The 57,671-nt window shown below is 69.2% G+C and carries 51 protein-coding genes and 1 rRNA gene (1 of these 52 running past the window's edge); 32 read left to right on the top strand and 20 right to left on the bottom strand.

Annotated features, from left to right (window positions below):
- The 8 genes from rrf to MHY30_RS10115 all read left to right on the top strand — a co-directional run.
- Positions 1-96, top strand: a 5S ribosomal RNA gene (gene rrf, locus MHY30_RS10080); the annotation flags it as partial.
- A 152-nt stretch (positions 97-248) separates the two neighbouring features.
- Complete coding sequence (locus MHY30_RS10085) at positions 249-1,457, top strand: MFS transporter (RefSeq protein WP_239276789.1); 1,209 nt, start codon at positions 249-251, stop codon at positions 1,455-1,457.
- A gap of 73 nt (positions 1,458-1,530) precedes the next feature.
- Entirely contained in the window at positions 1,531-3,834 is a 2,304-nt protein-coding gene (gene treS, locus MHY30_RS10090; RefSeq protein ID WP_239276790.1) for a maltose alpha-D-glucosyltransferase, read from the top strand.
- A 39-nt stretch (positions 3,835-3,873) separates the two neighbouring features.
- The gene (locus MHY30_RS10095; RefSeq protein ID WP_239276791.1) at positions 3,874-4,425 is read left to right on the top strand and encodes a GIY-YIG nuclease family protein; all 552 of its coding nucleotides are present in this window, start codon (positions 3,874-3,876) and stop codon (positions 4,423-4,425) included.
- A gap of 54 nt (positions 4,426-4,479) precedes the next feature.
- Complete coding sequence (locus MHY30_RS10100; protein ID WP_239276792.1) at positions 4,480-5,169, top strand: hypothetical protein; 690 nt, start codon at positions 4,480-4,482, stop codon at positions 5,167-5,169.
- Positions 5,170-5,282: 113 nt separating this feature from the next.
- Positions 5,283-6,113 (top strand): hypothetical protein, encoded by an 831-nt coding sequence (locus MHY30_RS10105; RefSeq protein ID WP_239276793.1) that lies wholly within the window; start codon positions 5,283-5,285, stop codon positions 6,111-6,113.
- A gap of 53 nt (positions 6,114-6,166) precedes the next feature.
- The gene (locus MHY30_RS10110; RefSeq protein ID WP_239276794.1) at positions 6,167-6,916 is read left to right on the top strand and encodes a cell wall metabolism sensor histidine kinase WalK; all 750 of its coding nucleotides are present in this window, start codon (positions 6,167-6,169) and stop codon (positions 6,914-6,916) included.
- On the top strand, positions 6,898-8,061 hold the full coding sequence (locus MHY30_RS10115) for a hypothetical protein (RefSeq protein ID WP_239276795.1): 1,164 nt from the start codon (positions 6,898-6,900) through the stop codon (positions 8,059-8,061). Before MHY30_RS10110 ends, MHY30_RS10115 begins: the two co-directional genes overlap by 19 nt.
- A 9-nt stretch (positions 8,062-8,070) precedes the next feature.
- On the opposite strand, the gene MHY30_RS10120 is transcribed toward MHY30_RS10115, so the two are convergent.
- Positions 8,071-8,457 (bottom strand): response regulator transcription factor, encoded by a 387-nt coding sequence (locus tag MHY30_RS10120; protein WP_239276796.1) that lies wholly within the window; start codon positions 8,455-8,457, stop codon positions 8,071-8,073.
- Between the two features lie 105 nt (positions 8,458-8,562).
- Between MHY30_RS10120 and coaE the strand changes: the two genes are divergently transcribed.
- The 3 genes from coaE (at position 8,563) to MHY30_RS10135 (ending at position 11,770) form a co-directional block, all read left to right on the top strand.
- Complete coding sequence (coaE, locus tag MHY30_RS10125; protein ID WP_239276797.1) at positions 8,563-9,159, top strand: dephospho-CoA kinase; 597 nt, start codon at positions 8,563-8,565, stop codon at positions 9,157-9,159.
- An 84-nt stretch (positions 9,160-9,243) separates the two neighbouring features.
- Positions 9,244-11,313 carry an excinuclease ABC subunit UvrB gene (uvrB, locus tag MHY30_RS10130; RefSeq protein ID WP_239276798.1) on the top strand — a complete coding sequence of 690 codons (2,070 nt, stop codon included), beginning with the start codon at positions 9,244-9,246 and terminating at the stop codon, positions 11,311-11,313.
- 34 nt (positions 11,314-11,347) lie between these two features.
- Complete coding sequence (locus MHY30_RS10135; RefSeq protein WP_239276799.1) at positions 11,348-11,770, top strand: VOC family protein; 423 nt, start codon at positions 11,348-11,350, stop codon at positions 11,768-11,770.
- Positions 11,771-11,839: 69 nt separating this feature from the next.
- Here the strand turns inward: MHY30_RS10135 and MHY30_RS10140 are convergent, their stop codons facing one another.
- Positions 11,840-12,076, bottom strand: a complete 237-nt coding sequence (locus MHY30_RS10140) for a hypothetical protein (RefSeq protein ID WP_239276800.1) — start codon at positions 12,074-12,076, stop codon at positions 11,840-11,842.
- 35 nt (positions 12,077-12,111) lie between these two features.
- On the opposite strand from MHY30_RS10140, the gene MHY30_RS10145 reads away from it, so the two are divergent.
- The 11 genes from MHY30_RS10145 to MHY30_RS10195 all read left to right on the top strand — a co-directional run bounded on the left by MHY30_RS10145 (position 12,112) and on the right by MHY30_RS10195 (position 24,126).
- On the top strand, positions 12,112-12,546 hold the full coding sequence (locus tag MHY30_RS10145; RefSeq protein ID WP_239276801.1) for a MarR family transcriptional regulator: 435 nt from the start codon (positions 12,112-12,114) through the stop codon (positions 12,544-12,546).
- 97 nt (positions 12,547-12,643) lie between these two features.
- Positions 12,644-15,583: an excinuclease ABC subunit UvrA gene (gene uvrA, locus MHY30_RS10150; protein ID WP_239276802.1), complete on the top strand. Its 2,940-nt coding sequence runs from the start codon at positions 12,644-12,646 to the stop codon at positions 15,581-15,583.
- A 3-nt stretch (positions 15,584-15,586) separates the two neighbouring features.
- Positions 15,587-17,530: an excinuclease ABC subunit UvrC gene (uvrC, locus tag MHY30_RS10155; protein ID WP_239276803.1), complete on the top strand. Its 1,944-nt coding sequence runs from the start codon at positions 15,587-15,589 to the stop codon at positions 17,528-17,530.
- Between the two features lie 29 nt (positions 17,531-17,559).
- Entirely contained in the window at positions 17,560-18,438 is an 879-nt protein-coding gene (gene rapZ / locus MHY30_RS10160; protein ID WP_239276838.1) for an RNase adapter RapZ, read from the top strand.
- 83 nt (positions 18,439-18,521) lie between these two features.
- Positions 18,522-19,499 (top strand): DNA-binding protein WhiA, encoded by a 978-nt coding sequence (gene whiA / locus MHY30_RS10165; RefSeq protein WP_239276804.1) that lies wholly within the window; start codon positions 18,522-18,524, stop codon positions 19,497-19,499.
- 167 nt (positions 19,500-19,666) lie between these two features.
- Positions 19,667-20,293, top strand: coding sequence for a superoxide dismutase (locus MHY30_RS10170; RefSeq protein ID WP_239276805.1), 627 nt, complete (start codon positions 19,667-19,669; stop codon positions 20,291-20,293).
- A 104-nt stretch (positions 20,294-20,397) separates the two neighbouring features.
- A complete protein-coding gene (gap, locus tag MHY30_RS10175) occupies positions 20,398-21,408 on the top strand; it encodes a type I glyceraldehyde-3-phosphate dehydrogenase (protein WP_239276806.1) in 1,011 nt (336 codons plus the stop codon).
- Positions 21,409-21,414: 6 nt separating this feature from the next.
- Entirely contained in the window at positions 21,415-22,629 is a 1,215-nt protein-coding gene (gene pgk, locus MHY30_RS10180; protein WP_239276807.1) for a phosphoglycerate kinase, read from the top strand.
- Positions 22,620-23,408 carry a triose-phosphate isomerase gene (gene tpiA, locus MHY30_RS10185; RefSeq protein ID WP_239276808.1) on the top strand — a complete coding sequence of 263 codons (789 nt, stop codon included), beginning with the start codon at positions 22,620-22,622 and terminating at the stop codon, positions 23,406-23,408. Before pgk ends, tpiA begins: the two co-directional genes overlap by 10 nt.
- Before the next feature lie 114 nt (positions 23,409-23,522).
- Positions 23,523-23,771, top strand: a complete 249-nt coding sequence (gene secG, locus MHY30_RS10190; protein WP_239276809.1) for a preprotein translocase subunit SecG — start codon at positions 23,523-23,525, stop codon at positions 23,769-23,771.
- A 1-nt stretch (position 23,772) separates the two neighbouring features.
- Positions 23,773-24,126: an RNA polymerase-binding protein RbpA gene (locus MHY30_RS10195; protein WP_063257886.1), complete on the top strand. Its 354-nt coding sequence runs from the start codon at positions 23,773-23,775 to the stop codon at positions 24,124-24,126.
- A gap of 55 nt (positions 24,127-24,181) precedes the next feature.
- On the opposite strand, the gene MHY30_RS10200 is transcribed toward MHY30_RS10195, so the two are convergent.
- From MHY30_RS10200 to MHY30_RS10220, 5 genes are read right to left on the bottom strand one after another with little or no spacing between them, the layout of a single operon-like run.
- Positions 24,182-24,922, bottom strand: a complete 741-nt coding sequence (locus MHY30_RS10200) for a hypothetical protein (RefSeq protein ID WP_239276810.1) — start codon at positions 24,920-24,922, stop codon at positions 24,182-24,184.
- On the bottom strand, positions 24,919-26,367 hold the full coding sequence (locus MHY30_RS10205; RefSeq protein ID WP_239276811.1) for a polysaccharide deacetylase family protein: 1,449 nt from the start codon (positions 26,365-26,367) through the stop codon (positions 24,919-24,921). The genes MHY30_RS10200 and MHY30_RS10205 overlap by 4 nt, the downstream gene beginning before the upstream one ends.
- A 41-nt stretch (positions 26,368-26,408) precedes the next feature.
- Positions 26,409-28,214 carry a glutamine--fructose-6-phosphate transaminase (isomerizing) gene (gene glmS / locus MHY30_RS10210; protein ID WP_239276812.1) on the bottom strand — a complete coding sequence of 602 codons (1,806 nt, stop codon included), beginning with the start codon at positions 28,212-28,214 and terminating at the stop codon, positions 26,409-26,411.
- Complete coding sequence (locus MHY30_RS10215) at positions 28,214-29,278, bottom strand: NAD(P)-dependent oxidoreductase (RefSeq protein ID WP_239276813.1); 1,065 nt, start codon at positions 29,276-29,278, stop codon at positions 28,214-28,216. The genes glmS and MHY30_RS10215 overlap by 1 nt, the downstream gene beginning before the upstream one ends.
- Positions 29,275-30,603 carry a nucleotide sugar dehydrogenase gene (locus MHY30_RS10220; RefSeq protein WP_239276814.1) on the bottom strand — a complete coding sequence of 443 codons (1,329 nt, stop codon included), beginning with the start codon at positions 30,601-30,603 and terminating at the stop codon, positions 29,275-29,277. The genes MHY30_RS10215 and MHY30_RS10220 overlap by 4 nt, the downstream gene beginning before the upstream one ends.
- A 292-nt stretch (positions 30,604-30,895) precedes the next feature.
- Here MHY30_RS10220 and MHY30_RS10225 point away from each other — a divergent pair, with 292 nt between their 5' ends.
- The gene (locus MHY30_RS10225; RefSeq protein WP_239276815.1) at positions 30,896-32,281 is read left to right on the top strand and encodes a glycosyltransferase family 2 protein; all 1,386 of its coding nucleotides are present in this window, start codon (positions 30,896-30,898) and stop codon (positions 32,279-32,281) included.
- Here MHY30_RS10225 and MHY30_RS10230 read toward each other — a convergent pair.
- From MHY30_RS10230 to tkt, 7 genes are all read right to left on the bottom strand, one after another.
- On the bottom strand, positions 32,229-34,757 hold the full coding sequence (locus MHY30_RS10230; RefSeq protein WP_239276816.1) for a helix-turn-helix transcriptional regulator: 2,529 nt from the start codon (positions 34,755-34,757) through the stop codon (positions 32,229-32,231). The two genes, MHY30_RS10225 and MHY30_RS10230, sit on opposite strands and share 53 nt — an antisense overlap.
- 178 nt (positions 34,758-34,935) lie before the next feature.
- A complete protein-coding gene (gene pgl / locus MHY30_RS10235) occupies positions 34,936-35,727 on the bottom strand; it encodes a 6-phosphogluconolactonase (RefSeq protein WP_239276817.1) in 792 nt (263 codons plus the stop codon).
- Positions 35,724-36,671 carry a glucose-6-phosphate dehydrogenase assembly protein OpcA gene (locus tag MHY30_RS10240; protein ID WP_239276818.1) on the bottom strand — a complete coding sequence of 316 codons (948 nt, stop codon included), beginning with the start codon at positions 36,669-36,671 and terminating at the stop codon, positions 35,724-35,726. The genes pgl and MHY30_RS10240 overlap by 4 nt, the downstream gene beginning before the upstream one ends.
- Positions 36,668-38,218 (bottom strand): glucose-6-phosphate dehydrogenase, encoded by a 1,551-nt coding sequence (zwf, locus tag MHY30_RS10245; protein WP_239276819.1) that lies wholly within the window; start codon positions 38,216-38,218, stop codon positions 36,668-36,670. The genes MHY30_RS10240 and zwf overlap by 4 nt, the downstream gene beginning before the upstream one ends.
- A 3-nt stretch (positions 38,219-38,221) precedes the next feature.
- On the bottom strand, positions 38,222-39,847 hold the full coding sequence (locus tag MHY30_RS10250; RefSeq protein WP_239276820.1) for a glucose-6-phosphate isomerase: 1,626 nt from the start codon (positions 39,845-39,847) through the stop codon (positions 38,222-38,224).
- On the bottom strand, positions 39,844-40,965 hold the full coding sequence (gene tal / locus MHY30_RS10255; RefSeq protein WP_239276821.1) for a transaldolase: 1,122 nt from the start codon (positions 40,963-40,965) through the stop codon (positions 39,844-39,846). The genes MHY30_RS10250 and tal overlap by 4 nt, the downstream gene beginning before the upstream one ends.
- Before the next feature lie 21 nt (positions 40,966-40,986).
- A complete protein-coding gene (gene tkt / locus MHY30_RS10260; RefSeq protein WP_239276839.1) occupies positions 40,987-43,083 on the bottom strand; it encodes a transketolase in 2,097 nt (698 codons plus the stop codon).
- A 226-nt stretch (positions 43,084-43,309) separates the two neighbouring features.
- Between tkt and MHY30_RS10265 the strand changes: the two genes are divergently transcribed.
- On the top strand, positions 43,310-44,236 hold the full coding sequence (locus MHY30_RS10265) for a heme o synthase (RefSeq protein WP_239276822.1): 927 nt from the start codon (positions 43,310-43,312) through the stop codon (positions 44,234-44,236).
- Positions 44,237-44,302: 66 nt separating this feature from the next.
- Here MHY30_RS10265 and MHY30_RS10270 read toward each other — a convergent pair whose 3' ends face one another.
- Both MHY30_RS10270 and MHY30_RS10275 read right to left on the bottom strand, forming a co-directional pair.
- Positions 44,303-44,785: a dinucleotide-utilizing enzyme gene (locus tag MHY30_RS10270; protein WP_239276823.1), complete on the bottom strand. Its 483-nt coding sequence runs from the start codon at positions 44,783-44,785 to the stop codon at positions 44,303-44,305.
- A gap of 112 nt (positions 44,786-44,897) precedes the next feature.
- Positions 44,898-45,866, bottom strand: a complete 969-nt coding sequence (locus tag MHY30_RS10275) for a heme A synthase (RefSeq protein ID WP_239276824.1) — start codon at positions 45,864-45,866, stop codon at positions 44,898-44,900.
- A 253-nt stretch (positions 45,867-46,119) separates the two neighbouring features.
- Between MHY30_RS10275 and sufB the strand changes: the two genes are divergently transcribed.
- From sufB to MHY30_RS10310, 7 genes are all read left to right on the top strand, one after another.
- Positions 46,120-47,538, top strand: coding sequence for a Fe-S cluster assembly protein SufB (sufB, locus tag MHY30_RS10280; protein ID WP_228164089.1), 1,419 nt, complete (start codon positions 46,120-46,122; stop codon positions 47,536-47,538).
- Positions 47,538-48,731 (top strand): Fe-S cluster assembly protein SufD, encoded by a 1,194-nt coding sequence (gene sufD / locus MHY30_RS10285; protein WP_239276825.1) that lies wholly within the window; start codon positions 47,538-47,540, stop codon positions 48,729-48,731. The genes sufB and sufD overlap by 1 nt, the downstream gene beginning before the upstream one ends.
- Complete coding sequence (locus MHY30_RS10290) at positions 48,728-49,057, top strand: non-heme iron oxygenase ferredoxin subunit (RefSeq protein ID WP_239276826.1); 330 nt, start codon at positions 48,728-48,730, stop codon at positions 49,055-49,057. Before sufD ends, MHY30_RS10290 begins: the two co-directional genes overlap by 4 nt.
- A gap of 48 nt (positions 49,058-49,105) precedes the next feature.
- Positions 49,106-49,876 carry a Fe-S cluster assembly ATPase SufC gene (gene sufC / locus MHY30_RS10295; protein ID WP_239276827.1) on the top strand — a complete coding sequence of 257 codons (771 nt, stop codon included), beginning with the start codon at positions 49,106-49,108 and terminating at the stop codon, positions 49,874-49,876.
- Positions 49,877-49,885: 9 nt separating this feature from the next.
- A complete protein-coding gene (locus tag MHY30_RS10300; RefSeq protein ID WP_013586729.1) occupies positions 49,886-50,215 on the top strand; it encodes a metal-sulfur cluster assembly factor in 330 nt (109 codons plus the stop codon).
- A gap of 160 nt (positions 50,216-50,375) precedes the next feature.
- Positions 50,376-51,533 carry a MalY/PatB family protein gene (locus MHY30_RS10305; protein WP_239276828.1) on the top strand — a complete coding sequence of 386 codons (1,158 nt, stop codon included), beginning with the start codon at positions 50,376-50,378 and terminating at the stop codon, positions 51,531-51,533.
- Positions 51,534-51,599: 66 nt separating this feature from the next.
- Entirely contained in the window at positions 51,600-52,529 is a 930-nt protein-coding gene (locus tag MHY30_RS10310) for a siderophore-interacting protein (protein WP_239276829.1), read from the top strand.
- A gap of 62 nt (positions 52,530-52,591) precedes the next feature.
- On the opposite strand, the gene MHY30_RS10315 is transcribed toward MHY30_RS10310, so the two are convergent.
- The 4 genes from MHY30_RS10315 to MHY30_RS10330 are packed head-to-tail and all read right to left on the bottom strand — an operon-like array spanning position 52,592 to position 56,574.
- Positions 52,592-53,416, bottom strand: coding sequence for an ABC transporter ATP-binding protein (locus MHY30_RS10315; RefSeq protein WP_239276830.1), 825 nt, complete (start codon positions 53,414-53,416; stop codon positions 52,592-52,594).
- The gene (locus MHY30_RS10320; protein ID WP_239276831.1) at positions 53,413-54,471 is read right to left on the bottom strand and encodes an iron chelate uptake ABC transporter family permease subunit; all 1,059 of its coding nucleotides are present in this window, start codon (positions 54,469-54,471) and stop codon (positions 53,413-53,415) included. Before MHY30_RS10320 ends, MHY30_RS10315 begins: the two co-directional genes overlap by 4 nt.
- Positions 54,468-55,514, bottom strand: coding sequence for an iron ABC transporter permease (locus MHY30_RS10325; protein WP_239276832.1), 1,047 nt, complete (start codon positions 55,512-55,514; stop codon positions 54,468-54,470). The genes MHY30_RS10320 and MHY30_RS10325 overlap by 4 nt, the downstream gene beginning before the upstream one ends.
- Before the next feature lie 25 nt (positions 55,515-55,539).
- On the bottom strand, positions 55,540-56,574 hold the full coding sequence (locus tag MHY30_RS10330) for an iron-siderophore ABC transporter substrate-binding protein (protein ID WP_239276833.1): 1,035 nt from the start codon (positions 56,572-56,574) through the stop codon (positions 55,540-55,542).
- 247 nt (positions 56,575-56,821) lie between these two features.
- On the opposite strand from MHY30_RS10330, the gene MHY30_RS10335 reads away from it, so the two are divergent.
- Positions 56,822-57,671 carry the 5' portion of an ABC-F family ATP-binding cassette domain-containing protein gene (locus MHY30_RS10335; protein ID WP_239276834.1) on the top strand. It continues 749 nt past the right edge of the window, so only the first 850 of its 1,599 coding nucleotides appear in the window; the start codon lies at positions 56,822-56,824; its stop codon lies off the right edge, out of view.

Below are 57,671 nucleotides of genomic sequence, written 5' to 3' on the forward strand. Positions count from 1 at the left end.
GAAACGCCCGGTTACATTCCGAACCCGGAAGCTAAGCCTCTCAGCGCCGATGGTACTGCAGGGGGGACCCTGTGGGAGAGTAGGACACCGCCGGACTTCTTCACACGAAATGGCCACCCAATGCTGGGTGGCCATTTCGCATATACGGACACATCGTCGTTTCGGCGTCGGCCGTCCCCGCACCAGTGGGGGCGCCCGGCGCCGTCGTCGTTTCTTCAGAAGAGTGTTTCCCTGGGTAGGGTCGCATCGTGAGCGACTTCGCGGGGCATCTTCCGGGGAGCCGCGACTACCGCCGGCTCCTGGTCGGTCTGTTCTTCGGGGGAGTCGCCACGTTCGCGCAGCTGTACGCGACGCAGGCGTTGCTCCCGCAGATCGCCTCCGACACCGGCGCGGATGCCGCGACGGTGGCGCTGACCGTGTCGGCATCCACCTTCGGCCTTGCGGCGGCGGTCATCCCGTGGTCCGTCGTGGCGGATCGCGTCGGCCGCGTGCCCGCAATGGCGGTCGGGATCGTGGCCGCCACGGTTCTCGGCGGACTTGCTCCGTTGGCGCCTGACGTCGGTGTTCTCCTGGCACTACGCCTGGGGGAGGGGGTGGCGCTCGGGGCCGTTCCGGCGGTCGCCCTCGCGTATCTGAGCGAGGAAGTCGACGTGCGCCATGTCGCCGCGGCGGCCGGTTCCTACATCGCGGGCACGACGGTGGGCGGACTGAGCGGGCGTCTGTTGTCCGGTCCGGTGGGCGAGCTCTTCGGTTGGCGATGGGGGGTCGGTTCCGTCATCGTGCTGTGCGCGTTGGCATCCGCCGTGTTCCTGGCGCTGGTGCCTCGCGCTCGTGGCTTCGTGCCGGGCCGGTCGGCGCTGGTGGCCGGACCGTCCCTCGCCGCACGCCTGCGCACGAACCTGCGCTCTCCGGTGCAGCTCGCCCTGTATGCGCAAGGTTTCCTTCTCATGGGTGCATTCGTGGCCGTGTACAACTATCTCGGTTTCCACCTGCGAGAAGCGCCGTTTCTGCTCGCTCCGGGCGCGGTCACGCTCCTGTTCCTCGCCTACCTGGCGGGCACCGTCTCCTCGCCCCGTGCCGGCGTCCTGGCGGTGCGCCGGGGGAGATTCACGGTGTTGATCGGCTCGATCGGTGTCATGGCGCTCGGCGCGGTGATTCTGGTGGTGCCCTTCACCCCCGCGGTCGTCGCCGGTCTCATCGTGTTCACCGCGGGCTTCTTCGCGGCTCACGCGGTGGCGTCGGGCTGGACGCCGATCGCCGCGGAGCCCCAGGCGCGCGCGCAGGCGTCGTCGCTGTACTACCTCGGGTACTACGGCGGCTCGAGTGTGTTCGGGTGGGCTCTCGGAATCGTGTATGCCGGCGTCGGATGGGAGGCGTTCGTCGCTGTAGTCGTCGTCCTCTGCGGGCTCGGGGCTGTCCTCGCCTCGCTGGCCTTGCGTCCGAAGCATGCCGGCTGAGGCGGGGGTTTGCGCGCCCGGGTCAATCCCTCACCACGATGTCACCGATGGCGACTAGCGTCGTTACGACGACATGAGGAGGTCGCGAGTGGATGACGCCGACGAGCTGACGACAGCACGGACGCCGCACGACGGTATCGACGACGGAACGGCCGAGGACTCTGCCGAACCCGTGGTCGAGATCAGCTACGACGAACAACGCTATCCGGCCCGCCCCCGACGTCTGCGACCGCGAGACCAGTTCCGCGGCGGCACACTGCGCCGTTTCCTGACGGATCCGCGCAACGCCAACGGAGCGAACCCGTCGTATGTCGAGTGGCTGGTTCGCCAGTCGATGCTGAAGGATGCCGATGTGCTCAGCCGGCAGCTCTCCGGGCAGCCGTCGATGTGGCGCAATCCCTACGCCCGCCCCGATGCGCGGCGAGCCATCGAATCCACGGATGTCTGGTTCACCGCGTACCCGATCTCCCTCATGGCGCGTCCCGGCGAGTCCTTCCTCGATGCGCTCGGCGACGAAGCCCTGTGGGAGGCCTTCGAATGGGTCGGCATCAATGGCATCCACACGGGCCCCGTCAAGCGCGCCGGTGGCATCAGCGGGTGGCAGGAAACGCCCAGCGTGGACGGTCACTTCGACCGCATCAGCACGCAGATCGACCCTGAGTTCGGCGATGAGAACGCTTTCCGGCGCATGGCGGACGTGGCCGACGCGCACGGCGGCAGTGTGATCGACGACATCGTTCCCGGTCACACCGGCAAGGGAGCGGACTTCCGGCTCGCCGAGATGGCGTACAAGGACTACCCCGGCATTTACCACATGGTCGAGATTCCGCGCGAGGACTGGAGCCTCCTCCCCGAGGTTCCCGCCGGTCGCGATTCGGTCAATCTGGATGCCGACACCGAACGCGAACTGAGCGCCCGGGGCTACATCATCGGCGAGTTGCAGCGCGTCATCTTCTACACCCCGGGGGTGAAGGAGACCAACTGGAGCGCAACGGCGCCCGTCGTCGGTACGGACGGACTCGAGCGCCGATGGGTCTATCTGCACTACTTCAAGGAGGGGCAGCCTTCGATCAACTGGCTGGACCCCACCTTCGCGGGTATGCGCCTCGTCATCGGAGACGCGCTGCACTCCCTCGGCGACCTCGGGACGAGTGCGCTCCGACTGGACGCCAATGGATTCCTGGGCGTCGAGAAGAGCGCGGAGGGGCTGCCGGCGTGGTCGGAGGGTCATCCGCTCTCGCACGCCGCGAACCACATCATCGCCGGGATGGTGCGCAAGGTCGGGGGATTCACTTTCCAGGAGCTCAACCTCACCATCGAAGACATCCGCGACACGGGCGCCGTGGGCGCCGACCTGTCGTATGACTTCGTGACCCGGCCCGGATACCACCACGCTCTCGCGACGGCGAACACCGAGTTCCTCCGGCTCGCCCTGACGACCGCGCTGGAGACGGGGGTCGAGCCGGTGCAGCTCGTCCACGGCATGCAGAACCACGACGAGCTGACCTACGAGCTCGTGCACTGGGCCACCACGCATCGCGACACGGTCTACCCGTTCCGACACGGGGAATCCACCGGCGCGGAGATTGCGGAGACCGTCCGCGCCGAGTTGACGCAGGCACTGACCGTCGACGCGGACTACAACCTGGTTTTCACGCAGAACGGCATCGCGTGCACGACCGCCTCGCTCATCGCGGCGACCCAGGGGAAGGCCACCCTCGACGCCATCACGGACGCCGATGTTCCGGCTATCCGCGACGCTCACCTTCTGCTCGCCAAGTACAACTCGTGGCAGCCGGGTGTGTTCGCGCTGTCGGGCTGGGACCTCACGGGGTCGCTCACGCTCCCCGCCGACGAGGTGCGGCACCTGATCGCCTCGGGCGACACCCGCTGGATCGAGCGCGGTGCGCACGACCTGCTCGATGTCGCTCCGGATGCGTCCACGTCGGCATCGGGGATGCCACGGGCGCGGGCGCTCTACGGCTCGCTCGCGCGGCAGCAGGCCGATCCCGAGTCGTTCCTCACGGGTCTGCGGGACATCCTGAAGATCCGCAGCGAGAACGGGATTGCCGTGGCATCCCAGGTCGACATCCCGCAGGTGGGGCACCCGAGCATGCTCGTCATGGTGCACCGGCTCGACGGCGGAGACCGGCGCCTCGAGGACGCACCACTGCAGATCACGGTGCTCAACTTTTCGGGAGAGAGCATCGAGGGGACGGTCCGGTCGGAGTGGCTGGTTCCGCAGAGCACCGCCGTCGATGCGGCCACCGGCGATGTCGTGGGTCGCGTCGATGAACTGCAGAGCTTCGCCCTCGAGCTGGGGCCGTACGCGGGCCTGTTCCTGCGTATGCACGCGCCGGAGGTGGCCGACGACTGACCCCGGCGGCATGTCGGTGGTCGGACATACGCTTCGCGCATGAGCAAGGTGTCGTGCGTCGTACCCGGGTGCCGTGTCGCCGTCGCGTTCGATGCCCCGCTCGACCTGTGCGACGAGCATCTCTCCGTCGCAGCCGAGTGGGCGGGGCGGCGTGACGGCGTAACGGATGTCTTGCCCACGCCCTGCCGGCTGTGCGGGTCGCGGCTCGGCGTGCGCTGGCCGACCGGATGGCTGTGCGCGGTGTGCGAGTGGCGCCACGGGGAGCCGCTCGACACCGACCTTCCGCCGCCGCGCGTCGACGTCGTCTACTACCTGCGGTTCCGCGACCGCATCAAGATCGGGACGAGCGCTCAGCCACGCCAGCGGCTCCGTGCGATACGGCACGACGAGCTCCTCGCGTTCGAACGCGGCGATCGCTCGCTCGAAAGGCGCCGTCATCTCCAGTTTGCGTCCGAGCGACTCGGGGGGTCCGAGTGGTTCGATCGGAGCGAGGCCCTCGACACCCACATCGCAGCGTTGGCGGGAGGCGTCACCGATCCCTGGGACCTCTTCGCGCGGTGGACGAGCGAAGCCTTCGCCCGCCAAGGATGAGAGAGTCTCGCCCCCGCCGCGTGGCTCAGGGGACTCCAAGGCGACCGTTCTACGGTGAGATCCCCTCACCCCGGGAAGGTACTCATGGGCTTCCTCGACCGACTCTTCGGCGGCGACGACCGTCGTCGCACGACCGCCCCGACCGCGGCGCACGCGCCCGGGAGCCACTCGAGTGACGGCGGACGCTACTCGCCCCCACCGCCGCCGGGTGGTCCGACATCCGCTTCCGCGTCGACACGTGAGGACGCGCAGGCCGTCGAGCGCTATCGATATCTTCTGCGCACCGCGCCGCCAGAGACGGTCGAGCAGGTGCACGCGGAGGCCTTCGGCCGCTTGACCCCCGCACAGCGTCAGCAAGTGTTGCAGGAGCTGTCGGCCGGTCTGCCCGCCTCGGAACGACCGACCTCCGACGACCCCGGGTCGCTCGCGCGTGCCGCGACGCGTGCCGAGTACACCCGTCCCGGATTCATGGAACGCACGTTCGGTGGGCGCTCCTTCGGCGGAGGAAGCGCGGGCCCGGGCTTCGGATCGATGCTCGGAGCGTCGATGCTGGGGACGATCGGAGGCTACGTCATCGGTTCCGCTCTTGTCGGATCGCTCTTCGACCCGGGGTACGCCGCGGGCTTCGAGGACGGAATGGCCGCCGACGGCGGCGACGCGGCCGCTCTGGACGATCCCGGCATGACCGACGCGGGAGGATTCGGCGATTTCGGCGGCGACCTCGGCGGCGATTTCGGGTTCTGACGACCCTCCGGGCGTACAGCTCCCGACGTCCTGACCAGGGGGCGCACGCCGACACCGGCCCGCACCGCGTGGGCACCACCCCGTCGGCCTGCGCGCGCGATATGGTCGAGGCCATGTCCGGCTCGTCGCCGAGCGAGCGGCTCGGTCTGCATCGCAGCCTGCTGACCAATCAATTGCTGCAGGCGGCTGCCGCAATCCTCGCCGCGGCCGTGACCTCATTCCTCGGACAGATCCAGGACGTCACTTTGTTCGTCTCGGGCGCGGGCATCGTCTTCACCTGCGCCGCAGTCATCGTCCTGTCACCGCGAGATCGCTTGCCGTCATGGATCGCGCTCGCCGTGCCCGTCATCGACGTGATCGCGATCGGGCTGATGCGCGGTAGTGCGCCCGTCGCCGGGATCGGCCTGCTCTGGGCGTTTCCCGCGATATGGATCGGTGCGGCCTTCGGCATCCGCGGTGTGATCGGCGTGACCGTTGCCGTGTCGGCCATCATCACCTACCAGGCCTTCGACGAGTCGCACCGCGTTGCCGCGTCGACGTTCGTGCTGCCCTTCACGCTCGCGGCCCTGGCGACCATGTCGCACTTCGCCACGCAGCGCACGCGGGCGCAACGATCGCTCCTGGAGAAGCAGTCGGCGGAACTGCGGCGCTCCCTCGAGCGCGCACGCCGACAGGAGGACCTCGTCACCGAGGTGCTCGACGCCGTCGACTTCGGCGTCATCCACATCACGCCGGGTGGCGAGTTCGCGGTGAGCAACGAAGCCCATGCTCGTCTTCAAGCCGGCACCGACGCCGTCGGGCCGTCCTCCGCCGTGTTCGCCGCGGACGGCATCACCCCCCTGGAGTCGCGGCAGACTCCGTTCGCGCGCGCGCGCGCGCCGGCGAGGTCTTCGACGGCGAGCTCGTCTGGTACGGGATGCCGGGTGAGGATCGACGCGCGCTGAACGTGACCGTTCGACGCCTGCGTCCGCGCGACGGAGCAGATGGCGGTCGGGTCGTGGTCTCGAGAGACGTGACCGCGGAGGAGACGGCGCTGCGCGCTCGCGAAGACCTCGTGGCGAGCGTGTCCCACGAACTCCGCACCCCGCTCACCTCGATCATCGGCTATCTCGAACTCGCTCTCGACGACGACCGCCTCGAGCCCTCGACCCGTGAGCAACTGGAGATCGCCGAGCGCAACGCCATCCGGCTCAGGGAGCTCGTAGCCGACATCCTGGCGGTATCGGCAGCGTCCCGGCACGGGGTCGGCTTCGCCCTGCAGCCTGCTCCGGCGGATCTCGAAGCCATCGTTCGGGCCGCCGTCACGTCGGTCGCTCCCCGCGCGGCGGCACAGGGCATTGAGATCGATGCGAGCGCGGTGCGGTCGTGCCCCACCGTCGTCGATGCGCACCGCCTGCGGCAGGTGGTCGACAACCTGCTGTCGAACGCGGTGAAGTACAACCGCCGGGGCGGACGTGTGACCGTGACCGTCGATCGGGAGGAGGACACCGTGGTCCTCCGCGTCGCGGACGACGGTCCCGGTATCTCCCCGAGTGAACAGGGGCGGATCTTCGAGCGGTTCTTCCGGGCGGATGCCGTTCGCAACTCCACGGTGCACGGCAGCGGCCTCGGTCTCGCGATCAGCCGCGACATCGCGCGCGCCCACGGCGGCGACATCACGGTAGCGACGCAACCGGGCAGAGGTTCGGTGTTCACGGTGCGTCTGCCCCACAAGGAAGGAGCGGCGTCATGGTCCTCGATGTCCTGAGCCTGCAGATGGCGGCGTCGCTGGTCATCGTGGTGTCGGCAGTGATGTACCTGCTGGACACGCTGATGCTCAAGGATGCGCTGCCGGGCCGGCTGTGGGCCACCGCCTTCCTCTCCGGCGTATTCTCGGCGGTCGCGTACCTGGTCTGGATCGCCGTGCCCGGAGCGTTCATCGCCATCGCGCTGGGCAACGGCGCCTTCGTCGCGGCAACCGCATTCATCTGGTTGGGAAGCGTCGCATTCAACGGCCGGCCGCTCCGCGTCCCCGTCGTGGTCACCGCGGTCGCGCTGGTCGGTGTCGTCATCGCCGCGCTCGTCGAGGGATCCCGCGCCGGGGACTGGGCCGGGGCGGTCCCGCTGTTCCTCGCCAACGCGCTGTTCGCCGTCCTCGGCGCGATCGAGACGCGCCGCGGTGCCATCGCTCGACGATGGAGTGCAGCCGGATTGACCGTCATCATGGGCATCGAGGCCGTGTGGTTCAGCCTGCGAACGGTCGTGTTCCTGGCGCAGGGTCCCGACAGCGAGGTCTTCCAGACGTACTTCGGTACGAGTGTCTCGGCATTCCTCACGATGGCGCTGGTCGTCGCCGCCGTCGTCGTCACCTCGGTGCTCCGCACGAACGAGTCCGCGTTGCGGGGCAACCCCGAGACCCGTCAGCTAATCGTCGATCGGTCCGGGGTGCTGCTGCGGGAGTCGTTCGGGGCGGTCCTGACGATCCTCGTGGCTCGCGCCGACGCCGCCGGCGAAGACCTGTGCGTCATCGGCATCCGGGTGGACGATCTGCGTCGCGTGGCCACCGCGTTCGGTCCGGAAGAAGCGGAGGACATGGCGCGTGCCTTCCGTGCCTCCGTGCGCCGACATGCCCCCACCATGGCGCTGGTGGGGGTGACGGACGCGACGGGTCTGTCCGTCGCCTTCTCCACCCCTCCCGCCACGGACCATCGTCGGCTCGTCCGAGTGCTCCACGAACGCCTCGTGGACGATCTGTCCGACCTGGGCACTTCGGTCGTGCCGGTGGTCGGGATCGGGGTCGCGCTGGCGTCGGAGGACGGGCGGGACGGTCCGACGCTCGTCGACCGCGCCGATGCGAAGGCGCGTCACGCGGCCATGAGCGGCGAGCAACCGTTCGGCTTCGCGGCGGAGTGACCGGTCCGGTCAGCCTTCGTCGCCGGGCGGCAGTTCATCGGCGAGCGCCTGGACGCGCGCACGCAGCTCACGCGGACGGAACGGCTTGGTGAGGTAGTCGTCGGCGCCGGCCTCGCGGGCGAGACGTTCTTCCGTGGCATCCACTCGAGCGCTCACCATGAGGATGCGCGTCTCGCTGAACTCGCGGATGCGTCGCGCCGTCGCGAAGCCGTCGAGTCCCGGCATGCTCACGTCGAGCGTCGTGACAGCCGGGTCGCCGCGGCGGACGGCCTCGATGCCGGACAACCCGTCGGCTGCGGGGTGCACCGAGAAGCCGTGGGGCTCGAGTATCGCGATGATGAGTGATCGGATGTCGACATCGTCTTCGATGACGACCACGACGTTCGGATTCGGCATGATGACACCCTCGCGCCGGTCGGAAGGCGCAGACGCGGCCCTGAGGCGATGTTAGACCACGCAGGCGGCCCGGGGACCCCGGGGCTGCTGTGGCATCCTCGAGGGGTGACCCTCCTCGCACTGACCGGCGGAATCGCCTCGGGCAAGTCGACGATCGCGACGATGCTCGCCGAACGAGGAGCGGTGGTGGTCGACGCGGATGCCATCGTGCGCGACGTCCAGTCCCCGGGGTCGCCGGTGCTGGCGGCCATCGTCGCGGAGTTCGGTGGTGACGTGCTGCGGCCGGACGGCAGCCTCGATCGTCCCGTCCTCGGGGCGCGGGTCTTCGGGCACCCCGAGCGGCTGGCGACCCTGAACGCCCTGGTGCACCCCGCAGTCCGGGAGGAGTCGCAGCGCCGTTTCCGCGCGGCGTTCGACGCCGACGCCGACGCGGTCGTGGTGTATGACGTGCCGTTGCTCGCGGAGTCTCGGGGCACGGGGGAGTGGGATCTCGTGGTGGTGGCTCACGCGCCCGCCGAGCAGCGGGTGCAGCGGCTCGTCTCGCAGCGCGGATTCACCGAAGCCGACGCCCGCGCGCGCATCGCGGCGCAGGTCGGTGACGACGAGCGCCTCGCCCTGGCCGACGTCGTGATCGACACGGCCGGCGACGTGGATGCCACTCGCCGACAGGTGGACGATCTCTGGGAGCGCCTTCGCGCCTGATCGTCCTGCCTGCGGTCGGGGCTGCTCGCGCACGGCGAACGCAGACCCGCCCTCGATGTCGGAGGCCCCACCTACGCTGGAGGCATGCAGGCCACGCGTTCCGTCCGCCCGTTCGAGGTCGTCAGCGAATACTCGCCCTCGGGTGATCAGCCCCAGGCGATCGCCGACCTCGCCGCGCGCATCAACGCCGGCGAGACCGATGTCGTGCTGCTCGGTGCCACGGGAACGGGAAAATCGGCGACGACCGCGTGGCTGGTCGAAGCCGTGCAGCGTCCGACGCTCGTTCTCGCCCACAACAAGACCCTCGCGGCGCAGCTCGCGAACGAGTTCCGTGAACTCATGCCTCACAACGCCGTCGAGTACTTCGTCTCGTATTACGACTACTACCAGCCCGAGGCGTATGTCCCCCAGACCGATACGTTCATCGAGAAGGACTCGTCGATCAACGCCGAGGTCGAGCGTCTCCGCCACTCGACGACGAACTCGCTGCTGTCGCGCCGTGACGTCGTGGTCGTGTCGACCGTCTCGTGCATCTACGGCCTCGGGGCGCCAGAGGAGTACCTGCGAGCGATGGTCGCCCTGCAGGTGGGGGAGCGGTACGACCGTGATGCGCTCATCCGGAAGTTCATCGCGATGCAGTACAACCGCAACGACGTCGACTTCTCGCGCGGGAACTTCCGCGTCCGCGGCGACACGATCGAGATCATCCCCGTGTACGAGGAGTACGCGATCCGCATCGAGATGTTCGGTGACGAGATCGAGGCGCTCTACACGCTGCATCCGCTCACGGGCGACGTCATCCAGAAGATGGATTCGGTGCCGATCTTCCCCGCGTCGCACTACGTCGCGGGAACCGACACGGTGCAACGTGCGATCGGCACGATCGAGCACGAGCTCGGTGAGCGTCTGAAGGAACTCGAGTCGCAGAACAAGCTGCTCGAGGCGCAACGACTGCGGATGCGTACGACGTTCGACCTCGAGATGCTGCAACAGCTCGGATTCTGCTCGGGCATCGAGAACTATTCGCGGCACCTCGACGGGCGCAATGCCGGTGACCCGCCGCACACGCTCCTGGACTTCTTCCCGGACGACTTCCTCCTCGTCATTGACGAGTCGCACGTGACGGTTCCGCAGATCGGCGCGATGTACGAGGGCGACGCGTCCCGCAAACGGACGCTCGTGGAACACGGGTTCCGTCTCCCGAGTGCGATGGACAATCGCCCCCTGCGCTGGGACGAGTTCAAGAACCGTATCGGACAGACCGTGTACCTCTCGGCGACCCCCGGCCGGTACGAGATGGGTATCGCCGACGGGGTGGTCGAGCAGATCATCCGGCCGACGGGGCTCGTCGATCCCGAGATCGTGGTGAAGCCGTCGAAGGGGCAGATCGACGACCTTCTGGAGCAGATCCGCATCCGTGTGGACCGCGACGAGCGCGTGCTGGTGACCACCCTCACCAAGAAGATGGCCGAGGAACTGACCGACTTCCTCGGCGAGCACGGTGTGCGGGTCCGATACCTGCACTCCGACGTCGACACGCTGCGTCGCGTGGAGCTCCTGACCGAGTTGCGCGCCGGCGTCTACGATGTCCTCGTCGGCATCAATCTCCTGCGTGAGGGTCTCGACCTGCCCGAGGTCTCGCTCGTGGCGATCCTGGATGCCGACAAGGAGGGGTTCCTTCGCAGCGGGACGTCCCTCATCCAGACGATCGGTCGTGCCGCGAGAAACGTCTCCGGTGAAGTGCACATGTACGCGGACAAGATCACCGATTCCATGCAGAGCGCGATCGACGAGACCGAGCGGCGCCGCGAGAAGCAGATCGCCTACAACAAGGAGAAGGGCATCGATCCGCAGCCGTTGCGAAAGAAGATCGCCGACATTACCGAGGTACTCGCTCGTGAGGCGTCCGACACGCGGAGCCTCTTGTCGCGCAACGACAAGGCGGGCAAAGGCAAGTCGCCGACACCGCAGCTGCGCCGCACCGGGATCGCCGCCGAGGGCGCCGATCAACTGGAGTCGACGATCGCCGACCTCACGCAGCAGATGCTCGCGGCCGCCAGCGAACTGAAGTTCGAGCTGGCCGGACGTCTCCGCGACGAAGTGCAGGACCTCAAGAAGGAGCTGCGCGCGATGGAACGCGCCGGCCACGCCTGACCGGCGATTCGCGACGAGCGACGGAGAGACGGCGATGGAGCAGCGGATCTCCCTGGTCACGCTCGGGGTGAGCGATCTCGATCGCGCCCTGAGCTTCTACCGTCAGCTGGGGTGGCGCGAGCACCCGTCGTCGGTCGAGGGCGACGTCGCCTTCTTCGACGCCGGCGGAATGGTCGTCGCGTTATGGGCGCGCGACGAGCTCGCGGCGGACTCGATGGTGGTGGATCCGGGCGGCTGGGGTGGTGTGGCACTCGCACACAACGTGCGCACCGCCGATGAGGTGGACGCGATCCTCGAGGCGGCGGTCGCGGCCGGCGCCCACCTCGGCCGCGCGGGTGCGCCCACATCGTGGGGCGGATACTCGGGGGTCTTCCTCGATCCCGAAGGTCACCCCTGGGAGATCGCGGTCAACCCCGACTGGCCGTTGGACGACGCCGGCCGTCCGCACCTTCGTTAGCCGGGGAGGTCACGTGCCCGGTGCGGCATCCCGCGACCCCGCGGCGGCTGCCGCCATCGCCGCTCGACTTCAGGGACAGTGCAGCAGGGGCTTCGGACCAGTGCGGTCGACGCTGTGCGCGGACATCGGGTGGCCGCACAACGGACACGGACGCTCCGTCCGCACCGGCTCGGGTGTCGTTTCGTACGGGCCGACAGAGGCCGGGCCGGCGACCCGGATCAGTCGCGTGTTGAGGTACTGGTACCACCCGCCGGCGGCCCGAACGCGTTCGCGGAGCGGGGGTCGGTCGGCATCTCTGTGTGCCATGATTATTAGTGTACTAACGATTGAGGGGTCCACGCGTGGATGATCCGCTGCGATTGGAAAACCAAGTCTGCTTCGCGCTGGTCACGGCGGCCCGCAACATCGTGTCGGTCTACCGGCCGGTGCTCGAACCGCTCGGGCTGACGCACCCGCAGTACCTGGTCATGCTCGCCCTGTGGGAGCGCGCTCCCCGGTCGTTGGGGGCTCTCGCCGTCGAACTGGCGATGGAGCCGGCGACGCTCTCCCCCCTCGTGAAGAGGCTCGAGGCGCAAGGACGTGTGCGCCGCGCGCGCCGGGTCGACGATGAGCGGGTCCTCGACATCGACCTCACCGACGAGGGTCGTGCTCTGCGCGATCGCGCGCTCGCGGTGCCCGCCCAGATCATGGCCCGCGTCGGGGTCGACGAGCGCGCGCTCGAGGCGTTGCGCGACGGGCTCGCCCCCTTCGCGAAGGGGATCGACCCCGCGCCGTGAGACGCTTCCGGTCGCGGCGGCAGCGTCGCCGCGGGCGTCCGTGTGCGCCCGGGGCGAACCCGGGACCGATGTCGGAGGGGGAACCTAGACTTGTCGGGTGCCCATCGTTCCTGTCTCGTCCCCCGGAAACACCAGCGGAAAGCTCAGTGTTCGCGGTGCCCGCGTTCACAATCTGAAGAACGTCGACCTCGACATTCCGCGTGACTCGCTCGTGGTGTTCACCGGCCTCTCGGGGTCGGGGAAGTCGAGCCTGGCGTTCGACACGATCTTCGCCGAAGGTCAGCGCCGGTACGTCGAGTCGCTGAGCGCCTACGCGCGCCAGTTCCTCGGGCAGGTCGACCGGCCCGACGTCGACTTCATCGAGGGACTGAGTCCCGCGGTATCGATCGACCAGAAGTCGACCAACCGCAACCCGCGCTCGACCGTCGGCACGATCACCGAGATCCACGACTACATGCGTCTGCTGTGGGCGCGTATCGGTGTGCCGCACTGCCCCGACTGTGGGGCGCGCATCCAGCGGCAAACGGTCCAGCAGATCGCCGACCAGCTGATGGAGCTGCCCGACCGCACGCGGTATCAGATCGTCGCCCCCGTCGTCACGCAGAAGAAGGGGGAGTTCGTCGACCTCTTCAAGGAGCTGAGCGCCAAGGGATACGCGCGCGCGGTCGTGGACGGCGAGCTGATCCAGCTCGCGGAGCCGCCCACGCTGAAGAAGAGCTACAAGCACGACATCGCCGTCGTGGTCGACCGACTGGTGGCATCCAGCGACATTCTGAGCCGTGTGACCGACTCGGTCGAGACCGCCCTCGGACTTGCGGGCGGCATCATGCAGGTCAACTTCGTCGACGAGGAGGGGGATGCCGCGTGGCAGTCGTTCTCTGAGAAGCTGGCCTGCCCGAACGGTCACCCACTGCAGCTCACCGAGATCGAGCCGCGGACGTTCTCGTTCAATGCGCCGTTCGGGGCCTGCCCCGTGTGCTCGGGTCTCGGCACCCGCATGTCGGTCGACGTCGACCTGATGCTCGGAGACGAAGACCTGTCGATCCGAGACGGGGCGATCCTGCCGTGGACGACGCAGGGCAAGGGACTCTTCCAGTACTACGAGCGTCTGCTCGAAGGGCTCGCTCGCGATCTCGACTTCTCCCTTGACACTCCGTGGAAGAAGCTGTCGAAGGACGTGCAGAACGCCGTGCTGCGCGGAGAGAACTACAAAGTCACCGTCAAGTGGAAGAACCGCTACGGGCGCGAGATGCGGTACTCGTCCGGCTTCGAGGGCGTCGTGCCGTACATCGAGCGTCAGTACCTGCAGGCCGAGTCCGACACGCAACGCCAGCGCTGGTCGGAGTACCTGCGCGAGGTGCCGTGCGCGGTGTGCGACGGCGACCGCCTCAAGCCCGAGGTCCTCGCGGTGCTCGTCGACGGAACGTCCATCGCGGCGGCGTCGCGAATGAGTCTCGCCGACGCGCGCGAGTTCTTCTCGAAGCTGACCTTGACCGACCGCGAGGCCACCATCGCGGCCGCGGTCCTGCGCGAGATCCGCGCGCGTTTGGACTTCCTGCTGCAAGTCGGACTGAACTACCTCAGCCTCGGGCGCGCCGCCGGCACGCTCTCCGGCGGTGAAGCGCAGCGTATCCGTCTCGCCACCCAGATCGGATCGGGTCTGACGGGCGTGCTGTACGTGCTGGACGAACCGTCGATCGGCCTGCACCAGCGCGACAACCGTCGCCTGATCCAGACGCTCGAGACCCTGCGCGACCTCGGGAACACGCTCATCGTCGTCGAACACGACGAAGAGACCATCCACGCGGCCGATTGGATCGTCGACATCGGTCCTCGCGCCGGTGTCGACGGCGGCAACGTCGTGCATTCCGGCCCCCTCGCGCAACTGCTCGACGACTCTCGCTCCCTGACGGGCGCCTATCTCTCGGGGCGCCGATCAATCGAGGCGCCGGCGACGCGCCGCAAGGTCGACAAGAAGCGCCAGATCACGGTCGTCGGCGCCCGCGAGAACAACCTCCAGAACGTGACGGTCGATTTCCCGCTCGGAGTGCTGACGTCGGTGACCGGGGTCAGCGGATCGGGGAAGTCGACGCTGGTCAACGGCATCCTGTATGAAGTGCTCGCCTCCAAGCTCAACGGTGCCCGGCGCGTGCCGGGCAAGCACACCCGGGTCACGGGTCTCGACAATCTCGACAAGGTCGTGCACGTCGATCAGGCGCCCATCGGGCGCACGCCGCGCTCCAACCCGGCGACCTACACCGGGGTGTTCGACCGAATCCGGACGCTGTTCAGCGAGACCCCCGAGGCCAAGGTGCGCGGCTACCAGGCCGGTCGCTTCAGCTTCAACGTCAAGGGCGGGCGCTGCGAGGCGTGCTCGGGCGACGGCACGCTCAAGATCGAGATGAACTTCCTGCCCGACGTGTACGTCGACTGCGAGGTGTGTCACGGCAAGCGCTACAACCGCGACACCCTGGCCGTGCACTACAAGGGCAAGAACATCGCCGAGGTGCTCGAGATGCCGATCTCGGAGGCCGCGGAGTTCTTCGAGCCGATCCAGGCGATCCACCGCTACCTCAAGACCCTCGTCGACGTGGGCCTCGGCTATGTCCGGCTCGGGCAGTCCGCCACCACCCTCTCCGGGGGCGAGGCGCAGCGCGTCAAGCTCGCGACCGAGCTCCAGCGGCGCAGCAACGGGCGGTCGATCTACGTGCTCGACGAGCCCACGACGGGTCTGCACTTCGAAGACGTGTCGCTGCTGCTGAAGGTGCTCAACGGCCTCGTCGACAAGGGCAACACCGTGATCGTCATCGAGCACAACCTCGATGTCATCAAGAGCTCCGACTGGGTCATCGACCTCGGTCCCGAGGGCGGTGCCGGTGGGGGAACGATCGTGGCGACGGGGACACCCGAGCAGGTCGCGATGGTGAGCGAGAGTCACACGGGGGCGTTCCTCGCCGAGCTCCTCGAGACCGGTCGCACCGGTGCGCAGCGCAACACCGCCGAGCGCGAGCCGGAACTGGCCCCCGCGGGAGTCTGAGTCGTGGCATCCCGAGAACGGGTGTCGCACCTGCCCTATCGTCCGAAGCCGGGCGAAATCCCCACCAACCCGGGGGTGTACCGGTTCCGCGACGCCGAGGGGCGCGTGCTGTACGTCGGCAAGGCGAAGAACCTCCGGGCGCGTCTGTCGAACTACTTCGCTCCGCTGTACTCGCTGCACGAACGCACACGGCGGATGGTGACCACGGCTGCGTCGGTCGAGTGGACGGTCGTCCCCAGCGACGTCGACTCGCTCCAGCTGGAGTACATGTGGATCAAGGAGTTCGATCCGCCGTTCAACGTGCGCTATCGCGACGACAAGTCGTACCCCTTCATGGCGATCACCCTCGCCGACGAGGCCCCGCGCGTGATCGTCACGAGGAACCCGAAGATCCGGGGCGCGAAGTACTTCGGTCCGTACCCGAAGGTGTGGGCCGTTCACGACACGATCGACCTGATGATCAAGGTCTTCCCGATCCGCACCTGTAGCGACGCCTCCTACAAAAAGGCGATGCAATCGGGGCGCCCGTGCTTCCCCGGCCAGATCGGGCGATGCGGCGGGCCGTGCTCGATGAAGGTTACGATCGCGGAGCATCGCGCGATGGTCGACGACTTCGTCGCTTTCATGTCCGGCGGTGACCAGCGCTTCACCAAGGCGCTGACGGCGCGCATGATGGAGGCCTCCGCCGCGATGGACTACGAGGCCGCGGCGCGCTACCGCGACAAGCTGCAGGCCATCGACGCCGTCCTCGGCAAGAGCGCGCTGGTGCTGCCCGCCGACACGGATGCCGACCTCTTCGGTATCGCCGAGGACGAACTGGCCGCGACGGTGCAGCACTTCGTCGTCCGCGGCGGGCGTGTCCGGGGCGTGCGCGCGACGACGATCGAGAAAGAGATCGACATCTCCGGTGCCGAGCTCGTCGATCAGGTGCTGCAGCGCACCTACGGCGACGCGGCGGCCGCTGACATCCCGCGTCAGGTGCTGGTGCCCGAGCTTCCCGACGACGCCGAGCAGCTCGAGGCCTGGTTGCGTGAGCGGCGTGGGCGACCCGTCTCTCTGCAGGTGGCCCAGCGGGGTCCGAAGTCCGATCTGCTCAAGACCGCGACGCTCAACGCCCAACAGGCGCTCATGCTGCACAAGACCCGGCGCACGAGCGACTACGTCGCACGCTCGCAAGCGCTCACCGATCTGCAGGAAGCACTGGGACTCGCCGAAGCGCCGCTGCGCATCGAGTGCTACGACGTCTCCCATCTCGCCGGCACCAACGTCGTGGCATCCATGGTCGTGTTCGAGGACGGGTTGCCGCGCAAAGACCAGTACCGCTCCTTCGGAGTCGCCGAGACCACCGACGACACCGACTCTCTGTATCAGGTGCTGACCCGGCGGCTGGCCTACCTCGACCGGCCCGACGACGATGAGCGCGAGACGGTGGGCGGAGCGATCGTCGCGGATGCCGAAAGCCCCGAGGCCACGGCCGAGGGGGAGGTCGTGACCACCCGCAAACGGCCGCGGTTCGCCTACCGACCGCAGCTCCTCGTCGTCGACGGCGGTCAGCCGCAGGTGGCGGCGGCCGCCCGCGCTCTCGCCGACGCCGGCCACGAGGAGATCGGGCTGTGCGGCATCGCCAAGCGCCTCGAGGAGGTCTGGCTGCCGGGCGAGGATTACCCGGTGATCCTTCCGCGGACGTCGGAGGCGCTGTATCTGCTGCAGCGACTGCGCGACGAGGCGCATCGCTTCGCGATCACGCACCAGCGCAAGCGCCGCAAGCGCGACATCTCCAGCGTGCTGACCGAGGTGCCGGGTCTCGGAGAAGCGCGCATCAAGGCACTGCTGCGCCACTTCGGTTCGGTGACGGCGTTGAAGAACGCCACGCCCGAGGAGATCACCGCGCTTCCCGGCATCGGTCCGACCCTGGCGGAGGCGATCCACGCCCGGTTGTCTCGCTAGGCTGGGAACCCGACGGAAGGGCGATGGTCATGCAGGCGGAACGGGACATGCCCGGCGAGGTGCTGATCGTCACGGGGATGTCGGGCGCCGGTCGATCGACGGTCGCCAACGCCCTGGAAGACCTGGACTGGTACGTCGTCGACAATCTCCCGCCGCGCATGCTGCGGCCCCTGCTCGAGCTCACCGAGCGTGCGGGCGGGGCCGTTCCGCGCGTGGCCGTCGTCGTCGACGTGCGCGGACGCTCACTCTTCGGCGACCTGCCCGAGGCAATGCGGGCCCTGCAGGCCGCGCGCCAGGTGCGGGTGGTGTTCCTGGATGCCTCCGATGCGGTGCTCGTGCGTCGATTCGAAGCCGTGCGGCGTCCGCATCCGCTGCAGGGTGACGGCACGATCCTCGATGGCATCCGGCGCGAGCGTGAGCGTCTCACCCCCGTGCGCGAGGCAGCCGACGTCGTGATCGACACCTCGACCTACAACGTGCACCAGCTGTCGCTGCGGACCGTCCAGCTCTTCGGCGAGGAGGGCGCCGCGCGGCACACGCTGACCCTGATGAGCTTCGGCTTCAAGTACGGACTGCCCACCGACGTGGATCTCGTCGCCGACATGCGGTTCCTGCCGAATCCGTTCTGGAACGAAGACCTGCGCCCTCTCACGGGGGAAGACCCCGCCGTGCGCGAGTTCGTATTGGGGCAAGAGGGTGCGCAGGACTTCCTCGACTCCTATGCGGCGGCCCTGAGGCCCGTTCTGGCCGGTTACGAGCGCGAGAACAAGCGCCATTCCGTGGTCGCGATCGGGTGCACCGGGGGCAAGCACCGCTCCGTGGTCATGGCGCGCGAACTGGCCGCTCGCCTCTCGAACGAGCCGGGGGTCGCCGTCCGGGTGACTCACCGTGACCTCGGCCGCGAGTAGGCTGTACCCTCGTCCCCGCCGCCGCGACAGCCCCACCCGCGCTGACGCCGGCGTTGCCCCACCGTCCTGAACCGAGGAGAACCGTGCCGCTGACCGCCGACGTGAAGGCCGAGCTGATCACCGTACGCGACCCGCGTCCGACGGCGCGCGTCGCCGAGCTCACGGCGATCCTGCGCTTCTCCGGCGGTCTGCACTCGATCGCGAACCGCGTCGCGGTCGAGGCGGAGCTGGACTCCGACATCCTCGCGCGGCGGGTCGCTCGCGACCTGATGGAGCTCTACGGCGTGCGCCCCGAACTGCATCACGTGCAGGGCTCCGGCGGACGCACCGGCGGCCACTTCGCCGTGCGCGTCATCGAGGCCGGCGAAACGCTCGCGCGGCAGACCGGGCTCCTCGATCAGCGCCGGCGTCCCGTGCGCGGCCTGCCGAACAAGCTCACCACGGGTTCGCGTCCCGATCTCAGCGCGATCTGGCGCGGCGCGTTCCTCGCCAGCGGTTCGCTGAGCGACCCGGGCCGCTCGGCCGCTCTGGAGATCTCCTGCCCGTCGTCCGAGGCCGCCATGGCGCTCGTGGGCGCGGGGCACCGCATCGGCATCCCGGCCAAGGCTCGCGAGGTGCGCGGTGTTCCGCGCGTCGTGGTGCGCGACGGTGAGGCGATCCGCGGGGCCCTGTTCGAGATGGGGGCCCGACGCACGGCGGGGGAGTGGGACCAGATGCGCCAGCGGCGCGAGGTCCGCGCGGGCGTGAACAGGCTCGTCAATTTCGACGACGCGAACCTGCGCCGGTCCGCGCAGGCGGCCGTGGCCGCGTGCGCCCGCGTCGAGCGAGCGCTGGAGATCCTGGGCGACGAGGTTCCCGCCCATCTGCAGCAGGCCGGCGAGCTTCGTCTGGCCCACCGCGATGCGAGCCTCGACGAGCTCGGCCACCACGCCGACCCGCCGCTGACGAAGGACGCTGTCGCCGGGCGCATCCGTCGTCTCCTGGCGATGGCGGACAAGAAGGCCGAGGCCGAAGGCATCCCCGGAACCGAGTCCGCCGTCCCGGTGGGCGCCGAGGACTGATCGCCCACGATGACGAACGGATGCCGACACCCGGCATCCGTTCTTCCGTTACTGCGCGTCATCCGGGGAAGCAACCCCGTGGTCGGTGCGTTGCCTCTCACTAGGATGAAGACGTCACCCTCGCTGCGCCGAGGTCTCGGTGCGGCGCCGATTCGGAAGTAGAGAACATGGCGAAGTACACGCTGCCCGAACTGCCCTACGACTACTCCGCGCTGGAGCCCCACATCAGCGCGACCATCATGGAGCTGCACCACAGCAAGCACCACCAGACGTACGTCAACGGCGCGAACACCACGCTCGACCTCCTCGCCGAAGCGCGCGAGAAGGGCGATTTCGCGAACATCAACCGTCTGCAGAAGGACCTCGCGTTCAACCTCGGCGGCCACACGAACCACTCCATCTTCTGGACGAACCTGTCGCCCAACGGTGGCGACAAGCCCACCGGCGACCTCGAGGCGGCGATCGACGACCAGTTCGGTTCGTTCGATGCGTTCCGCGGCCAGTTCACCGCCGCCGCCCTCGGCGTGCAGGGCTCGGGCTGGGCCGGCCTGTTCTGGGACTCGATCGGCCAGAACCTCGTCATCCAGCAGTTCTTCGACCAGCAGGGGCAGATCGTCGCGGGCACCGTGCCGCTGCTTCTCCTCGACGTCTGGGAGCACGCCTACTACCTCGACTACAAGAACGTGCGCGCCGACTACGTCAAGGCGTTCTGGAACATCGCCAACTGGGCCGATGCGCAGGAGCGCTTCGCGGCCGCCCGTGAGAAGACTGCGGGTCTGCTGGTACTGTCGTAAACGGTGTGGGCGTCCCGGCGGGACACCCCGCCGGGACGCCGTTGTCCGCCAGCGAACACCGCAATCACGCGCTTCTCGCGCACAACTGATTCAGGAGATATTCCGTGACCGTCAAGATCGGAATCAACGGCTTCGGCCGAATCGGACGCAACTACCTCCGCGCGGCTCTCGCGCAGGGTGCAGACCTCGAAATCGTGGCGGTGAACGACCTCACCGACAACAAGACCCTGGCCCACCTCCTCAAGTACGACTCCGTCGGGGGTGTGCTCGCCGAGGAGGTCTCGTACACCGAAGACTCCATCACCGTCGGCGACAAGACCATCAAGGTCTTCGAAGAGCGCGACCCCGCGAACCTCCCGTGGGGCGAGCTCGGCGTCGACATCGTCATCGAGTCGACCGGTCGCTTCACCAAGGCCGAGGACGCCAAGAAGCACGTCGCCGGCGGCGCCAAGAAGGTCCTCATCTCGGCTCCCGCCACGGGCGACGACGCCACGATCGTCATGGGCGTGAACGAAGAGACGTACAACCCCGAGACCGACGTCATCATCTCGAACGCGTCGTGCACCACGAACTGCCTGGCCCCGCTGGCGAAGGTGTTCAACGACGCCTTCGGCATCGAGCGCGGCTTCATGATGACCGCTCACGCGTACACCGCCGACCAGAACCTCCAGGACGGCCCCCACGGCGACCTCCGCCGCGCACGCGGTGCGGCGATCAACATCGTCCCCGCCTCCACCGGTGCCGCGAAGGCCATCGGCCTGGTCCTGCCCGAGCTCAACGGCAAGCTCAGTGGTTCGTCGTACCGCGTTCCGGTTCCCACCGGCTCGATCGTCGACCTCACGATCGTCACGCCCACCGAGGGCCTGACCGCCGACCAGATCAACGAGGCGTACAAGAAGGCCGCCGCCGAGGGGCGCCTCAACGGCATCCTGCAGTACACCGAGGACCCGATCGTCTCGAGCGACATCCAGGGCAACCCGCACTCCTCGATCTTCGACGCCGAGCTGACCAACGTCTCCGGCAACCTGGTGAAGGTCTCGGCGTGGTACGACAACGAGTGGGGCTACTCCAACCGCCTCGTCGACCTGACCGAGTACGTCGCCGAGCGTCTCTGATCGCTCATGGCTCTGCGCACCCTCGAATCGCTGGGGTCGCTCGCCGGCACGCGCGTCATCGTCCGTTGTGACCTGAACGTCCCCCTGAAGGACGGCGTCATCACGGACGATGGCCGCGTGCGCGCGTCGTTGCCGACTCTCAACGCCCTGATCAACGCCGGCGCGCGCGTCGTCGTCTGCTCGCACCTCGGGCGCCCCGACGGGTCGCCCGACCCGAAGTACTCTCTCGAGCCGGTCGCGCAGCGCCTGTCCGAGCTGCTCGGGCAGCCGGTCGCGTTCGCTCGCGACACCGTGGGCGAGTCCGCGCGCGAGGCCGTCGCGTCGCTCGAGAACGGCGAGGTCGCTGTCATCGAGAACCTGCGGTTCAACGCCGGGGAGACCTCGAAGGACGAGACCGAGCGGCAGGCGTTCGCCCGTCAGCTCGCCGAGCTGGGCGACGCGCTCGTGTCGGACGGTTTCGGCGTCGTCCACCGCAAGCAGGCGAGCGTCTACGATCTCGCGCAGATCGTGCCGTCGGCCGCCGGGCTCCTCATCCAGAAGGAGCTCGAGGTCCTCGACCGCCTGACCGAGAACCCGGAGCGCCCCTACACGGTCGTGCTCGGGGGATCCAAGGTCAGCGACAAGCTGGGCGTCATCGAGCACCTCTTGCCGCGCGTGGACAAGCTCCTCGTCGGTGGCGGCATGATGTTCACCTTCCTCGCCGCCGAGGGCAACAAGGTCGGATCGAGCCTGCTCGAACAGGATCAGATCGACACCGTGAAGGGCTACCTCGCCTCGGCGAAGGAGCGCGGCGTCGAGATCGTCCTGCCCGTGGATGCCGTCGTCGCGGCGTCGTTCTCGGCCGATGCCGAGCACGTCGTGGCGGATGCCGTCGGGCTGGAGGACACACCCTTCGGTGCGTCCGGGCTGGGTCTGGACATCGGTCCGCGCACGGCGGACCTGTTCGCCGAGGCGATTCGCGACTCCCGCACCGTGTTCTGGAACGGCCCGATGGGCGTGTTCGAGATGGCCGCCTTCGCCGCGGGCACGAAGACCGTCGCCCAGGCTCTGACCGAGGTCGACGGCCTGAGCGTCGTCGGCGGCGGGGACTCCGCGGCCGCCGTGCGCCAGCTCGGCTTCGCGGACGAGGCGTTCGGTCACATCTCCACCGGCGGCGGTGCCAGCCTGGAGTTCCTGGAAGGCAAGAAGCTCCCCGGACTGGAGGTCCTCGGATGGCAGTGAACAGAACCCCCCTCATCGCCGGCAACTGGAAGATGAACCTCGACCACCTGCAGGCGGTCGCGTTCGTCCAGAAGCTGCACTGGACGCTGAAGGAGGCGAAGCACGAGAGCGAGTCCGTCGAGGTCGCGGTCTTCCCGCCTTTCACCGACCTGCGCACCGTGCAGACGCTGCTCGACGCGGACAAGATCGACTTCGCCCTCGGTGGTCAGGACCTCTCGGCTCACGACTCCGGTCCGTACACGGGCGAGATCTCCGGCCAGTTCCTCGCCAAGCTCGACGCGCGCTACGTCATCATCGGACACTCCGAGCGCCGTCAGTTCCACCACGAGAGCGACGAGGTCGTGGCGGCGAAGACGCAGGCGGCTCTCCGTCACGGTCTCGTCCCCGTGATCTGCGTCGGCGAGACCTCGGAGGACCTCGAGAAGTTCGGAGCCAGCGCGGTCCCCGTGGGGCAGCTCGAGGTCGCCCTGGAGGGCGTGGCATCCGATGCCGACATCGTCGTGGCGTACGAGCCGGTCTGGGCCATCGGCTCCGGACAGGCCGCGACTCCCGATCAGGCGCAAGAGGTGTGCGCGAAGCTCCGTGCCGTCGTCGCCGACAAGCTCGGCGCCGACGCGGCGGCGCGCACGCGCATCCTCTACGGCGGATCGGTGAAGTCGGGCAACATCGCCGGGTTCATGCGTGAGCCCGACGTGGATGGTGCGCTCGTGGGTGGCGCGAGCCTCGTCGTGGACGAGTTCGCGGCGATCATCCGCTACCAGAAGCACGTCGGCGTCTGACCGAACCGAATGCCCGCGGCCGCGCGCCGCGGGCATTCGTGTGTCCGGCACGGCTCCCCGTATACACTTGACGCTTGTGCGGTCGTCCCGTCCGCTCGCGAAAGGCTTTCGACAGTGCAGATTCTCGAGTTCGTCCTGCAGGTTTTCCTGGGCGTGACCAGCCTCCTGCTGACCCTGCTCATCCTGCTCCACAAAGGACGCGGTGGCGGCCTCTCCGACATGTTCGGCGGTGGCATGAGCTCGGCACTCGGCTCGTCGGGCCTGGCCGAACGCAACCTCAACCGATTCACGATCGTGCTGGCGCTGGTGTGGTTCGTCACCATCGTCGGGCTCGGTCTCCTCACCAAGTTCGCGGAGCTCTGACATGGCCACTGGCGGCAACGCCATCCGCGGCACGCGCGTCGGCGCGGGCCCGATGGGAGAACAGGACCACGGCTTCCACGCCGATCGCGTCGCGGTGTCGTACTGGGACGCTCTCGGGAACGAAACCGTCCGCTACTTCGCGGCCGGCATCCCCGACGACGAGATCCCCGAGACGATCGACTCGCCGCACTCGGGTCTTCCCGCGGGCCGCGACAAGAACAACCCGCCGGCGCTGGCCAAGACCGAGCCGTACAAGACGCACCTCGCCTATGTGAAAGAGCGGCGAACCGACGAGGAAGCCGCCTCGCTCCTCGATGACGCGCTGCAGCAGCTGCGCGAGCGTCGGGGTCAGTAGCAGAACCGAACGGAAGGGCCGGATGCCATGGCATCCGGCCCTTCCGCGCTCTCGGTCACTGCACGGGACTGTCGGTGACGATCCTCTTCCACGGACCGTCGGGGACGTCCTCGTCATCGATGAAGGCCCAGTCGACGCGATCGTCCTGACCGTCGAGGTCGGTGAACCCGAGGCAGCCGTTCAGGGCGGGGGAAACGTCTAGGCCCGCCCCGTTGTACCGCGTGTTGTCGGGGCGGCGGTCGTCGTCGCCGAAGACGTAGGCGGCGTCGCGGTACTCGCCCGGGCCGGCATCCTGGATCTGACCGAAACACACGCGACCCTCGCGGTGCAGGATCACCCAGCGGTTCTTCATCAGGCTGACGGAGCGGTCGTCGACGTCGTCGATGTAGCCGGGCTCGTCGGCCCAGGGGATGACGTCGCCCCGATGGGCGAAACCCTTGTCGTCGTTGACGTCGTCGTAGGGCAGGTCGAGGTAGAACGGATTCTGCCGGGGTGTCATGCGGGTCGGGAAGAAGCCATTGACCGCGGTGCGCGGCTCCGTCCGGCACTCTTCGTCGACGACGACGCCGTCGCATCCGCCATAGGACTCCAGCCACATCGAATCGTAGGCGGACACGCGTTGACTGCCGTCGGGCGCTGCCGGGTCGAAGACTTCACCGACCCAGAACGTCGTCGCGACGATGCGCCTGTGCCAGGGGTATCCGGTGTCGGGGAGGTCGATCGGCGTGGGGGCGCACGCGACCGCACCGACGGCGACGAGCACCCCGAGGGCGCCCGCCGCCGTCCGGCGTGTCATTCGGTGACGTCGCTCTCGGTCGGGCGGAAGACCTCGACCGGTCCCTGCGGCGGCGCCGCCGCGTCCGGGGCGACCCGGGTGACGCTCAGGTCGGGGGAGAGCGGTGGCGCCCCGGAGCTGTCGTACAGCGCGAGGTCGTCGGTGCGCAATATCCCGTTACCGAAGATCGTCAGGGCGAAGCTGATCCCGTTGTAGCCCTCGGGGATGACCGGTGTCGTCCAGTCGGCCTCCGTCCATTCCGTGGCCGCGGCGTACCACGGGCTCGACGTCCAGTACGACCAGGCTCCCGAGGTCGACCGGAGGTACACCGCGAACTGCGTCACGCCGCTGGCGAGATACCACTCCCTGAGGGTGTAGGTCTTCCCCGGCGTCACGGTCGGCGAGCACTGACCGAGGTCGAACTGCGGCAGCAGCTTCGCGTCCCCGTCGACGTAGCCGGTCATCGCGATGCCGCTCGAGATGACGCCCGTGTGTGCCGGCGACCCCGTCTCGAACGCCGGAGTGTTGGTTCCCCACCCTCCGCGCATCCAGCAGTCGGGGGCTCCGACCTCCATGCTGGGGTTCACGATGCCGTTCGTGGCCCCGGTGGGAGCGGGAACCGCCGGTCCATCGACGAGGGGTTTCGCCGTGCCGCCGATGACATCGCCGATCGTGCGGACCACGGTCCCCGTGGCTTGACGGGCCTTGAGCCAGGTCACGAACTGGGAGAACACCGTCGGGGTGACGGCGAGGTCGCTGCAGGCATCGGCGCACACGTCGTGGAACGTGTACTGCACCCACCCGCCGCCGTTGCTCTCGGCGTTCAGGACGCCCTGCTTGAGGTCGTCGAGGGTCCAGCTCGCGTCCACCTGGTCCAGTGCGCGGAGCGCGAACCGGGCGGCCGGACGCGTGGATTCCGCGTAGGAGCATTCGGGGCATCCGAACCGGCTGCGGATGTCGCCGAGCAGCCGTCCGCTGCTGTAGCCGCAGTCGGCCACCGCCTTCTCGACCTCGGGGGTGCTGGAGGCGAATGGGTAGGCGAAGCTGCGGACGGTGAACCCCCAGGACGCGAGGTTCTTCCGATCCGTGCAGATCTGCCTCTTGGCCTCATCAACGCTCACCTGCGCCAGATCGGGGTGATTCACGGTGTGGCCGCCGATCTCGTGGCCCGCGCGCGCGAGCGTCGTGAGATTGGCGCGCGTCATGTGGCCGGTCGCGCCGACGAAACCGGAGGGGATGTAAAAGGTGGCCTTCATGCCGTTCGACTTCAGCGCGGGGAGGACGCTCATCTGGTTGGCGTTGCCGTCGTCGAAGGTGAGGCTGACCACCGTGCGGGTGGCGGCCTGCGCCGGAGGGGGAACGGCGGCGACGACACCGCCGAGACTGACCGCGGCGGCGGCGACGACGGCGAGGGCGCCGAGCACGGCCGGTCGTCGCCACGGCGGCGAGGGAGATCGACGAAGCATGCGGAGTGCCTTTCTCGAAAGGGGGTATCGCGTTTCCGGGGTCAGGAGACGGTCACCGATTTGGCGAGGTTGCGGGGCTTGTCCACATCGCGATGGAGCCGGAGGGCCAGCTCGCGAGCGAACATCTGCAGCGGGACCACGGTTTCCAACGGGCCCCAGGAAGGACCGCGGCGTGGCAGATGCAACGGCATCCCTCCCACGCGGAGGGTCCGCTCGCCGATCCGGAGCACGCGACCCCCGCGTGCCCGCACCTCGGCGATGTCGACGTCGAGTCGAGGGTCGCCGTCGTCGACGACGAACACCGGCGTCCCGGCATCCACGAGCGCGAGCGGTCCGTGCTTCAGTTCGCCCGCGGGCTGGTGCTCGGCCCACCGATACGACAGTTCCTTGAGCTTGAGAGCGCCCTCGGCGGCGTACACGAGTCCCGACCCGCGCCCCAGAAACAGGAAACCGGATGCCGTGGCGAGGTCGGCGGCGAGTCGCTTGGCGCGGTTGTGCCATGCATCGAGGGCGGCCGAGAGCGTCTCGGGGATCGCTCCGAGCGCCAGCAGATCGGCGTCGAAAGCGGCGACGTCGCGGCGCGCCGAGACCGCGAGCCCCGACAGGGCCACGCAGGCCCCCGTGACGATCTGCGCGACGAAGGTCTTCGTCGCGGCGACGCCGATCTCGGGACCGGCGAGGCAATCGATGACGGCATGCGCGCGGCGTGCGAGCGACGACGACGGATTGTTGGTGAGCGCGAGAACCGTACCGCGGTCCGCGGGGACGGTGTCGAGCGCGCGCAAGACGTCGGCGGTCTCTCCCGACTGGCTCAGCGCGACGACGAGCGTGCGTGGCTCCCACACTTCGTGGGCTGCCTCGCTCGCGGTGACGGCGCGGGTCGGCATGTGCCCCAGGCGCTCGAACACGCCCGCCACGGCACGTCCCGCGTGCAAGGAGGTGCCGCAGCCGAGCACCGCGATCCGATCGATCCGGTCCAGCGGCGGCAGCCCCAGACCACGCCACAGCGTTCCCCCGTCGATGCCGGGGGAGAGAATGTCGAGCACGCGCTGAGCCACCGCGGGCTGCTCGTCGATCTCGTTGCCCATGTGGTCGTGGTGCCGGCCGACGCTCGCCAGGAGAGCGGTCTCGGGAACCGGCCACAGTCCGCGCGGTCGACAGCTTCCTCCCGGACGGTGCCAGCGGGTCCCCTCGTCGCCGATCTCGACGATGTCGTCGTCTTCGAGGACGCGGAAGGTGCCGACGAACGGCGCGACAGCGCCCACGTCGCTGGCGAAGTAGACCCCGTCCGCGGCCTCCGCGAGGACGAGCGGCGACGCGTGCGCCGTGCCGGCGAGATCGCCCGTCCGGGTATCGAGCGCGACGATCGCCCAGGACCCCTCGAGTTGTGCGGTCGCGTCCGCGAGCGCGTCGCCGAGTCCTCGTCCGTGCGCCGCCTCTTCCTCGAGAAGATGCACGATGACCTCGGTGTCGACGTCGGTCGCCATGCGGTGGCCCGCCGCGATCAGGCGGGCACGGAGGACGTCGGCGTTTTCGATGATGCCGTTGTGCACGACGAACAGCCGCCCCCCGCAGTCCTCGAGCGGGTGCGCGTTGCGTTCGCTCACGTCGCCGTGCGTGGCCCACCGGGTGTGCCCGATCGCCGCGGTCGTGGCATCCGTCGCGCCCTCGTCGAGAGCGGTCGCGAGCGCCGCCACCCCCGCGAGGGTCCGGGCGTGCAACGCGGTGCCGTCGGGGCGCCGGGCGGCGATCCCGGCCGAGTCGTACCCGCGGTACTCGAGGCGCTCGAGGGCAGTCCGCGCGTGCCCGGCCGCGGCGGGTCCTCGGAAGGCGGTGATGCCGCACATCACAGCACCCCCTGGAAGGCTCGTGCGCCCGCGAGCGGCATCGCGTCCGAACCGAGACGCTCCCGCGCCAGCAGATCGGCGGCGACACGCAGGATCGTCGTGGTCAGCGGCGTCTGGGGTTCGTAGCCGACGAGCTCGTACGCCTTGGTGTTGTCGGGGACGCGTCGGCGCATGTCCTCGAAACCCGGGGCGTAGGCCTGCGCGTAGGGGACGAGCTCGATCTCGCTGCGGCTGTCGAGCGTGCGGATGATCTCGTTCGCGAGGTCGAGGATCGAGATCTCTCTCGCGCCACCGAGGTTGAAGGCTTCCCCCCGCGCGCGGGCGTCTTCCTGAATGCGCACCATCGCGGGCACGACGTCCTCGACGGCCGAGAAGCAGCGGGTCTGCAGTCCATCTCCGAATACGGTCAGCGGCCGGCCGCGCAGCGCTTGCCCTACCAGGTTCGGGAAGACCATGCCGTAGCGGCCCGTCTGACGCGGACCGACGGTGTTGAACAGGCGGACGATCGCGACGTCGAGCCCCTCCTGGTCGCAGTAGGCTTTCGCGAACGCCTCGTCGATGCCTTTCGCTCCGGCGTAGGTCCACCGCGACAGCAGGGGGTCGCCGAGGACTCGGTCGGAATCCTCACGCAACCGGTCGGCGGTGTTCTTGCCGTACACCTCGCTCGTGCTGACCAGCAGCACCGCCGCCTGGTTTTCGATCGCCGCGGTGAGCACGTTCTCCGTGCCGTGGATGTTGATGCGCAGACCGCGCAACGGCTGTTCGACGATGAGCTTGACCCCCACCGCGGCGGCGAGATGGAACACGCGCTCGCACCCCTCCATCGCGGTGCCCACCGTCTTGGCGTTCAGGATCGATCCGTGGATCATCTCCAGGCGTGGGTTGTCCGCGACACCCGCCAGGTTCCGAGCCGACCCCGTCGACAGGTCGTCGAGGACGACGACCTCGTCGCCGAGGTCGAGCAGGTGTTCGACGAGGTGGCTGCCCACGAATCCGGCGCCGCCGGTGACGAGGGTCCGCATGCTCTTGCCGTCGGATGCAGGGTAGACCGGAACGCCGCTCACAGCAGTACCCGTCCGGCGATGTCGGAGCTGCGGTAGGTGCCGTCCAGGACGACGGCGTCGCCGTCGAGCCAGCTCAGGTCGCAGTCATGGTGACGCGTGTGCACGAGCACGACGTCGGGGTGGAACGCGGCGGGGTCGGCGAGCGAGTCGCGTTCCCGGCCGGAATCGAGATGGATGTGCGGGGCGTGCGTGTCGACGTACTGCACCTCCGCGCCCGCGTCGATCAGCGCGTCGATGATCTCCAGGGCCGGCGATTCGCGGAGGTCGGCGACGTCGGGCTTGTAGGTCACGCCCACGATGAGGATGCGGGTGCCGAGCGTTCCCTTCCCCGCGCGTCCCAGGAGGTCGCGGATACGGTCGACGACCCGGCGGGGGCGCGCGGCGATGCGCGTCATCGCCTCGGTGATGACCCCGGCATCCACGTGCAGGGCCTTCAGCTGCCAAAGGAGATAGTGCGGATCGCAGGGGATGCAGTGGCCGCCCACCCCCGGGCCGGGGTAGAACGCCATGAATCCGTACGGTTTCGTACTCGCGGCCTCGATCACCTCGGTCACGGGAACGTCGAGGGCCCCGCAGATGTCGGCGAACTCGTTCGCCAGCGCGATGTTGACCGCGCGGAAGGTGTTCTCGAGGAGCTTCGTCATCTCCGCCGTGGCCAGACTCGACACCCGGTGCACGCGTGCGGCGTACCGCGAGAGGAGACGCACGCCCTCCTCCTGGCACTGCGGCGTCGCGCCGCCGACCACGCGCGGGACCTCCTCTTGCGCGAATCCGGCGTTTCCGGGGTCGATGCGTTCCGCGCTGAAGGTGACGAACACGTCCCCTCCGATCTCGAAGCCCCGCTCGCGGAGCGGCTGTTCGACGAGGTCGTGGGTGCAGCCGACATACGTGGTCGAGGTCAGCATGATGACCTGCCCGGGGCGGGCCGCGGCGACGACGGTGGCGCACGCGGCCCGCAGGGGGGCCAGATCGGGGACCTGCTGATGATCGACCGGGGTGGGCACGCACACGACGATCGCCGCGGCCCGGCTCAGTTCGCTCGCATCGCCGGTGAGGCGGAAGCTCGCCGGCTCGCGCAGGGCGGCGTCCAGCCGTGCGCGATCGGAGTCGAGGAGGTCCGCGCCCCGGGCGGCGATCGTGCGCAGACGTCGGGAAGAGGCGTCCAATGCCAGGACGCGCGACCCATTCGCCCGATACGCCAGCGCCGTGGGGAGGCCGACGTAACCGAGCCCGACGATCGCGACATCGAAGTCGAAGACCGGGGGAGACGTCGGCGGCAGGACGGGCGCGGTGAACACGTCGGCGCGGACATCGAGTGTGGACATCTTCATCCTCCAACTGCGGGGTCCGAGGGCATGACGGCAGAACGTCGCCTCCCCCGGACAGGGCGGGTGCTGCGGGTGCGGAGAGTCCGATCGGGTATCGGTGCTGATCCGCGGCCCACACTGTTCCCCTCCGCGCGCCAGGGTCAAGGAAGTCGGACCCATCCTGCGGGAACCCGCGCACCGCACTCCGGATTGCGGGGAACCGCAAGCCCGCATGCGGGCGCCGCGCGTGCCGTACGGAGGGTGGCTCGCGTAGCTTCGAGCCACGCGTGAGCCGTAAGTGGAGGATGCCATGACCGTCGTCGTCGCCGTCGTCGTCGCCGTGTGCACGGTCGGCGTCTCGACGCTGGTGTGGGGAACCGTGGGCCTGTGGCGTCTCGCGGCGGAGCGGCGACGGGTTCCCGGACTCCTCGTTCCCTCGATGTTCTACCGGCCCGAGGAAGTGGCGGTCCTCATCGCGGCACACAACGAGGAGCCGGTCATCGGCGACGCGGTGGCCGCCGCGCGCGGGCTCGTTCCCGCTCGCAACGTGTTCGTGGTGTCGGACGGTTCGGACGACGCCACGGTCGAGCGGTCGCGGGCCGCGGGCGCGACGACGTGGGATCTCACTCCCAACCGGGGGAAGGCCGGAGCGATCCGCGCGGGCGTCGAGCGCTTCCGTATCCCCGAGCGCTTCCCTCTTCTGCTGTTACTCGACGCCGACTCGCGGCCGCGCGCCGACTACCTGCGGACGGCGCTGCCCTTGTTCACCGATCCCGGCGTGGTCGCGGTGGCCGGTCGGGCCACGACCGCGCCCGACGCCCCGAAGACGGGGATGGGGCGCGTTCTGACGTCCTATCGGGAACGCACGTACCTGTGCACGCAGTATCTGCACAAGTTCGGTCAGGCGGCGCCCGCCGCCGACGCCGTCGCGATCGTTCCGGGCTTCGCGAGCCTGTACCGCACCGATGTCCTGGACCGCATCGACATCGACGCACCCGGACTGTCGATCGAGGACTTCAACATGACCTTCGAGGTGCACGCGAAGCGCCTTGGACGAGTCGCCTTCCACCCGGAGCACGCGGTGGCCGAGACACAGGACCCCGCCGTCCTTCGCGACTACTCCGCGCAGATGCGGCGATGGAGCCTCGGCTTCTGGCAGACCGTGCGTCGGCACGGTGTGCACCGCGGTCTGTTCTGGACATCGGTTGGTCTGTTCGCCGCCGAGACGGTCATCGCCAGCGTCGTCCTGGCGGCCGTCGTCCCCGTCCTCGTGCTCGCGGCGATCGCTGCCGTGGGCGCGGGCGTCCTTCCTACCGATGCGGCGCGGGTGTCGGCGGACATCGCCGCCGCGGTGCCGGTCCTCCCGATCATCGTCGGACTCCTGCTCGTCGACACCGCGATGACGGCGTTCGCGTGCGCCGTGGGCCGTCGACGTCCGCGCCTGTACATGCTGGCGTTCCCTCTCCTCCGGCTCTGGGATGCGATGCTGTGTCTACGGGCGCTCCTGGCCGCCCTCGGGCGGCCGTCGGATGGGAAGTGGAAGAGTCCTGACCGCCGTCCCCGCGGGCCGTCGGAACCGGGGCTCGCCGTCTCCGTTCGGGCGGGGACGGACGATGTCGCGGAGATCTCCGCCGGCGCGCAGGTCACGCGGTCGCGGCTCCGTGCAGATACGCCACGAGCTGCGCACGCGAACTGACCCCCAGGGCCCGATAGATCCGGGTCAGACGGAGCTCCACCGAGCGCAGCGAGATGAACAGTGCCGCCGCGATCTCGCGGTTGCGCAGCCCGCGCTCGACGAGCGCGATGATCTCCTGCTCGTCGCGCGACAGGGCGGTTCCGATGTCCGACCGAAGCGGGGCCGGGCGCACCGTGGTCCCCTCGACGCGCGGCACACACCGCTCCCACGAGGACCGCAAGCGCAGCCGCTCATACGGTGCGTCGTCCGTTCGATACACCGCCTCCGCGTCACGGAACGCCGCGTCCCCGTCGCGGTCGGAGCTGCACACCGCCCGGCTGCGGGCGATCGCGAGGGTCGTCCACCGGCGCTCTCGCCGCGCGCCGGCGTGCTCGAGACGCTCCATCTCCCGGCGCGCGTCCCCACGACGCCCGCTGAGCCAGAGGGCTTCGATGAGGTCGGCGTCCGTCCGGAGCACGGCCGGGTCGTCGCGCGGCGCGGCGTCCCGCGCGGCCCGAAGCGCGGTGACCGCATCGTCGTAGCGGCCGTCCGTCAACGCCAGCGCGCCCTCGATGGCGGCGAAATGCGCGAGGAGGGCGGGGGTCCCCTCCCGGCGGCACTGGTCGCGCCCCCTCCGCACCAGATCTGCGGCGAAGGGATCGGCCGGGTCGATCGACGCGGCCTGGGCGAGGAGCAGGGTCGTCGTGGCATCCGGCTCCCGCCCGGGCAACCATTCCTGGCGCCATGCCGTGACCGCCTCGCGAGCGCCGACGGGGTCGCCCGCGCGCACCTCCGCGGTGACGAGCAAGCGAAGCAGCCGGTCGCGCCACATCGGGGCCGGGCGCGGATTCCGGACGAGGAGGGCCCTGAGCTCGCGGCGGACGGCCGGGTACTCTTCCCGCAGCAGGCGCGCAGCGATGGAGAGTGTCGCGTGCTCGATCGGAGTGTCGACATCAACGCTCGGGGCGGCGACGTCCCGGCCGGTGTGGCGGACCGGGACCGGGATGCCGGCGAGGTCCAGGAGCTCCACCAGCAATCGCGTCTCCGCACCCGCGACGCCCCGATCCACGGCGGCGACGATGCGTTCCACGGCGGGAGCGACTTCGCCGAGCGAGAGGTGCAGGCGTGCGCTCTCACACAGCAGCCGCTCGATCGCGGCGGGGTCGTCACCGGCGGAAGAGCAGGCCACGAGCGCGTCGTCGACGACGTGGTCCACCGTGGTGCCGGCTCGCATCGCCGCGGTCGCCGCGCGCACGCGCACGTCCGGGTCGAGGCGTCCTCCCGCACGACGCAGGTAGTGCTGTCCGAGCAGGTCGTGGCTCTGCAACACCAGCGCATCCCCCAGCTCGACCAGTGCCCGTTGCCGGGGCGTCTCCTCGAGCTCACCGGAAAGTGCCCGCTCGGCGAACTCGATCGCCACGGGGATCTCGCCGTCCCGAGCGAACCGGACTGCGGCGCCGAGCAGATGCCGCCGATCGCCCGAGGGGGAGAGAAAGCTCTCGTGCCACTTGCGAACCGACAGGGCGTCGCCTTCGTGATCGTCCGCGGCGCGAGCGTGCAGACGTCGACGTTCCTCGGGGGACAGCGCGGCATGATGCCGGAGGCGCAGGGCCGGGTCGGTCATTCGGGCGTACTCGCCATGCGCCGAGACGACACCGGCGTCGATGAGCTCGTCGATGTCGAAGCCGATCTCGGCCGCCGCTGTGGAGAGACGGTCGTACGCGTAGATGGGTCCCACGGACAGGAGATCCAGAAGCGCAGACGACCGCGGATCGCGGGTGGGGCGGGCCACCCGAGGGCGTCGACGGGTGGGATCGTCCACGACGCGCAGAGGGAGGGGAAGCGCGTCCTCCCCAGTGGCCTCGCCCGATGTCAGGCGCACGTGGGACAGAACGCACGGATCGCCCCCGGTGAACGCGGCGACGATGTGCAGCACGGCGGATGCCGTCCCCGGGCCGATGGTGGCGCGGGCCAATTCCACGGATTCGTCGAACGAGAGGCGTTCGATGCGCGTGTGCGTCATCCCGGCGAAGTCGTGCCGCCCCTCCATCGTGCGCACCGTCGCGACGACACTCACGCCCGTGCCCCGAAGCCGACCGAAGACGAAGGACAGCACCGTCAGACTCGAGCTGTCCATCTCGTCCAGATCGTCGATCACCAGGACCCCCGGTTCGTCGGTGACGAGATGCAGTGTCCGGCTCAGTTCCTCGGCGAGCATGTGCTCGGGCCAATCACGCCCGCGCGCGAGCACGCTGTCCAGCGCGGCACCGCGACGGCCGCCGAGCGCCGCCGCGACGGCGGACAGGCCCGACAGCGGCCACATGCGTTCGCTCGGACTGACGGAGAGGACGGTCGTGTCGTGCTTCCGGGCGATCTCGCGCGCGAGCGCGGACTTCCCGATCCCCGTTTCGCCCGTCAATAGGCAGGCGGACCCGACGCGCGACGCGATGATCGCGTCGGCGAGGTGCACTTCTCGCTCACGACCGATGAACGGCATCCGAACGCTCCCAACTGCGTCGGCCGACGGCGCAGCGGGCGAGTCGCCGCTCCGTCCTGGATGCCCCCAGGGTGAAACTGTAGAGCCGCACTCGGGTGAAAAACAAGAGATTTTCGTCCGGGCAAACGAAAGAGGGCCGGATGCCACGCATCCAGCCCTCGGGAACGGAAATCGTCCGTCAGTACTCGCGGTCGATCAGCTGCGGCGGCACCTGATCGGCGGCCGCCTCGTCGACGAAGAACGCCGTGCGACGCCGCCCCTTGGCCCCCGCCGCGGGGACGCTCTGATAGCTCGCTCCGGCGAGGGCGAGACCCAGAGCCGCGGCCTTGTCGGCGCCGGCGATCACCATCCACACGCGCTTGGACGAGTTGATGACGGGACGCGTCAGGGAAATGCGCTCCGGCGGAGGCTTGGGCGAATCGCGCACCGGCACGGTGGCGCGGTCGGTGACGGAGATCTCCGGCCTGTCGGGGAACAGCGAGGCGATGTGCGCGTCGGGTCCGACCCCGAGGAAGCAGATGTCGAACGACGGCCAGGGACCCGTCTCGCTGCGGTCCGACGGGGCGAACTGCGCCAGCTCGTCGGCGTATGCGATCGCCGCCGCATCCAGGTCGAGGCCGTCATCGGTCGACGCGACGGTGTGGATGTTCGCCGCCGGGATGTCCAGACCGTCCAGTAGGGCGGCACGCGCCTGACGGTCGTTGCGGTCGTCGGAGTCGCGTGCGACGAAGCGCTCGTCGCCGAACCAGAAGTGCACCAACGACCAGTCGATCTCGGACGCCCGCGGGTCGCGCGCGGCGGAGCGAAGTACAGCGCCGCCCATCGTGCCGCCCGTTAGGCAGATGTGCATACGCTTGCCCTCGGCGACCCGCTTGACGATGCGATTGACGAAACGCGTCGCCACGTAGTCGGCGAGGGTCTCGGCATCCCGCTTGATGATGACGCGCTTCGCGGAGCCGTTTTCTGTCATCGCTCGCTCCGCTCGTCGAGGGTGTGCAGCAGTTCGGTGCACTGGGTCAGCACACGGCCGTAGAGCACGTCCGGGTCGAGGCGACGCAGCTCTTCGGCGAGGCACTCGCGCAGAGTGCGACGCGGGAAGTCCAGCTCGTGCGTCGGCTGTCCGGGCTGGGTGAGGATGGCCACGCCCGGCGTCGGCCGCTCGAGAAGCGTGTCGCCGCTGGCCCGGGTCAGCCGCACGGACTTGATCCCGCTCGACCATTCCTCCGAGGGCAGGTAGCTGTAGTCGACGGGGGCCTGAAGCTTGAGTCCGAGCCAGGCCGCCAGAAGTGCCGTGGACGGAGAGTCGCTCGAGCCGGACACCGTGATCGCGGTCACCGGCTCGTACGGCGGCTGGTCGAGCACCGCGGCCAGCTGCTCGCGCCACCGTGTCACCCGGGTCCACGCGAAGTCGGTGTCGCCGGGCGCGTAGTGTTCGCCGAGGTGCGCGACCCACGCGGTGGGATCGGCCTGGGACGAGGCATCCGTGATCCGACGCTGCGCGATACGGCCGATCGCCGACAGCGACGGGTCGGTCGGGGCCTCGGCCGGCCACCACGCGACCACCGGCGCGTCGGGAAGGAGGAGCCCGGTGACCAGGCTCTCGGCGTTCGAGGCGGCGGCACCGTGCGCGCGCAGCACGATCACCTCGCTCGCCCCGGCGTCGCCGCCCACACGGATCTGCCCGTCGAGGCGGGGTTCTTCGTCCTCGTCACCGAACAGGACGGCGATCACGCGCATCGGGTGCTCGCGCGACGCGTCGTTCGCCGCCTCGATGACCTCTTCTTCGGCTCCGTGTCGGGTGACGATGATGAGGGTCAGCACGCGGCCCAGAGCGACGGCACCGCCCTCCTCACGGACGCTGACGAGCTTCTTCGAGATCGCGCTGACGGTGGTGTCGGGCAGGTCGATGATCACGGGCGCCTCCACGTGCGGCCATCGCGGGCGAGCAGTTCATCGGCGGATGCCGGTCCCCACGACCCGGGCGAATACTGTTCGAGCGGCCCGCCCTGGGCGGCCCAGAACTCCTCGATCGGGTCGAGGATCTTCCAGCTGAGCTCGACCTCTTCGTGCCGCGGGAAGAGCGGCGGATCGCCGAGCAGCACGTCGAGGATGAGTCGTTCGTAGGCTTCCGGGCTCGCTTCGGTGAAGGCGTGCCCGTAGCCGAAGTCCATCGTCACGTCGCGCACCTGCGTGCCGTCGCCGGGAACCTTGGAGCCGAACCGGATCGTCACGCCCTCGTCGGGCTGGACACGGATGACGAGCGCGTTCTGTCCCAGTTCTTCGGTTTGGCTGCGCGAGAACAGCTGCTGAGGGGCGCGCTTGAACACCACGGCCACCTCGGTGACGCGGCGGCCCAGACGCTTGCCGCTGCGGACGTAGAACGGAACACCCGACCAGCGACGCGTGTTGATCTCGAGCTTGATCGCGGCGTACGTCTCGGTGACCGACTGCGGGTTCATGCCGTCTTCCTCGAGGAAGCCGAGCACCTTCTCGCCGCCCTGCCACCCGCCGGCGTACTGCCCGCGAGCGGTCGCCTCGGCGAGGTTCTCCGGCAGGCGCACCGCCGCGAGGACCTTCTCCTTCTCCGCGCGCAGGTCGGCCGCGTTGAAGCTGATCGGTTCCTCCATCGCGGTGAGGGCGAGCAGCTGCAGCAGGTGGTTCTGAATGACGTCGCGTGCGGCGCCGATCCCGTCGTAGTAGCCGGCGCGACCGCCGACGCCGATGTCCTCGGCCATCGTGATCTGCACGTGGTCGACGTAGTTGCGGTTCCAGATCGGCTCGTACAGCTCGTTGGCGAAGCGCAGCGCGAGGATGTTCTGGACGGTTTCCTTGCCGAGGTAGTGGTCGATCCGGAAGATCGAGTCGGCGGGGAAAGCGCTCTCGACGACCTGGTTCAGCTCGCGGGCCGAGGCGAGATCGTGGCCGAAGGGCTTCTCGATCACGACGCGGCGCCAGCCCGTGGTGTCGTCCGCCCGCTCGCCCACCAGACCGGAAGCCTTGAGCTGCGTCGTGACGAGCGGAAAGGCCTTCGGGGGGATGGACAGGTAGTAGGCGTGGTTGCCCATCGTGCCGCGTTCGACATCGAGCTTGTCGACGGTCTCGCGCAGACGGCGGAACGCCTCGGGGTCGTCGAACTCGCCCTGGACGAAGCGGATGCCTTCCAGCAGCTCCTGCCAGGTCTCCTCGCGGAACTCGGTGCGCGCGTACTGCTTCACCGACTCGTGCACGACCTTCGCGAAATCCTGGTCCTCCCAATCCCGCCGCGCGAAGCCGACGAGGGCGAAGCCGGGCGGGAGGAGCCCGCGATTGGCCAGGTCGTACACGGCGGGCATGAGCTTCTTGCGCGACAGGTCGCCCGTGACGCCGAAGATGACCAGCGCGCTGGGGCCCGCGATGCGGTTCAGACGGCGATCGTCGGGATCGCGGAGGGGATTGTGACCGGGTGAGATCTCTACGACCATGCTTTACTGCGCCGCCTCGAAGAGTGAGAGCACCTCGACCTGCGGGTCGGTGAGCGTGAGGGTGACGACGGGGCGGCCGTGGCCGTCCGACAGCACGCTCGCGTCGCCCGCGGCCTGTGCGTGGATGAGCTGACCGAACGTGAACGGATGACCGGGGATCTCCAGGTCGACCTCGGTCCGCTCGGTGATCTGCAGGAAGACGCCGTTGGCGGGTCCGCCCTTGTGGTACTGGCCCGTGGAATGGAGGAATCGCGGTCCCCACCCGAACGTGGTCGGGCGGCCGGAGTCGGCCGCCACGAGTTCGCGCAGGCCCGCCAGCTGCGGCAGGTCGTTCCGGTTCACGTACGCCTGGATGCTGACGTAGCCGTCCGCGGGCACGGACGCCCACAGCGCATCGAGCACGCCGGCGAGCGTGCCCCCGGATGCCAGGGCCGGGTCCGACACGCGGACCTCGACGCCGTCGAGGACCAACGCAGGTTCGGTCGGCGCGGGGCGCGCGGCCAGGAGCGTCCGTGCGGCGACCTTGGCCGCTTCGACATCGGGCTGATCGAACGGGTCGATCCCGAGGAGTCGCCCCGCGATGGCGGTGGCGTACTCCCACACGACGAACTGAGCCCCCAGCGAGCCGCTGACGAGCACCTCGCCCTCGTGGCGTTCGAACAGGTGGAAGGCGTCGGCGTGGTCGACGAAGCGCACGACCTGGAGGTCTGCGGGCTTCGTCTCGAGTTCGGGCGAGACCGGGAGGAGGACGACGGGAAGGATGCCCGTGCCGTCCTTGCCGGTCGACTCGGCGATCAGCTGCTCGATCCAGTCCGGGAGACCGGGGAGGTGACTGCCGTCGGTGACGAGCCCGAGCTTGTCGCGACGCTGTGCGCCCCCGCCGGCGATGGCCGCCGCGAGCACGAGCGCCGGGTTCTCGGGGGAGTCGATCGCGACCTCGAGCAGCGTGGCATCCGCTTCGTCGAGCAGGTCGTCGATGTCGACGCCCGCGAGACCCGCGGGCACCAGGCCGAACGCGGTCAGCGCCGAGTAGCGGCCGCCCACGGTGGGGTCTGCGGTGAATACGCGGTAGCCGTCCGCGCGGGCCGACTGCTCGAGGGGAGACCCGGGGTCGGTGACCACGACGATCCGCTCCGCGGGGTCGATGCCGACGTCGCGGAAGGCGGTCTCGAACGCGCGCTTGGCCGCATCCGTCTCGATCGTGGAACCGGACTTGCTCGAGACCACCAGGACCGTCTCTCGCAGACCACCGGACTCGGCGTCGCCGTCGATGGCGGCGAGCACCTGGCCGGGGGCGGTCGAGTCGAGGATGACGAGGGGAACCCCCGCCGACTGCGCGATGACCTCGGGCGCGAGCGACGAGCCGCCCATGCCGGCCAGCACGACCCGGGTCACGCCCTGCGCGACGTACGCGTCGCGCAGGGCGGTGATCTCGGGCACGAGCGGGCGCGAGACGGAGACCGCCTGCACCCACCCGAGTCGCCGGGACGCCTCGTCCTCCGCCGCAGGACCCCACAGCGTGGCATCCTGGGCGGTGATCCCCGAAGCGACGAGCGACTCGATCAGCTCGGGCAGTTCCGCGTCGACGACCGCCTTGACGTGGCCGCTGACCTTGACGGCGAAGGTCACTTCGCGGCCTGGGCGCTTCCGGCCTCGAGCGCCGTGGCGACCGTCTGCTGAAGCTCGTGCCACGAGGCGATGAACTTCTCGACGCCTTCGTCCTCGAGCGCCTGGGTGGCCGCGGCGAAGTCCACGCCGGCCGCCGCGAGCTGGTCGAAGACCTCGTGTGCATCGGCGTAGGCGCCGGTGATCGTGTCACCGGTGATCACGCCGTGATCAAAGGTGGCTTCGAGCGTCTTCTCGGGCATGGTGTTGACCGTGCCCGGCGCGACGAGCTCCGTGACGTACAGCGTGTCGGGCAGAGCGGGGTCCTTGACGCCGGTCGAGGCCCACAGTGGGCGCTGGACGGTGGCGCCGGCGGCGAGAAGCTCCTTCGCGCGGTCCTCGGCGAACTTCTGCTCATAGAGCTCGTACGCCAGGCGCGCGTTGGCAAGGCCCGCCTTGCCCTTGAGCGCGGCGGCCTCGTCGGTGCCGATCGCGGCGAGGCGCTTGTCGACCTCGGTGTCCACGCGCGAGACGAAGAACGAGGCGACCGACTGCAGGGTGGCGATGTCGTGGCCCGCCTCCCGCGCCTTCTCCACGCCGGCGAGGTAGGCGTCGATGACCTCGGCGTAGCGCTCGAGGCTGAAGATCAGCGTGACGTTCACCGAGATCCCGGCACCGATGACCTCGGTGATGGCGGGCAGGCCCGCCTTGGTCGCGGGAATCTTGATGAGGACGTTCGGACGATCGACGCGCGCGGCGAGATCCTTGGCCTGTGCGATCGTGCCCTCGGTGTCGTGGGCGAGGTCGGGGGAGACCTCGATCGACACGCGGCCGTCGACGCCCCCGGTGGCCTCGAACACCGGCAGGAAGATGTCGCACGCGTCGCGCACGTCGTCGGTGGTGATCGAGAAGATCGCCTCGTCGACGCCGGCGCCGTGGCCGGCCAGTTCCTGGACCTGACCTTCGTAGGCCTCGCCCTTCGACAGCGCGCCGGCGAAGATGGTCGGGTTCGTCGTCACACCGGAGACGTTGCGCTTCTCGATGAGTTCGGCGAGGTTGCCCGACTGGATGCGCTGACGCGACAGGTCGTCGAGCCAGATGCTGACGCCCTGAGCGGACAGCTGTTCGGTGGGAGTGCTCATGATCGTTGTTCTCTCCTGGACTTACTTCGCGGCGGCGATCGACTCGCGCGCGGCCGACACGACGGCCTCGGCGGTGATGCCGAACTTCTGGAACAGGGTCTTGTAGTCGGCCGAGGCGCCGAAGTGGTCGATCGCGACCGAGCGGCCGGCGTCGCCCACGATGCCCTGCCAGGTCAAGGCCGAACCGGCCTCGACCGACACACGGGCCTTGACCGAGGCGGGCAGCACCGACTCGCGGTACGCCTCGTCCTGCTCGGCGAACCACTCCAGCGACGGTGCCGACACGACGCGCGCGTGCACGCCCTCGGCGGCGAGGGTCTCGCGAGCCTGGACGGCCAGCTGGACCTCCGAGCCCGTGGCGATGAGGATGACGTCCGGCTCGCCGTTCGCGGCCTCGGCGAGCACGTACGCCCCCTTGACCGCGTGGGCGGCCGAGGCGAACTCGTCGCCCGAGGCCTCGCCCTCACCGCGGGGGAACACCGGGATGTTCTGGCGGGTCAGGGCGATTCCGGCGGGTCCGGCGGTGCGGCGCAGCATCTCGAGCCACACGACCGAGGTTTCGTTGGCATCCGCGGGGCGGACCACGGCCAGGTTCGGGATGGCGCGCAGGCTCGCCAGCTGCTCGATCGGCTGGTGCGTCGGGCCGTCCTCGCCGAGGGCGACCGAGTCGTGCGTCCAGACGAAGATCGTCGGGATGTTCATCAGCGCGGCCAGGCGCACCGGCGGGCGCATGTAGTCGCTGAAGATGAGGAACGTGCCGCCGAACGGGCGGGTCGGGCCGTGCAGGACGATGCCGTTGAGGATCGCCCCCATCGCGTGCTCACGGATGCCGAAGTGCAGCACGCGGCCGTAGGGGTCGCCCGACCACTCGTGCGTCGACCAGGACTCGGGGATGAAGGACTTGGCATCCTTGATCGTGGTCAGGTTCGACTCGGCCAGATCGGCCGAACCGCCCCAGAGCTCGGGGAGCTCGGCGGCCAGCGCGTTGATCACGGCACCGGAGGCGGCGCGCGTCGACACATCCTTGCCGGCCTCGAAGGCGGGGAGCGCATCGGCGATGTCGGCCGGGAGTTCACGCGCCTGCAGGCGATCCCACAGCTGCTTGCGCTCCGGGTTCTTCGCGGCCCACGCGTCGAACTTCTCCTGCCAGGCGGCCTTCTCGGCCTCGCCGCGCTCGACCAGCTGGCGGGTGTGGGCGAGCACGTCGTCGGCGACGGCGAAGTGCTGCTCGGGGTCGAAGCCGAGGACCTCCTTGGTCGCGCGCAGCTCGTCGGCCCCGAGAGCCGAGCCGTGGATCTTGCCGGAGTTCTGCTTGCCGGGGGAGGGCCACCCGATGATCGTCTTGAGGATGATCAGCGAGGGCTTGCTCGTCTCTCCCTTGGCGGCCTCGATCGCGGCGTTCAGCTCGGCGACGTCTTCGACGTACTGGCCGGTCTTCTTCCAGTCGACCGTCTGGACGTGCCAGCCGTACGACTCGTAGCGCTTCTGCACGTCCTCGGTGAAGGCGACGTTGGTGTCGTCTTCGATCGAGATCTGGTTCGAGTCGTAGATCGCGATGAGGTTGCCGAGCTCCTGGTGACCCGCCAGCGAGGATGCCTCGCTGGTGACACCCTCCTGGAGGTCGCCGTCGCCCGCGATGACGTAGACGTAGTGGTCGAAGGGGCTTTCGCCGGCGGGGGACTCGGGGTCGAAGAGACCCCGCTCATAGCGGGCCGCGTAGGCGAAACCGACGGACGACGCGAGCCCCTGGCCGAGCGGCCCGGTGGTGATCTCGACGCCGTCGGTGTGGCCGAACTCGGGGTGGCCGGGGGTGAGGGAGCCCCACGTCCGCAGGGCTTGCAGATCCTTCAGCTCGAGACCGAAGCCGCCGAGGTAGAGCTGCACGTACTGAGTGAGCGAGGAGTGCCCCGCCGAGAGGATGAAGCGGTCGCGGCCCGGCCAGTGGGTGTCGGCCGGGTCATGGCGGAGGACCCGCTGGTACAGAAGGTAGGCGGCCGGTGCGAGCGACATCGCGGTGCCGGGGTGTCCGTTGCCCACCTTCTCGACAGCGTCTGCCGCCAGAATGCGAGCGGTGTCCACCGCGCGCCGATCGATCTCGTCCCATTCGAAGTCCGACAACACGGTGCCTTTCTCGATCTTGTGCGCCCGGGTCACGATCCGACGCCGCACGCCTCGCCGTCGGAGCGAGAGTGGGGTGGGGTGGTCGGCGCGGGGCGCACGTATCGCCAGCATAGCGAGAACGCCGAGGCGCACGGCATCCTGTGACGGGGGTCGACAGGCGGCCGGTCGTATGTACGCGATGCCATAGAATCGTGGGGATACTCACGCTCTACCCCGGGGGACGATGGACATCTCGACGACGTCGCACGTCACTGCGACGACCGATCGCCGCTCCGTCGGACGCACCCTTCGCGCTTATGTCGCGCTGACGAAGCCCCGCGTTCTCGAGCTCCTGCTCGTCACGACCGTGCCGGTGATGATCCTCGCCGCCCGCGGACTCCCCGACATCTGGCTCATCTTCGCGACCGTCATCGGCGGCTCGCTGAGCGCGGGGTCGGCGGCGGCGTTCAACATGTACCTCGACCGCGACATCGACGCCCACATGCAGCGCACCGAGAACCGGCCGCTCGTGACCGGCGAGGTGTCGCCGCGCGGTGCCCTCACGTTCGCGTGGACCCTCGCCATCGTGTCCACGGTCTGGTTGTGGGCGTTCACCAACCCGCTCGCGGCGGCGCTGTCGGCGGGCGCGATCTTCTTCTACGTCGTCATCTACACGATGATCCTCAAGCGTCGCACCGAGCAGAACATCGTGTGGGGCGGTATCGCGGGCTGCTTCCCCGTCTTGATCGGGTGGTCCGCGGTGACCGGCTCGCTCTCGTGGGCGCCGTTCATCCTGTTCGCGCTGGTGTTCCTGTGGACGCCCCCGCACTACTGGCCGCTGTCGATGAAGTACGCGGACCAGTACGACGAGGTCGACGTCCCCATGCTCGGCGCCACCCGCAGCGGCTCTCAGGTGGGTCTCCAGGTCATTTTGTACGCGTGGGCAACGGTCGCGTGCTCGCTCCTGCTGATCCCCGTGGCATCCATGGGCGTCGTCTACACCGTGTCCGCCCTGGTGTTCGGCGGTTGGTTCATCTACGAGTCGCACCGTCTTTACGCGCGTGCGGTGCAGGGGGACGAGTCGCGTCCGATGCGTGTCTTCCACGCCTCGATCACGTACCTCACCCTGGTCTTCGTCGCGATCGCGGTCGACCCGCTGCTGCCGTTCTGATCACCGAGACATGAAGAACCGCCCGCCCCGGTCATCGGGGCGGGCGGTTCTTCGTGTCGCGCGCGGTCAGCGGCGCGTCGAGTCCTCGTCGGCGTCACGCGACGCGGTGGCCTGCGGGGGAGCGGGCGTGTCGGACGTGGTCTCGATGTCCGCGTCCTCCAGGACGAGCGGAGTCGCGGGAGCGGCCGACGCGGCCGCGGGGTTCGCCGGTGCGGTGGCGAAGGCCGCCTCGGGGGCGCTCTCGTCGTCGCTGCTCCAGTCGATCGTCTCGACCGACACATCCGGGCGGTGCCGGGTGGAGACCACGGCGGCGACCGCCAGAGTCGCGAGGATGCCGATCACGCCGGCGCTCAGGAGCGCGGCACCGAGGATCGCCCACGACTGAGCGACGTAGACCGTCACGACGGTGGCGTTCGGGTCGTTGAGCACGGCCTGCATCGCGTCGATCTGACGCAGGACGATGACGAGTCCGCCGAACACTGCGGCCAGAGAAAGGACCAGGAGCGCCCAGAAGGGCACGCTGGTCAGCAGGCGGGGGCGGGTCTGCATGGAATGAACTCCTTCGATTCCGGGCACGGTCGGCACCGGAGGGTCCACAGTCTCGCACCCGCCGGTGCATCGCCCCTGGGCGCTCGATGAATCGCCTATGAAGGCGCTAAGGTCAGCGCCGCACGGCCTCGACGACATCGCGCTCGGCCGGGCGGACGACCGCGAGGGGAGCCTTCAGCCGCAGCACCACGACCGTCATCGCCGCGGCGGTGAGGGCCGCGAGCACCATGTGGACGCCGACCGCCAGCTCGGGCAGGCCGTTGCGGGCCTGATACAGCCCGACCGCGATCTGCACGAGCTCGACAGCGAGGAGCGCGGTCGCCCACCGGCGCACGGCGAGGCGCTGACGCCACGCGAGCACGACGATCACGAGAGTGAGCACGAACAGCGCGTACCCCGGCCACGCGTGCACGTGCTCGAGGACCTCGGCATCGAAGCCGTTGCGCTGTACGGCGGCGGCGTCACCCGAGTGCGGCCCCGCGCCGGTGGTGAGAACGCCGAAGACGATGGTCAGCGCCAAGACAGCGGTCGTGGCGTGCACGAGGCCCGCGAACCAGGTCGGCACGACGCGCTCGCGCGGACCCGCCGGGAGGTACATGAGGGTGAGGAACGCCGCGCACACGGTGACGAGCACGACCGAAGCGAGGTAGTGGAAGCCGACGATGAACGGGTTCAGGCCTGTCAGTACGGTGATCCCGCCGACGACGGCCTGCGCGACGATGCCCCCGAGCACGACGAGCGCGAGCACGAACATCGTGCGGCGCTCGCGCCGCAGACGCCACATGAGCACCACGACCGCGAGGGCCAGGATGCCGACGACCCCCGTCAGCGTGCGGTTACCGAACTCGATGATTCCGTGGATTCCCATCTCGGGGGTGTTCACGAGCGAGTCGGGCGTGCAGCGCGGCCACGTCGGGCAGCCGAGCCCCGAGCCGGTGAGGCGGACGGCGCCGCCGGTGCCGATGATGAGCACTTCCGCGAGGAAGGACAGCCAGGCGAACACCCGCAGGCGACGATCGACGTGGGCGGGAAGCCAGTCGACGACGCGTCGCAGGACGCGGGGGGACGAAGAGGGGGACATGCGCGCAGCCTCCTGGCGGCGGGCTCTCGGGCCGCGGCGGCGGGTCTGCGCCGTGCCGGGAGCGGGTGTTGCCTGTAGAATCGAAGGGTCTTCTGGTGCAGCGCTCGCGCGTTCTGCACCCTTGACATTCTAGGCGCGAAGCCAGCGCCTTCGAGCGGGCCCACCAGCGACGTTCCTGAGACTCCGACCGGAGTCCGACGGGGAATGTCGGGGCGGATGACACCGTTGAGGCCCGAGAAGGAGAGTGACCACCATGACCGATGTGCTCATCGACCGTCCCGAACTCGAGGGACTGGGGGTGTACGAATTCGGCTGGCACGACACCGATGCCGCCGGCGCCGTCGCCCAGCGAGGAATCAACGAAGACGTCGTGCGCGGTATCTCCGCGCTGAAGTCCGAGCCCGAATGGATGCTGAAGACCCGTCTGAAGGGGTATCAGCTCTTCGGCCGCAAGCCCATGCCGACGTGGGGCGCCGATCTCTCCGAGATCGACTTCGACAACATCAAGTACTTCGTGCGCTCCACCGAGAAGCAGGCGCAGACGTGGGAAGACCTCCCCGAGGAGATCCGCAACACGTACGAGAAGCTCGGCATCCCCGAGGCCGAGCGTCAGCGCCTCGTCGCGGGCGTCGCTGCGCAGTACGAGTCCGAGGTCGTGTACCACCAGATCCGTGAGGACCTGGAGGAGCAGGGTGTCATCTTCATGGACACCGACACGGCTCTGCGCGAGCACCCCGAGTTCTTCGAGGAGTACTTCGGCACCGTCATCCCGGCGGGCGACAACAAGTTCGCCGCGCTGAACACCGCCGTCTGGTCGGGCGGCTCGTTCGTCTACGTCCCCAAGGGCGTGCACGTCGAGATCCCGCTCCAGGCGTACTTCCGCATCAACACCGAGAACATGGGTCAGTTCGAGCGGACCCTGATCATCGCCGACGAAGACAGCTACGTGCACTACATCGAGGGCTGCACGGCCCCGATCTACAAGAGCGACTCGCTGCACTCGGCCGTCGTCGAGATCATCGTGAAGAAGAACGCTCGCGTGCGCTACACGACGATCCAGAACTGGTCGAACAACGTCTACAACCTCGTCACCAAGCGCGCCGTCGCCCACGAGGGCGCGACCATGGAGTGGGTCGACGGCAACATCGGCTCCAAGGTGACGATGAAGTATCCGTCCATCTACCTCATGGGCGAGCACGCCAAGGGGGAGACGCTCTCCGTCGCCTTCGCGGGCCCCGGTCAGCACCAGGACGCCGGCGCCAAGATGATCCACATGGCGCCGTACACGCAGTCCTCGATCGTGTCGAAGTCCATCGCCCGCGGCGGCGGTCGCGCCGGTTACCGCGGCGAGGTGCGGGTGGATGCCAATGCGCACCACTCCGCCAACACCGTGCGCTGCGACGCGCTCCTGGTCGACACGATCTCCCGCTCGGACACGTATCCCGCGATCGACATCCGCGTCGACGACGTGCAACTCGGTCACGAGGCCACGGTCTCGAAGGTCAGCGAGGAGCAGCTGTTCTACCTGCAGTCCCGCGGTCTCCCCGAGGACGAAGCGATGGCGATGATCGTGCGCGGGTTCATCGAACCGATCGCCCGCGAGCTGCCCATGGAGTACGCGCTCGAACTGAACAAGCTCATCGAGATGGGCATGGAAGGATCCGTCGGCTGATGACGACAGCGACCCAGACCCCCGCCGGTGCCGCGGAGGGTCACATCGACCCTGCCGCCCTGGTGGCATCCGTTGCTCCCGTGCAGACCCGGTCGGAGCGTCCGACCTCGTTCGACCCGAGCGACTTCGGTGCCCCCACCGGCCGCGAGGTCAACTGGAAGCTGACCCCCATCGACCGGCTGGCTCCGTTGTTCGTCGACCAGGCCGGCGCCGAGGGCGTCATGCGGGTCGAGGTCTCGGCACCCGACGCGGTCGAGCAGCTGCGGCTCGCTCCCGACAGCGCTCCGCGCGGCGAGCACTTCCGCCCGGAGGACGTGACGGCGGCTCTGGCCTGGGTGCACGAGCCCGAGGCGCCGCTGCTGCGCATCCCGGCGAACGTCGAGCTCGACGAGCCGGTCGTCGTGCGGCTGACCGGTACCGGTGGGCTCGCACACGCGCACGTGGTCATCGAAGCGCAGCCGAACTCGCGCGGCACGGTGGTGCTGCGTCACGAGGGAACCGCGCAGCACGCGCAGAACGTCGAGATCCTGGTGCGCGACGGCGCCGACCTCACGGTCGTCTCCGTGCAGAAGTGGGACGACGACGCGATCCACGCCTCCTCGCATCAGGCGCGGGTCGACCGTGACGCCAAGCTCACGCACGTCGTCGTGAGCTTCGGGGGCGGCGTCGTGCGCGTGAACCCGTCGGTCGAGCTCTCGGGCGCCGGCAGCGAGGGACGGCTCTACGGCCTGTCGTTCTCGGACGCCGGCCAGCACCTCGAGTCGCAGGTGTACCTGCACCACAAGGGTCCGCACACCGTCGGCGACGTCCTGTACAAGGGCGCGCTGCAGGGCGCCAGCGCGCGGAGCGTCTGGATCGGCGACGTCCTCATCGGACCGGATGCCACCGGCACCGACTCGTACGAGGCCAACCGCAACCTCGTCCTCACCGACGGCGCGCGCGCCGACTCGATCCCGAACCTCGAGATCGAGACCGGCGACATCCAGGGCGCCGGCCACGCCAGCGCCACCGGACGCTTCGACGACGAGCAGCTGTTCTACCTGCAGGCGCGCGGTATCGCCGAGGACGAGGCCCGGCGCCTGGTCGTGCTCGGCTTCCTCAGCGAGATCGTCCAGCGCATCGGCATCCCCGAGCTCGAGACCGAGCTCATCGAGGCCATCGAGCGCGAGCTGGCCGAAGGCGCGGCGGCGTGAGCGCGTCGCGCGTGTGCGGGCTCAGTGAGCTCGTGCAGGACGAGGCCCGCCGGGTCGAGGTCGATGGCGTCGCCATCGCGGTCGTGCTCGACGGCAACGGTGAGGTCCACGCGATCGGCGACGTGTGCACCCACGGCGACATCTCGCTCTCGGACGGTTTCGTCGAGGGCGAGACGCTGGAGTGCTGGGCGCACGGCTCGGCTTTCTCGCTGAAGACCGGTCGCCCCCTCAATCTCCCGGCCTTCGAGCCGGTCCCCGTGTACGAGGTCGTGATCGACGGCGACGACGTGCTCATCGACCCTGCCGTCACCAAGGCGTCGGCCTGACGGCCCGCGCCCCCTTTCGACTCCCCGAACTACCGAGTAAGGAACACCATGTCTGTCCTCGAGATCCGCGACCTCCACGTGACGGTCGAGACGGATGCCGGCACGACCCCGATCCTCAACGGTGTGACGCTGACGCTGCGCACCGGCGAGACCCACGCCATCATGGGCCCCAACGGCTCCGGCAAGTCGACCCTGGCGTACACCATCGCCGGTCACCCCAAGTACACCGTCACGAGCGGCTCGATCACGCTCGACGGTGAGGACGTCCTCGAGATGAGCGTCGACGAGCGCGCCCGTGCGGGTCTGTTCCTCGCGATGCAGTACCCCGTCGAGATCCCCGGTGTCACGGTGACCAACTTCCTCCGCACCGCCAAGACGGCGATCGACGGCGAAGCGCCGGCGATCCGGTCGTGGACCAAGGACGTCAAGGGCGCCATGGAGAACCTGCGCATGGACGCGAAGTTCGCCCAGCGCAACGTCAACGAAGGCTTCTCGGGCGGCGAGAAGAAGCGTCACGAGATCCTGCAGCTGGAGCTGCTCAAGCCGAAGATCGCCGTGCTCGACGAGACCGACTCCGGCCTGGATGTCGACGCCCTCAAGATCGTCTCCGAGGGCGTGAACCGCGCCAAGGAGCAGACCGACCTCGGTGTGCTGCTCATCACGCACTACACGCGAATCCTGCGCTACATCCGCCCGGACTACGTTCACGTCGTCGTCAAGGGCCGCATCGTCGAAGAGGGCGGGCCGGAGCTCGCCGACCGACTCGAGGAAGAGGGCTACGACCGCTTCCTCGAGGCCGGTACTCCGATCGACGCGTAGGATCGTTACATGACCGCAACCCTCGCTCCCGAGAAATACGACGAGGTCACCGAGGCCCTCAAGGACGTCATGGACCCCGAACTGGGGATCAATGTCGTCGACCTGGGCCTGATCTACGACCTCGCGTGGGACGACGAGAACGACGCTCTCGTCATCCACATGACGCTGACGTCGGCGGGCTGCCCTCTCACCGACGTGCTGGAGGAGCAGACCGCGCAGGCTCTCGACAACGTGGTGGACCGGTTCCGCATCAACTGGGTGTGGATGCCGCCGTGGGGTCCCGAGCGCATCACCGATGACGGTCGCGACATGATGCGCGCCCTCGGCTTCGCGATCTGACGACGCGGCGCTTCTCCGCAGCGAAGGGTCCGAACCCCATCGGCTGGTGGAGCACGCTGTCCGAGAGCCCTGGCAATGCCGGGGCTCTCGTCGTGTTCGGGATGACGTGGTGTAACACCGGCCACGGGGGGAGGCGCGGGCGATTCGCTAGCCTCGGAGCATGAGCGTCGCCCCTCTTCGTGCCCTTCCGCTCGAACGTCTACGCGAGCGCTCGAGCTCGAAGTGGCGGACGTATCCCGAGGACGTGCTGCCCCTGTTCGTCGCCGAGACCGATTTCCCCCTCGCACCCGCCATCTCTCGCGAGCTTGCGAGCCTGGTGGAGCGCGGGGACACCGGGTACACACCGCCCGACCCGGGTCTTGCGCGCGCCTACGCGGCATTCGCCGAGCGCCGTTTCGGATGGACGGTGGACCCGGCACGTGTGCGGAGCACGTGCGACGTGATGATGGGGATCGTCGAGGTTCTGCGCGCGTCGATCGCGCCGGGCGACCGCGTCGTCGTCACGCCGCCGGTGTATCCGCCCTTCTACGACTGCATCCCCGAGGCCGGCGGAGTGGTCGAGAGGGTGCCGCTGCGCGACACCGGGGACGGGTGGGCGCTCGACCTCGACGCGATCGCTGCCGCCCTGGCATCCGGAGCCCGCGCCGTGCTGCTGTGCAACCCGCACAATCCCACCGGAACCGCTCACTCCCGCGCCGCCCTCGCGCGTCTCGCCGAGATCGCCGACCGGCACGGGGCTGTCGTTCTCAGCGATGAGATCCACGCGCCTCTCGTCCATCCCGGCGCCACCTTCACGCCGTTCCTGGCGGCTTCGGACCTCGCGGCGCGCGTGGGCTTCGCGTTCGTCAGCGCGAGCAAGGCCTTCAACCTCGCGGGCCTCAAGTGCGCTCTCATGGTCACGGCGTCGGACGAGCGCACGGCCGTGGTGGCGGGGCTCCCCGCCGAGGTGGAGTGGCGGACCGGATTGTTCGGTGCGCGCGCCGCGGTGGCGGCGTTCGCCCTCGAGAGCGACGTCTGGCTGGATGGGCTGCGCGCGGCGCTGGACGAGAACAGACACCTCCTGGCGGGTCTCCTCGCCGATCATCTGCCGCTCGCGCGATATCGGGTCCCGGATGCCGGATTCCTCGCGTGGGTGGACCTCTCGGCCTACGGCTGGGGTGACAACCCGGCGACCAAGATCCGGCGAGAGGCGAAGGTCGCGTTCCACCTCGGCCCGTACTTCGGCGTCGAGGGCGCCGGGCACGTCCGCATCAACTTCGGCTGCTCTCCCGAGGTGCTGCGCGAGGCCATCGAGCGTACGGCGACCCTCACCGGGTAGTTCGGTGACGAGACTTCCCCCGCCCCGGGCGTGGCATCCGAGGATAGGTAAGGATATCCTTATCGGGTGAAGACAGCCACGCGTCCCGCCTACCGCCCGTACGTCGCCGTGGTCAAGAGCGCGCGGCTGCTGTCACCGCACTTCGCCCGCATCACGCTCACGTCGCCCGACTTCGACGTCTTCGGGGTGGACCGTCGAGACCAGCGCGTGAAGATCGTGCTGCCTGGGCCCGACGGCCGACTGTGCGACATCGGACAGGCCGACCCCGAGGCGATCGACAACGGCGAGTGGTACGCGCGCTGGCGTGACCTTCCCGATGCGGAGCGGATGCCGTTCCGCACGTACACCGTGCGCCGCATCGACCCGGAGGCTCTCGAGCTCGACATCGACTTCGTCCTCCACCACGATGCCGGACCGGCGGGCAGCTGGGCCGAAACCGCGGCGGTGGGCGATCGCCTCATCGTCGTCGGACCTGACGCGCGCAGCCCCGAATCCGCGCAGGGCATCGACTTCCACCCGGGCACGGCTCGGCGCATCCTCCTCGCCGGCGACGAGACCGCGGCCCCGGCGATCTGCGCGGTGCTGGAAGGACTCGGTCCGGGCGTCGAGGCCGAGGCGTTCATCGAGGTTCCCTCGGTCGACGATGCGCTGCCGCTCACCGCGGCGCGCGGGCGCGTGCGCTGGCTCGCTCGCGACGAGCGCCCGCATGGCGAGGCCCTCATCGAGGCCATCGAGGCGTGGACCGCGGTGTCCGGAGAACTGCTCGCACGGGCGGCAGCACCCCGCCCGCAGGCGCTGGAAGACATCGACGTCGATGTCGACCTGCTGTGGGACAGCCCCGACGACGGCGAGGGCGAGTTCTACGCCTGGATCGCGGGCGAGTCGCAGACGGTCAAGGTGCTGCGCCGGCTCCTCGTCCAGGGCTGCGGCGTCGACCGCAAGCGTGTCGCGTTCATGGGGTACTGGCGCGCCGGTCAGGTGGAGCGCACGGGCTGAGCGCTTCCCGACCGGAGCGGTGAGCCCGGTCGGAAGGGTGACGCGCCCGGAGGGCGCGCTCCTCAGCGAACCACGGGGGTGGTCTCGCTCACGGTGTGGTGCCGCCCCAGGGGGATCACCATCGGGCGCCCGGTCAGCGGATCGGGGACGACACGGCTGTCGAGACCGAAGACCTCGCGCACCGTGTCCTCGGTGAGCACGTCGCCCGGGTCTCCGGCGGCGATCACCCGTCCGGCCGACATGGCGACGAGGTGGTCGGCGTACCGCGCGGCCAGATTGAGGTCGTGCAGCACCATGACCACGGTCGTCCCGCGGTGGCGGTTCAGGTCGGTGAGCAGATCGAGCACGTCGATCTGATGGCTGATGTCGAGGAACGTCGTGGGTTCGTCCAGCAGCAGGATGTCGGTCTCCTGTGCGAGGGCCATCGCGATCCACACGCGCTGACGCTGCCCCCCGCTGAGTTCGTCGACGTGCCGGTCGGCCAGGTGCGTGGTGTCGGTGGCATCCAAGGCGCGAGCGACGGCCTCGTCGTCGGCGCGGGTCCACCGCGACAGTGCGCCCTGGTGGGGGTGGCGTCCCCGGCTCACCAGGTCGGAGACGGCGATGCCGTCGGGTGCGAGCGGCGATTGGGGGAGAAGGCCCAGGATGCGAGCGACCTGCTTGGTGGGCAGCCGGTGGATCGCCTTGCCGTCGAGCAGCACTTCGCCGCGCGCGGGGCTCAGCAGCCGCGCCATCGCCTTCAGCAGCGTCGACTTTCCGCACGCGTTGGCGCCGACGATGGTGGTGACGCGGCCCGGGGGGACGTCGAGGGTCAAAGACTCCACGATCGTGCGATCGCCGTAGCCCAGGGTGACCCCCTCGGCCCGCAGGGTGCGCTCGGTGGTCATAGCGTGGTTCCTCCGGATCGACTGCTGCGGACGAGCAGGTAGATGAGATAGGGAGCGCCCAGGACGCCGGTGATCACGCCGACGGGGAGACGCGTGCCGAACGCGTACTGGGCGCAGAAGTCGGCGATGAGGACGAGGAGGGCGCCGACGAGCCCGGCGGGGAGCACGGGCGACCCGACGGGGCCGAGGATGCGGACCGCGATCGGGCCGGCGAGGAACGAGACGAAAGCGATCGGCCCGGCCGCCGCGGTGCCGAAGGCGAGAAGGCCCACGGCCGCGACGATGAGCAGCAGTCGGCTGCGTTCGACAGGGAGGCCGACGGCGGCGGCGGTGTCGTCGCCCATGCGCAGGATCTCCAGACGCCGGGCGAGGATCAGGAGCACCGGGCCCAGGATCGCCACGGCGCCGAGGACGGGGAGGGCCCGGTTCCATGTCGCATCATTGAGGTTTCCGGTGATCCAGCGCATGGCGGCGGGAAGATCCCATTCGGCGGCGCGCGAGATCACGTAGGACACGACCGCCTGGCACATCGCGGCGACGCCGATGCCGACGAGGATGAGGCGGGCGCCGGAGCCGCCCTTGCGGTAGGCGAGCAGGTAGATGGACAGGGCCGCGCCCAGGGCGGCGACCATCGCGAGGAACGACACGGCGGTCTCGCTGAGGCCGAGGACGACGATGCCGATGACCGCGGCCGCACTGGCGCCGGTGTTGATGCCGATGACGTCCGGGCTGGCCAGGGCGTTGCGGAGCATGGTCTGGAACACGACGCCGCCCATGCCGAAACACAGGCCCGTGAGAAGACCCGTGAGGGCACGCGGCAGCCGCAGTTCTCCCACCGTGAAGGAGGCGCCCGGGACCGTCTGCCCCGTCAGCACCCCGAGGACCTCGGCGGGGGAGTAGGAGGTCTGACCGAGCATGAGGGAGAGCGCGAAGACCACGATGAGGAGGACGGCCAGGATGCCGGTCACCAGCGTCCAGCGACGGCGACGCCGACGCCGACCGGCGGCGACCGCGTTCAGCGCGGCGGGGGCGGGGGGAGCCAGCACGGTGGTCACAGGGCCCTCATCTTCTGACGGCGGACGAGGGCGATGAAGAAGGGGGCGCCGATGAGGGCCGTGATGATTCCGACCTCGATCTCCTCGGGGCGCGCGACGATGCGGCCGAGGACGTCGGCGAGGGTCAGGAGCACGGCGCCGCCCAGCGCCGAGACGGGGAGGAGCCAGCGGTGGTCGACGCCGACGACGAGGCGGATCATGTGCGGGACGACGAGGCCGATGAAGCCGATCGGACCGGCGACGGCGGTCGCGGCTCCGCAGAGGATCACCGCACCGGCTGAGGACAGCAGGCGAGCGGTGCGAACGCGCGCCCCGAGGCCCGCGGCCAGCTCGTCGCCCAGAGCCAGGGTGTTCAGCGCCGATGCGCTCGCGAAGCAGACCACGAATCCGACGAGGAGGAAGGGGAGCACCTGCAGGATCGTCTCGGGCGTCGCGCCGCCGACGCCGCCGATCTGCCAGAAGCGGAACACGTTCATCACGTTGATGCGCGGCAGGAGGATGGCGCTGACGAGCGAGCTGAAGGCGACGGCGGTCACAGCCCCGGCGAGGGCCAACCGCAGCGGCGTCGGGCCGCCGCGTCCGAGCGAACCGATCGCGTATACCAGCACCGCGGCCGCACCCGCGCCGAGCAAGCCCACCCAGATGTAGGCCGACGCCGTGCTCAGCCCGAAGAAGGCGATGCCGGTGACGATCGCGAGCGAGGCGCCGCCGTTGATCCCGAGGATCTGAGGGTCGGCGAGAGGATTGCGGGTGGCGCCCTGGAGGACCGCGCCCGCGACCGCGAGCGCGGCGCCGACGAGCATCGCGAGGATGGTTCGAGGCACACGCTTGCCCACGGCGGCCGCAGAGGCGGTGTCGGTCGACCCGCCGAGCCCGGCCCAGATGTCGGCGGGGGCGACGTCTCGGGCTCCGAACGTCACCGAGAGCACGGCGACGATGACGAGTGCCGTCACCAGGACGGCGACGCCGACGACCCGGCGCCGCCCCCAACGACGCGGACGCGCGTCGCCGGGGGCGGTCGGGGTCGGGGCGAGAACGGTCATCGCGCCGAGCTGTCGGGAAGCGACATCAGGAGCCGGCCTTCTCGGCGGCCGCGCCGACGAGACCGATGTACTCGTCGCCGAAGGTCGTGCCGATCGAGAGGGGGCTCGGGTTGCCCGCGGCGGCGATCGAGGTGTTGTCGGGCAGCATCACGACCGCACCCGAGGCGATGGCCGGGATGCGCGACCACAGCGGGTCGGCCTGCAGCTGCGCGAGGGTCTTCTCGTCGCCGTAGCTGACGACGACGGAGACGTCCGAGAAGTTCTCGATGTTCTCGGTGCTCTGGGTGAACCAGAACGTGTCGCTGTCGGCGCTCGAGGTCTCGACGGCCTTCGCCGGGGTCATGCCGAGTTCGCTGAGGTACAGGGCGCGGGGGTCCTTCAGCGAGTAGTAGCCCACGGTGCTGAGGTCGGTGGGGTCGAGGTAGGTGAACAGCGTGGCCTTGCCGCTGATCGCGGGGTACTTCGCGGCCTCGTCGGTGACGTGCTTCTCCAGGTCGGCGACCAGCGTCTCGGCTTCGCTCTCGAGGCCCAGGGCCTTGGCATCCGTCAGCGTCATCTCCTGCCAAGACGTGCCCCAGGCGATGTCGGGGTAGGCCACGACGGGCGCGATCTTGCTCAGGGTCTCGTACTCCTCTTCCGTCATGCCGGAGTAGGCGCCGAGGATGACGTCGGGGCGGGCGTCGGCGATGGCTTCGTAGTCGAAGCCGTTCGTCTCGTCCATGAGCGTGGGCGTCTCAACGCCGAGCTCGTCGAGCTTGTCCTTGACCCACGGGAGCATGCCGTCGCCGTCCTCGTCGCCCCACGTGACCTTCGGCATCGCCACGGGCACGACACCGAGCGCGAGGGCCGCTTCCTGGTTGCCCCAGCTAACGGCGACGACGCGCTCGGGCTCCGCCGGGATCGTCGTCTCGCCGAAGGCGTGCTCGATCGTGACGGGGAACTCGCCGTCGGACGAGGGAGAGGCATCCTGGGCGCCGGGCGTGGCGGCGGTGCCGGCGCAGCCGGTCAGGACGAGGGCCGTGGTGGCGGCGAGCGCTGCCAACGCGCGGAAACGGGACACAGAAGACCTCCTGCGGGTTAGGTAAGGATAGGCTTAGTTTAGATCACGCGGAACGGGTGACCGCAAACCCGATGCCCTTTCCCTCCGCGGATTGTCTCGACCGTGGGGTATCGCCCGAGCGACGCGAGCCGGATGCCGTCTCCCGCGCGGATCCGCTCGACGGTGGTGTGTTCTCCGGTCGACGTATACTGGGTGGCTGGCCATCATCGGCCGCTCCTCCCTTTCCTCTAGCGAATGGACGTCTGCTGTGCTCGCCGTGCACGATCTCGAGATCCGCGTCGGCGCGCGCGTGCTGATGTCGGAGGTGTCGTTCCGCGTCTCGGACGGCGACAAGATCGGGCTGGTCGGTCGCAACGGCGCCGGAAAGACCACGCTCACCAAGGTGCTCGCCGGTGATCTGCTGCCCTCCGCCGGAGGCGTCGACCGCAGCGGAGAGCTCGGATACCTCCCGCAGGATCCCCGTTCGGGCGATCCCGAGATGCTCGCGCGCACCCGCATCCTCGACGCCCGCGGACTCGGCACCCTCGCGCTGGGCATGCAGGAGGCGTCGCTCGCGATGGGCAGCGACGATGCCGCGGTCGCGGCCAAGGCGATGAAGAAGTACGCCAACCTCACCGAGCGGTTCGAGGCGCAGGGCGGCTACGCGGCCGAGGCCGAGGCGGCATCCATCGCCCATAACCTGTCGCTTCCCGACCGGATCCTCGACCAGCCGCTGAAGACGCTCTCAGGCGGCCAGCGCCGCCGCATCGAGTTGGCGCGCATCCTGTTCTCCGACGCGCAGACGATGATCCTCGACGAGCCGACCAACCACCTCGACGCCGACAGCGTCGTGTGGCTGCGCGAGTTCCTGAAGGGATACAAGGGCGGGCTCATCGTGATCTCGCACGACGTCGAGCTCGTGGGCGAGACGGTGAACCGCGTGTTCTACCTGGATGCCAATCGCCAGGTCATCGACGTCTACAACATGAACTGGAAGAACTACCTGCGCCAGCGGGTGGCCGACGAGGAGCGCCGTAAGAAGGAGCGCGCCAACGTCGAGAAGAAGGCCACCGCGCTGCAGCAGCAGGCCGCGCGCTTCGGCGCCAAGGCGTCGAAGG

Source organism: Microbacterium sp. ACRRU, from assembly GCF_022346945.1.
Classification (GTDB): domain Bacteria; phylum Actinomycetota; class Actinomycetes; order Actinomycetales; family Microbacteriaceae; genus Microbacterium; species Microbacterium mcarthurae.

Excerpts from the sequence above, each read along its gene's own strand:
- treS (WP_239276790.1), top strand. The coding sequence starts at position 1,531 with ATGAGGAGGTCGCGAGTGGATGACGCCGACGAGCTGACGACAGCACGG.
- MHY30_RS10095 (WP_239276791.1), top strand. The coding sequence starts at position 3,874 with ATGAGCAAGGTGTCGTGCGTCGTACCCGGGTGCCGTGTCGCCGTCGCG.
- MHY30_RS10105 (WP_239276793.1), top strand. The coding sequence starts at position 5,283 with ATGTCCGGCTCGTCGCCGAGCGAGCGGCTCGGTCTGCATCGCAGCCTG.
- MHY30_RS10115 (WP_239276795.1), top strand. The coding sequence starts at position 6,898 with ATGGTCCTCGATGTCCTGAGCCTGCAGATGGCGGCGTCGCTGGTCATC.
- MHY30_RS10120 (WP_239276796.1), bottom strand. The coding sequence starts at position 8,457 with ATGCCGAATCCGAACGTCGTGGTCGTCATCGAAGACGATGTCGACATC.
- uvrB (WP_239276798.1), top strand. The coding sequence starts at position 9,244 with ATGCAGGCCACGCGTTCCGTCCGCCCGTTCGAGGTCGTCAGCGAATAC.
- MHY30_RS10135 (WP_239276799.1), top strand. The coding sequence starts at position 11,348 with ATGGAGCAGCGGATCTCCCTGGTCACGCTCGGGGTGAGCGATCTCGAT.
- MHY30_RS10140 (WP_239276800.1), bottom strand. The coding sequence starts at position 12,076 with ATGGCACACAGAGATGCCGACCGACCCCCGCTCCGCGAACGCGTTCGG.
- rapZ (WP_239276838.1), top strand. The coding sequence starts at position 17,560 with ATGCAGGCGGAACGGGACATGCCCGGCGAGGTGCTGATCGTCACGGGG.
- MHY30_RS10170 (WP_239276805.1), top strand. The coding sequence starts at position 19,667 with ATGGCGAAGTACACGCTGCCCGAACTGCCCTACGACTACTCCGCGCTG.
- pgk (WP_239276807.1), top strand. The coding sequence starts at position 21,415 with ATGGCTCTGCGCACCCTCGAATCGCTGGGGTCGCTCGCCGGCACGCGC.
- tpiA (WP_239276808.1), top strand. The coding sequence starts at position 22,620 with ATGGCAGTGAACAGAACCCCCCTCATCGCCGGCAACTGGAAGATGAAC.
- MHY30_RS10195 (WP_063257886.1), top strand. The coding sequence starts at position 23,773 with ATGGCCACTGGCGGCAACGCCATCCGCGGCACGCGCGTCGGCGCGGGC.
- MHY30_RS10200 (WP_239276810.1), bottom strand. The coding sequence starts at position 24,922 with ATGACACGCCGGACGGCGGCGGGCGCCCTCGGGGTGCTCGTCGCCGTC.
- MHY30_RS10205 (WP_239276811.1), bottom strand. The coding sequence starts at position 26,367 with ATGCTTCGTCGATCTCCCTCGCCGCCGTGGCGACGACCGGCCGTGCTC.
- glmS (WP_239276812.1), bottom strand. The coding sequence starts at position 28,214 with ATGTGCGGCATCACCGCCTTCCGAGGACCCGCCGCGGCCGGGCACGCG.
- MHY30_RS10220 (WP_239276814.1), bottom strand. The coding sequence starts at position 30,603 with ATGTCCACACTCGATGTCCGCGCCGACGTGTTCACCGCGCCCGTCCTG.
- MHY30_RS10225 (WP_239276815.1), top strand. The coding sequence starts at position 30,896 with ATGACCGTCGTCGTCGCCGTCGTCGTCGCCGTGTGCACGGTCGGCGTC.
- MHY30_RS10230 (WP_239276816.1), bottom strand. The coding sequence starts at position 34,757 with ATGCCGTTCATCGGTCGTGAGCGAGAAGTGCACCTCGCCGACGCGATC.
- pgl (WP_239276817.1), bottom strand. The coding sequence starts at position 35,727 with ATGACAGAAAACGGCTCCGCGAAGCGCGTCATCATCAAGCGGGATGCC.
- zwf (WP_239276819.1), bottom strand. The coding sequence starts at position 38,218 with ATGGTCGTAGAGATCTCACCCGGTCACAATCCCCTCCGCGATCCCGAC.
- tal (WP_239276821.1), bottom strand. The coding sequence starts at position 40,965 with ATGAGCACTCCCACCGAACAGCTGTCCGCTCAGGGCGTCAGCATCTGG.
- MHY30_RS10265 (WP_239276822.1), top strand. The coding sequence starts at position 43,310 with ATGGACATCTCGACGACGTCGCACGTCACTGCGACGACCGATCGCCGC.
- MHY30_RS10270 (WP_239276823.1), bottom strand. The coding sequence starts at position 44,785 with ATGCAGACCCGCCCCCGCCTGCTGACCAGCGTGCCCTTCTGGGCGCTC.
- MHY30_RS10275 (WP_239276824.1), bottom strand. The coding sequence starts at position 45,866 with ATGTCCCCCTCTTCGTCCCCCCGCGTCCTGCGACGCGTCGTCGACTGG.
- sufB (WP_228164089.1), top strand. The coding sequence starts at position 46,120 with ATGACCGATGTGCTCATCGACCGTCCCGAACTCGAGGGACTGGGGGTG.
- sufD (WP_239276825.1), top strand. The coding sequence starts at position 47,538 with ATGACGACAGCGACCCAGACCCCCGCCGGTGCCGCGGAGGGTCACATC.
- sufC (WP_239276827.1), top strand. The coding sequence starts at position 49,106 with ATGTCTGTCCTCGAGATCCGCGACCTCCACGTGACGGTCGAGACGGAT.
- MHY30_RS10300 (WP_013586729.1), top strand. The coding sequence starts at position 49,886 with ATGACCGCAACCCTCGCTCCCGAGAAATACGACGAGGTCACCGAGGCC.
- MHY30_RS10305 (WP_239276828.1), top strand. The coding sequence starts at position 50,376 with ATGAGCGTCGCCCCTCTTCGTGCCCTTCCGCTCGAACGTCTACGCGAG.
- MHY30_RS10315 (WP_239276830.1), bottom strand. The coding sequence starts at position 53,416 with ATGACCACCGAGCGCACCCTGCGGGCCGAGGGGGTCACCCTGGGCTAC.
- MHY30_RS10325 (WP_239276832.1), bottom strand. The coding sequence starts at position 55,514 with ATGACCGTTCTCGCCCCGACCCCGACCGCCCCCGGCGACGCGCGTCCG.